54 protein-coding genes and 7 tRNA genes (3 of these 61 running past the window's edge) are annotated in these 56,164 nt (G+C 70.1%); 17 read left to right on the top strand and 44 right to left on the bottom strand.

The annotated features are described in order from the left end of the window. The 3 genes in view from alaS to OG257_RS31700 are tightly spaced (at most 7 nt apart) and all read right to left on the bottom strand, a layout consistent with a single transcriptional unit that may run on beyond the window. On the bottom strand, positions 1-11 hold the beginning of the coding sequence (gene alaS / locus OG257_RS31710) for an alanine--tRNA ligase (RefSeq protein WP_329212926.1). 2,659 nt of this gene lie to the left of the window's left edge; the window shows 11 of its 2,670 coding nt (coding positions 1-11); its start codon is at positions 9-11; the stop codon falls past the left edge of the window. Next, positions 11-355 carry a DUF6167 family protein gene (locus OG257_RS31705; protein WP_329212925.1) on the bottom strand — a complete coding sequence of 115 codons (345 nt, stop codon included), beginning with the start codon at positions 353-355 and terminating at the stop codon, positions 11-13. Before OG257_RS31705 ends, alaS begins: the two co-directional genes overlap by 1 nt. A gap of 7 nt (positions 356-362) precedes the next feature. Then, positions 363-812: a DUF948 domain-containing protein gene (locus tag OG257_RS31700; protein ID WP_329215452.1), complete on the bottom strand. Its 450-nt coding sequence runs from the start codon at positions 810-812 to the stop codon at positions 363-365. A 228-nt stretch (positions 813-1,040) separates the two neighbouring features. On the opposite strand from OG257_RS31700, the gene OG257_RS31695 reads away from it, so the two are divergent. Beyond that, complete coding sequence (locus OG257_RS31695) at positions 1,041-3,239, top strand: ATP-binding protein (RefSeq protein ID WP_329212924.1); 2,199 nt, start codon at positions 1,041-1,043, stop codon at positions 3,237-3,239. Positions 3,240-3,255: 16 nt separating this feature from the next. Here the strand turns inward: OG257_RS31695 and rpsD are convergent, their stop codons facing one another. Beyond that, positions 3,256-3,870 (bottom strand): 30S ribosomal protein S4, encoded by a 615-nt coding sequence (gene rpsD / locus OG257_RS31690; protein ID WP_015607373.1) that lies wholly within the window; start codon positions 3,868-3,870, stop codon positions 3,256-3,258. Positions 3,871-4,063: 193 nt separating this feature from the next. On the opposite strand from rpsD, the gene OG257_RS31685 reads away from it, so the two are divergent. Continuing rightward, positions 4,064-4,765 (top strand): DUF2470 domain-containing protein, encoded by a 702-nt coding sequence (locus tag OG257_RS31685; protein ID WP_329212923.1) that lies wholly within the window; start codon positions 4,064-4,066, stop codon positions 4,763-4,765. A gap of 37 nt (positions 4,766-4,802) precedes the next feature. On the opposite strand, the gene OG257_RS31680 is transcribed toward OG257_RS31685, so the two are convergent. The 4 genes from OG257_RS31680 to OG257_RS31665 all read right to left on the bottom strand — a co-directional run bounded on the left by OG257_RS31680 (position 4,803) and on the right by OG257_RS31665 (position 9,241). Continuing rightward, a complete protein-coding gene (locus tag OG257_RS31680) occupies positions 4,803-6,176 on the bottom strand; it encodes a replication-associated recombination protein A (protein ID WP_329212922.1) in 1,374 nt (457 codons plus the stop codon). A gap of 44 nt (positions 6,177-6,220) precedes the next feature. Next, a complete protein-coding gene (locus tag OG257_RS31675; protein WP_329212921.1) occupies positions 6,221-6,856 on the bottom strand; it encodes a vitamin K epoxide reductase family protein in 636 nt (211 codons plus the stop codon). A 421-nt stretch (positions 6,857-7,277) separates the two neighbouring features. Beyond that, complete coding sequence (gene hisS, locus OG257_RS31670) at positions 7,278-8,540, bottom strand: histidine--tRNA ligase (RefSeq protein WP_329212920.1); 1,263 nt, start codon at positions 8,538-8,540, stop codon at positions 7,278-7,280. A 14-nt stretch (positions 8,541-8,554) separates the two neighbouring features. Then, positions 8,555-9,241, bottom strand: coding sequence for an MBL fold metallo-hydrolase (locus OG257_RS31665; protein ID WP_329212919.1), 687 nt, complete (start codon positions 9,239-9,241; stop codon positions 8,555-8,557). 149 nt (positions 9,242-9,390) lie between these two features. On the opposite strand from OG257_RS31665, the gene OG257_RS31660 reads away from it, so the two are divergent. Beyond that, positions 9,391-10,179 (top strand): peptidylprolyl isomerase, encoded by a 789-nt coding sequence (locus OG257_RS31660; RefSeq protein ID WP_329212918.1) that lies wholly within the window; start codon positions 9,391-9,393, stop codon positions 10,177-10,179. 189 nt (positions 10,180-10,368) lie between these two features. Then, positions 10,369-11,598: a DUF349 domain-containing protein gene (locus OG257_RS31655; RefSeq protein ID WP_329212917.1), complete on the top strand. Its 1,230-nt coding sequence runs from the start codon at positions 10,369-10,371 to the stop codon at positions 11,596-11,598. Between the two features lie 72 nt (positions 11,599-11,670). Here the strand turns inward: OG257_RS31655 and OG257_RS31650 are convergent, their stop codons facing one another. The 15 genes from OG257_RS31650 to pgsA form a co-directional block, all read right to left on the bottom strand. Next, positions 11,671-14,178 (bottom strand): RelA/SpoT family protein, encoded by a 2,508-nt coding sequence (locus OG257_RS31650; protein ID WP_443054588.1) that lies wholly within the window; start codon positions 14,176-14,178, stop codon positions 11,671-11,673. 371 nt (positions 14,179-14,549) lie between these two features. After that, complete coding sequence (locus OG257_RS31645; RefSeq protein ID WP_329212915.1) at positions 14,550-15,101, bottom strand: adenine phosphoribosyltransferase; 552 nt, start codon at positions 15,099-15,101, stop codon at positions 14,550-14,552. After that, the gene (gene secF / locus OG257_RS31640; RefSeq protein WP_329212914.1) at positions 15,098-16,213 is read right to left on the bottom strand and encodes a protein translocase subunit SecF; all 1,116 of its coding nucleotides are present in this window, start codon (positions 16,211-16,213) and stop codon (positions 15,098-15,100) included. Before secF ends, OG257_RS31645 begins: the two co-directional genes overlap by 4 nt. A gap of 1 nt (position 16,214) precedes the next feature. Further along, positions 16,215-17,972, bottom strand: coding sequence for a protein translocase subunit SecD (gene secD / locus OG257_RS31635; RefSeq protein ID WP_329212913.1), 1,758 nt, complete (start codon positions 17,970-17,972; stop codon positions 16,215-16,217). A gap of 147 nt (positions 17,973-18,119) precedes the next feature. Continuing rightward, on the bottom strand, positions 18,120-18,599 hold the full coding sequence (yajC, locus tag OG257_RS31630; protein ID WP_329212912.1) for a preprotein translocase subunit YajC: 480 nt from the start codon (positions 18,597-18,599) through the stop codon (positions 18,120-18,122). 165 nt (positions 18,600-18,764) lie between these two features. Further along, complete coding sequence (ruvB, locus tag OG257_RS31625) at positions 18,765-19,847, bottom strand: Holliday junction branch migration DNA helicase RuvB (protein WP_329212911.1); 1,083 nt, start codon at positions 19,845-19,847, stop codon at positions 18,765-18,767. A gap of 78 nt (positions 19,848-19,925) precedes the next feature. Continuing rightward, positions 19,926-20,552: a Holliday junction branch migration protein RuvA gene (ruvA, locus tag OG257_RS31620; RefSeq protein WP_329212910.1), complete on the bottom strand. Its 627-nt coding sequence runs from the start codon at positions 20,550-20,552 to the stop codon at positions 19,926-19,928. After that, a complete protein-coding gene (gene ruvC, locus OG257_RS31615) occupies positions 20,549-21,082 on the bottom strand; it encodes a crossover junction endodeoxyribonuclease RuvC (RefSeq protein WP_329212909.1) in 534 nt (177 codons plus the stop codon). Before ruvC ends, ruvA begins: the two co-directional genes overlap by 4 nt. A 132-nt stretch (positions 21,083-21,214) precedes the next feature. After that, entirely contained in the window at positions 21,215-21,967 is a 753-nt protein-coding gene (locus tag OG257_RS31610; protein WP_329212908.1) for a YebC/PmpR family DNA-binding transcriptional regulator, read from the bottom strand. Positions 21,968-22,028: 61 nt separating this feature from the next. Continuing rightward, positions 22,029-22,622 (bottom strand): pyridoxal 5'-phosphate synthase glutaminase subunit PdxT, encoded by a 594-nt coding sequence (pdxT, locus tag OG257_RS31605; protein WP_329212907.1) that lies wholly within the window; start codon positions 22,620-22,622, stop codon positions 22,029-22,031. 7 nt (positions 22,623-22,629) lie between these two features. After that, the gene (pdxS, locus tag OG257_RS31600; protein ID WP_329212906.1) at positions 22,630-23,550 is read right to left on the bottom strand and encodes a pyridoxal 5'-phosphate synthase lyase subunit PdxS; all 921 of its coding nucleotides are present in this window, start codon (positions 23,548-23,550) and stop codon (positions 22,630-22,632) included. A 117-nt stretch (positions 23,551-23,667) separates the two neighbouring features. Continuing rightward, on the bottom strand, positions 23,668-24,213 hold the full coding sequence (locus OG257_RS31595) for a hypothetical protein (protein WP_329212905.1): 546 nt from the start codon (positions 24,211-24,213) through the stop codon (positions 23,668-23,670). 73 nt (positions 24,214-24,286) lie between these two features. After that, entirely contained in the window at positions 24,287-25,447 is a 1,161-nt protein-coding gene (locus tag OG257_RS31590; RefSeq protein WP_329212904.1) for a glycosyltransferase family 4 protein, read from the bottom strand. Then, positions 25,444-26,367 carry a phosphatidylinositol mannoside acyltransferase gene (locus tag OG257_RS31585; protein ID WP_329212903.1) on the bottom strand — a complete coding sequence of 308 codons (924 nt, stop codon included), beginning with the start codon at positions 26,365-26,367 and terminating at the stop codon, positions 25,444-25,446. The genes OG257_RS31590 and OG257_RS31585 overlap by 4 nt, the downstream gene beginning before the upstream one ends. Beyond that, entirely contained in the window at positions 26,364-27,047 is a 684-nt protein-coding gene (gene pgsA, locus OG257_RS31580) for a phosphatidylinositol phosphate synthase (RefSeq protein WP_329212902.1), read from the bottom strand. The genes OG257_RS31585 and pgsA overlap by 4 nt, the downstream gene beginning before the upstream one ends. A gap of 268 nt (positions 27,048-27,315) precedes the next feature. Here pgsA and OG257_RS31575 point away from each other — a divergent pair, with 268 nt between their 5' ends. Beyond that, the gene (locus tag OG257_RS31575) at positions 27,316-29,541 is read left to right on the top strand and encodes an elongation factor G-like protein EF-G2 (RefSeq protein WP_329212901.1); all 2,226 of its coding nucleotides are present in this window, start codon (positions 27,316-27,318) and stop codon (positions 29,539-29,541) included. 158 nt (positions 29,542-29,699) lie between these two features. Then, positions 29,700-31,370 carry a hypothetical protein gene (locus OG257_RS31570; protein ID WP_329212900.1) on the top strand — a complete coding sequence of 557 codons (1,671 nt, stop codon included), beginning with the start codon at positions 29,700-29,702 and terminating at the stop codon, positions 31,368-31,370. A 62-nt stretch (positions 31,371-31,432) separates the two neighbouring features. Here OG257_RS31570 and OG257_RS31565 read toward each other — a convergent pair whose 3' ends face one another. Then, positions 31,433-32,005 (bottom strand): HIT family protein, encoded by a 573-nt coding sequence (locus OG257_RS31565; protein ID WP_329212899.1) that lies wholly within the window; start codon positions 32,003-32,005, stop codon positions 31,433-31,435. A 66-nt stretch (positions 32,006-32,071) separates the two neighbouring features. On the opposite strand from OG257_RS31565, the gene OG257_RS31560 reads away from it, so the two are divergent. Beyond that, a complete protein-coding gene (locus OG257_RS31560; RefSeq protein WP_329212898.1) occupies positions 32,072-32,749 on the top strand; it encodes a potassium channel family protein in 678 nt (225 codons plus the stop codon). 27 nt (positions 32,750-32,776) lie between these two features. Here the strand turns inward: OG257_RS31560 and thrS are convergent, their stop codons facing one another. The 3 genes from thrS to OG257_RS31545 all read right to left on the bottom strand — a co-directional run bounded on the left by thrS (position 32,777) and on the right by OG257_RS31545 (position 36,697). Further along, a complete protein-coding gene (thrS, locus tag OG257_RS31555; RefSeq protein WP_329212897.1) occupies positions 32,777-34,753 on the bottom strand; it encodes a threonine--tRNA ligase in 1,977 nt (658 codons plus the stop codon). Positions 34,754-34,862: 109 nt separating this feature from the next. Then, positions 34,863-36,098 carry a hypothetical protein gene (locus OG257_RS31550; RefSeq protein ID WP_329212896.1) on the bottom strand — a complete coding sequence of 412 codons (1,236 nt, stop codon included), beginning with the start codon at positions 36,096-36,098 and terminating at the stop codon, positions 34,863-34,865. Next, a complete protein-coding gene (locus tag OG257_RS31545; protein ID WP_329212895.1) occupies positions 36,098-36,697 on the bottom strand; it encodes a DUF4365 domain-containing protein in 600 nt (199 codons plus the stop codon). Before OG257_RS31545 ends, OG257_RS31550 begins: the two co-directional genes overlap by 1 nt. 196 nt (positions 36,698-36,893) lie before the next feature. Between OG257_RS31545 and OG257_RS31540 the strand changes: the two genes are divergently transcribed. Further along, entirely contained in the window at positions 36,894-37,619 is a 726-nt protein-coding gene (locus tag OG257_RS31540) for a 3'-5' exonuclease (RefSeq protein WP_329212894.1), read from the top strand. 62 nt (positions 37,620-37,681) lie between these two features. Here OG257_RS31540 and OG257_RS31535 read toward each other — a convergent pair. Further along, positions 37,682-37,753 (bottom strand) — tRNA-Val (locus OG257_RS31535). A gap of 39 nt (positions 37,754-37,792) precedes the next feature. Continuing rightward, positions 37,793-38,239, bottom strand: coding sequence for an SRPBCC family protein (locus tag OG257_RS31530; protein WP_329212893.1), 447 nt, complete (start codon positions 38,237-38,239; stop codon positions 37,793-37,795). A gap of 91 nt (positions 38,240-38,330) precedes the next feature. Between OG257_RS31530 and OG257_RS31525 the strand changes: the two genes are divergently transcribed. Then, a complete protein-coding gene (locus tag OG257_RS31525; RefSeq protein WP_329212892.1) occupies positions 38,331-40,787 on the top strand; it encodes an SCO7613 C-terminal domain-containing membrane protein in 2,457 nt (818 codons plus the stop codon). Here OG257_RS31525 and OG257_RS31520 read toward each other — a convergent pair. The 7 genes from OG257_RS31520 to OG257_RS31490 all read right to left on the bottom strand — a co-directional run bounded on the left by OG257_RS31520 (position 40,784) and on the right by OG257_RS31490 (position 48,131). Further along, positions 40,784-43,528, bottom strand: a complete 2,745-nt coding sequence (locus OG257_RS31520) for an exo-rhamnogalacturonan lyase family protein (protein ID WP_329212891.1) — start codon at positions 43,526-43,528, stop codon at positions 40,784-40,786. The two genes, OG257_RS31525 and OG257_RS31520, sit on opposite strands and share 4 nt — an antisense overlap. Positions 43,529-43,583: 55 nt before the next feature. Beyond that, positions 43,584-44,132, bottom strand: coding sequence for a hypothetical protein (locus OG257_RS31515; protein ID WP_329215450.1), 549 nt, complete (start codon positions 44,130-44,132; stop codon positions 43,584-43,586). A 49-nt stretch (positions 44,133-44,181) separates the two neighbouring features. Beyond that, positions 44,182-45,042: a carbohydrate ABC transporter permease gene (locus OG257_RS31510; protein WP_329212890.1), complete on the bottom strand. Its 861-nt coding sequence runs from the start codon at positions 45,040-45,042 to the stop codon at positions 44,182-44,184. After that, positions 45,039-46,031, bottom strand: a complete 993-nt coding sequence (locus OG257_RS31505; protein WP_329215448.1) for a carbohydrate ABC transporter permease — start codon at positions 46,029-46,031, stop codon at positions 45,039-45,041. The genes OG257_RS31510 and OG257_RS31505 overlap by 4 nt, the downstream gene beginning before the upstream one ends. 11 nt (positions 46,032-46,042) lie before the next feature. After that, complete coding sequence (locus OG257_RS31500) at positions 46,043-47,332, bottom strand: ABC transporter substrate-binding protein (RefSeq protein ID WP_329212889.1); 1,290 nt, start codon at positions 47,330-47,332, stop codon at positions 46,043-46,045. Positions 47,333-47,549: 217 nt separating this feature from the next. Further along, positions 47,550-47,621: transfer RNA gene (locus OG257_RS31495), tRNA-Val, on the bottom strand. A 54-nt stretch (positions 47,622-47,675) separates the two neighbouring features. Continuing rightward, positions 47,676-48,131: a TIGR02611 family protein gene (locus tag OG257_RS31490; protein WP_329212888.1), complete on the bottom strand. Its 456-nt coding sequence runs from the start codon at positions 48,129-48,131 to the stop codon at positions 47,676-47,678. 190 nt (positions 48,132-48,321) lie between these two features. Here OG257_RS31490 and OG257_RS31485 point away from each other — a divergent pair, with 190 nt between their 5' ends. Together OG257_RS31485 and OG257_RS31480 are read left to right on the top strand one after the other, a co-directional pair. Further along, on the top strand, positions 48,322-48,735 hold the full coding sequence (locus OG257_RS31485) for an SsgA family sporulation/cell division regulator (RefSeq protein WP_003959770.1): 414 nt from the start codon (positions 48,322-48,324) through the stop codon (positions 48,733-48,735). A 454-nt stretch (positions 48,736-49,189) separates the two neighbouring features. Beyond that, positions 49,190-49,747: a CGNR zinc finger domain-containing protein gene (locus OG257_RS31480; RefSeq protein ID WP_329212887.1), complete on the top strand. Its 558-nt coding sequence runs from the start codon at positions 49,190-49,192 to the stop codon at positions 49,745-49,747. Between the two features lie 73 nt (positions 49,748-49,820). On the opposite strand, the gene OG257_RS31475 is transcribed toward OG257_RS31480, so the two are convergent. From OG257_RS31475 to OG257_RS31465, 3 genes are all read right to left on the bottom strand, one after another. After that, positions 49,821-49,976 (bottom strand): hypothetical protein, encoded by a 156-nt coding sequence (locus tag OG257_RS31475; protein WP_329212886.1) that lies wholly within the window; start codon positions 49,974-49,976, stop codon positions 49,821-49,823. A gap of 172 nt (positions 49,977-50,148) precedes the next feature. Then, on the bottom strand, positions 50,149-51,168 hold the full coding sequence (locus tag OG257_RS31470; protein WP_329212885.1) for a LacI family DNA-binding transcriptional regulator: 1,020 nt from the start codon (positions 51,166-51,168) through the stop codon (positions 50,149-50,151). Positions 51,169-51,469: 301 nt separating this feature from the next. After that, positions 51,470-51,934, bottom strand: a complete 465-nt coding sequence (locus OG257_RS31465) for a hypothetical protein (protein ID WP_329212884.1) — start codon at positions 51,932-51,934, stop codon at positions 51,470-51,472. 154 nt (positions 51,935-52,088) lie between these two features. Here OG257_RS31465 and OG257_RS31460 point away from each other — a divergent pair, with 154 nt between their 5' ends. Next, complete coding sequence (locus OG257_RS31460) at positions 52,089-52,604, top strand: DsbA family protein (RefSeq protein ID WP_329212883.1); 516 nt, start codon at positions 52,089-52,091, stop codon at positions 52,602-52,604. 49 nt (positions 52,605-52,653) lie between these two features. Here the strand turns inward: OG257_RS31460 and OG257_RS31455 are convergent, their stop codons facing one another. From OG257_RS31455 to OG257_RS31445, 3 genes are read right to left on the bottom strand one after another with little or no spacing between them, the layout of a single operon-like run. After that, positions 52,654-53,490 carry a GNAT family N-acetyltransferase gene (locus OG257_RS31455; protein ID WP_329212882.1) on the bottom strand — a complete coding sequence of 279 codons (837 nt, stop codon included), beginning with the start codon at positions 53,488-53,490 and terminating at the stop codon, positions 52,654-52,656. A gap of 55 nt (positions 53,491-53,545) precedes the next feature. Beyond that, a complete protein-coding gene (locus OG257_RS31450; protein ID WP_329212881.1) occupies positions 53,546-54,367 on the bottom strand; it encodes an aminotransferase class IV in 822 nt (273 codons plus the stop codon). Next, a complete protein-coding gene (locus OG257_RS31445) occupies positions 54,364-55,398 on the bottom strand; it encodes a chorismate-binding protein (protein ID WP_329215446.1) in 1,035 nt (344 codons plus the stop codon). The genes OG257_RS31450 and OG257_RS31445 overlap by 4 nt, the downstream gene beginning before the upstream one ends. A 163-nt stretch (positions 55,399-55,561) precedes the next feature. Between OG257_RS31445 and OG257_RS31440 the strand changes: the two genes are divergently transcribed. The 5 genes from OG257_RS31440 to OG257_RS31420 all read left to right on the top strand — a co-directional run bounded on the left by OG257_RS31440 (position 55,562) and on the right by OG257_RS31420 (position 56,004). Continuing rightward, positions 55,562-55,634: transfer RNA gene (locus tag OG257_RS31440), tRNA-Gly, on the top strand. A 37-nt stretch (positions 55,635-55,671) separates the two neighbouring features. Further along, positions 55,672-55,745 (top strand) — tRNA-Cys (locus OG257_RS31435). A 1-nt stretch (position 55,746) separates the two neighbouring features. After that, positions 55,747-55,818 (top strand) — tRNA-Val (locus tag OG257_RS31430). Between the two features lie 19 nt (positions 55,819-55,837). Then, positions 55,838-55,909, top strand: a tRNA-Val gene (locus tag OG257_RS31425). 23 nt (positions 55,910-55,932) lie between these two features. Continuing rightward, positions 55,933-56,004 (top strand) — tRNA-Val (locus OG257_RS31420). A 56-nt stretch (positions 56,005-56,060) separates the two neighbouring features. Here the strand turns inward: OG257_RS31420 and OG257_RS37275 are convergent. Beyond that, positions 56,061-56,164, bottom strand: partial view of an MFS transporter small subunit gene (locus tag OG257_RS37275; protein ID WP_443054508.1) — the 3' portion only. It continues 13 nt past the right edge of the window; only the last 104 of its 117 coding nucleotides appear in the window; its start codon lies off the right edge, out of view; it ends in the stop codon at positions 56,061-56,063. After that, on the bottom strand, positions 56,158-56,164 hold the 3' end of the coding sequence (locus OG257_RS31415; RefSeq protein ID WP_329212880.1) for an L-lactate MFS transporter. 1,346 nt of this gene lie beyond the right edge of the window; the window shows 7 of its 1,353 coding nt (coding positions 1,347-1,353); its start codon lies beyond the right edge, outside the window; it ends in the stop codon at positions 56,158-56,160. The genes OG257_RS37275 and OG257_RS31415 overlap by 20 nt, the downstream gene beginning before the upstream one ends.

Here is a 56,164-nt window from a genome sequence, read left to right as displayed (position 1 = left end):
GCCGACTCCATTAGTGGTCCTCATTCCGGTTGTTCGAGTTGTAGGGGAGCTTGCGGTACGTGGCGGCGCGGTCCGGGTCGGCCGCTTCGACTGCGTAGTGGGCGCGTACCGGGAGTTCGGGGTCGACAGGCGCCTCGATGCCCAGCGCCCCGCCCAGTTCGGCCTCTCGGCGGACCATGCCCTCGCGCACGTCGAGAGCGAAGTCCTTCAGCTTGTGACCCGCCTCGATCGCCTTGTCGGCGGCCTGCGCCGCGAGGCTCTCGGGAGTCAGCTGCTTGATCTTGCGGTTGACCTTGGTGGTGGCCCAGACACCGGCGGCTGCGCCGGCGGTGAACCAGAACGTACGGCGGAACATCGCTGCGTCAGTCCTTCTGTCCACGGGAGCTGCGGCCGTTCCGCTTCCTGCTGCGGGCGGACGGCACGGTACGGCCGACAATCACGGTGCGGCGGGAGGTCCGGGGGGCCGGCTCCGGTTCCGGAGCGGTCCGGCGGCCGAGCGCCTGGCGTACGCCGTAGCCGAACGCGGCGACCTTCACGAGCGGCCCGCCGAACGTCGACGCGACGGTGGTGGAGAGCGCCGAGGCGTTGGAGGTGACCTCCTGCACGTCACTCGCGATGGCGTCGACCTTGTCGAGCTGGGTCTGCGCGGAGCGCAGGGTCGCGGAGGCGTCGGCGAGCAGCGGAACGGCCTGCTCGGTCACGTCCGCCACCAGCTTGGTGGTCGCCCTGAGCGTCTGGGCCAGCCTCACCAGCACCACGGCGAGGAACGAAACCAGGATCGCCCAGAAGACGGCCACCAGGATCCCGGCCACCTCTCCACCGGACACAGTGCACCGCTCCCTGCTTGTCGCTTGCCCCGGCCGGGGCTTGTCTCTGCCTGTCTCGGGTCGGCCGGTGTGTGCTGCCACCACAGCCGGTCCTCGTCCCTCGACCCTATCGCGCCGGGCGTCAGGCCCTGTACCGCATTACGGGCGGGCGGGGCGAGCCCGGGGGCGGGGAGATTGTACGGAGAGCTTATGTGCCAGTACTCTGCGTGTTTCATGCGACGCCCTCAGCGCCCCTCCCCCGCACCCGACGACGCCGAACCCTCGCCCGCCGCCGTCCACGGAAACCTCCCGGCCGAACTGAACACATTCGTGGGACGCGAGGACGAGCTGGCCCGGCTGGGGCTGCTGCTGGACGAGTCCCGACTGGTCACGGTCGCCGGGGTGGCCGGGGTCGGCAAGACCCGTTGTGCCGTCCGGATCGCGGCGCTGGTGGAGAAACGGTACTGCGACGGGGTCTGGATCGCCGAGCTGTCGGCCATCCACGATCCGGCCCTGCTCGAACACGCGTTGGTCGACGCCCTGGGCCTCACCGATCACACCAAGAGGCCGCCACGCACCACGTTGGTGGAGCACTGCGCCGAACGTCAACTCCTGCTCGTGATCGACGGCTTCGAACATCTCACCGATTCGTGTGCCGGGCTCGTGGGCGAACTGCTGCGCAGGGCACCGCGCCTGCAGATCCTCGCCGCCGGACGCCGCCCGTTGCGCGTGGACGGCGAGGCCACCTTCACGCTGGCGCCGATGACGGACGAGGACGCCATGGAGCTCTTCGCCCAGCGCGCCCGTGCCGTACAACCGGGGTTCCGGCTGACGGACGGCAACCAGGAGTCCGCACGTGAGCTGTGCCGCCGCCTCGACGGGATTCCGCTCGCCCTCGAACTGGCCGCCGGGCGGCTGCGGGCCCTGTCGATGGAACAGGTGCTCCAACGGCTGGACGACCGCTTCCGGCTGCTGACCGGAGGCAGCCGCAGTGCATTGCCCCGGCATCAGACCCTGCGTACGGCCATCGGCTGGAGCCACGAGCTGTGCGCTCCCGAGCAGCGCCTGCTGTGGGCACGGCTCTCGGTGTTCGCCGGGCAGTTCGACCTGGAGGCCGTCGAGTACATCTGCAGCGGTCCCGACCTGCCGGCCGACTCGGTGCTCGACGTCCTGGACGAGCTGCTCGCGCAGTCCGTCGTCCTGCGCGAGGACTCGGCGGTGGGCAGCCGGTACCGGTTGCTGGACACCGTGCGGGAGTACGGCGCCGAGTGGCTGGGCGCGACCGGTGACACCGAACGGCTGCGCCGCAGGCACCGGGACTGGTTCCTCGGCCTCGCCACCTGGTGCGAGCTCGACTGGTTCAGCCCCCGGCAGGCAGCGGCAGCCGCCCGCATCGACAGCGAACTGCCGAATCTGCGCCGGGCGATGGAGTGCTCGATGGAGAGCCCGGACGAGGTCCACCTCGCCCAGTACCTGGCGGGCACCCTCTGGTTCTACTGGGCGGGCTGCGGCCGGCTCTCGGAGGGGCGCCACTGGCTGGACCACGTACTGGAGGAGGAGTCGCCCTACGATCCGTCGCGGCTGAAGGCGCTGTGGGTACTGGGCTATGTCGCTGTGCTGCAGGGCGACGCGATCGGTGCGGTCTCGGCCCTGCAGGAGTGCCGGGAGGAGGGCGAGCGTTCGGGGGACGCCTCCGCGGTGGCCTACGCGGTGCACCGCTCCGGCTGCCTGGCGATCGTCACGGACGATCTGGTCCGCGCCGAGGAGCTGCTGCGCGAGGCCCTGGCGCGCTACCGGGAGATCGGTGAGCTGAACAGCAATGTGCTGATGGCCCAGATCGAGCTGGCGATGGCCGTGGCCTTCGGAGGGGACCTGGACGGCGCGGCGGAGATCTGCGACGAGGTCCGCGAGATCTGCGAGGACCACGGGGAGCGCTGGGCCCTGGCCTACGCGCTGTACGTACTGGCCTATGCCGCACTGCAACGCGGGCGGACGACGCGGGCGCGGCAGATGCTCGGCGAGGCACTGTCCATCGCGCACACCTTCCACGATCTGCTCGGCACGGTGCTCTCGTTGGAGCTGATGGCCCTGGTGACCGCCGTCGAGGGCGACGCCGCGGAGGCCGCCGTGCTGCAGGGCGCCGCGGAGCGGATCTGGCCGTCGGTGGGCCTGCCCCTGTTCGGCTCGGCGTATTACGGCAGGCCGCGCGCCGACTGCGAGGCACAGGCCCGGAACGTGCTCGGCGATGTGCGGTACGAGGCCGAGCGGCGCTCCGGAAGCCGGCTGGACACGAAGGCCGCGGTGGCGAGGGCCCTCGGCGAGGAGGCCCGTGTCCGTCCGGGCGGGGAGGGTGCCCGCGGCGTGGCGGCGCCCGGGGAAACGCGAAGGCCCGCCGCCTCCCGGACAACAGGGAGGGGCGGGCCCGAGCTCTGAGGGAGCTACGCCTGAATCAGCGGGCGTAGTACTCGACGACGAGCTGCTCGTCGCAGATGACCGGAATTTCCTTGCGGTTCGGGTCACGGTCCAGGCGGAAGGCCAGGGCCTTCAGGTTCACCTGGAGGTAGCGCGGGGTCTCACCGTCGGTGTCGTAACCACCCTCGCGGGCCACCTGGAAGGGGACCTTGGTGCGGCTGCGCTCGCGGACCTGCACGACGTCGTCGGGGCGCACGCGGAAGGACGGCTTGTCGACCTTGCCACCGTTGACCTCGATGTGGCCGTGGACGACCATCTGGCGGGCCTGGTAGATGGTGCGGGCGATGCCCGAACGCAGGACCAGGGCGTCGAGGCGACGCTCGAGCTCGACGACCAGCGCCTCGCCCGTCTTGCCTTCGGCCTTCTTGGCGCGGTCGTAGGCGCGCGCCATCTGGCGCTCGCTGATGTCGTACTGCGCACGCAGACGCTGCTTCTCGAGCAGACGGACCTTGTAGTCCGAGTTCTGCTTGCGGCCACGGCCGTGCTCGCCCGGCGGGTAGGGGCGGGCTTCGAAGTACTTGACAGCCTTCGGCGTCAGAGCGATGCCGAGGGCACGCGACTTCTTGACCTTGGGACGCGACTGGTTAGGCACGTTCTCCAGACCTCCGTTGTAGGTTAAGTTAGGTAAGGCTTACCTTACTCAAGGAGATCGCATGTCTCGCCCTGGGAACACCACTCACGTCACGGACAGCACAGACAGCGGCAGCACACCAGAAGGTGCTGCTACGACGGAAGGCCGATCTGATCGTGGTCAGCCGCGTCCCAGCGGGCTTGAAAACACTCGGATGCCGTCAGCAGCCGAGCGCACACGAACTCTCGTACAGAGTACCTGCTCCGCGGCACTCCTCGTACCGGGGCTGGATGTGATCCCTCCCGACCTCCTGGTGCCCGACTCCAGGTACATCGGCCCCGACGGGGACCTGTTCCTCCGGTTCCCCGCCGACTCACCGGTCGTACGGGCCGCGACGCACGCCCAGGGCGACGAGCTCCCCGCCGTGCTGGAGATCACCGATGTCGCACCGGTCTCCGTCCCGCACCGGATCCGCGGCCGTGCCCGGATCTTCGGCTGGCTGACCCGCGTACCGGGCCTGGCGGAGCCCGGCCGGATGATGCTCAGGCTGGAGGTCGGGGAGGCGGCGGTCGACGACCTGTGGGGCGCCGAGGACATCGAGCCCGAGGCACTGCGCGACGCGGACCCCGATCCGCTCGTCGGCAACGAGGCCGAGCTGCTCCAGCATCTGCACTCGGCCCACAGCGAGCAGATGGAGACCTTGTCCACATTGCTCGGCGAGCGGGCCGCGGACGACGGATCGGGCCGGCGGACCGCCGCCGTCCCGGTCGCGCTCGACCGCTTCGGTCTCCGGGTCCGGTTCGTCGAGGACGGAGGGAACTGCTTCGACGCCCGCTTCGAATTCCCGGACCCCGTACGCGACGTCAGCGAACTGCGCCGCGCCATGTACACACTCTTCGAAGCGGCGTCCTGCTGACCCGGTCCCGAAGCCGTGGCACCCGACCGCTCACGGGTCACGACGACGCGGTGCCGCCCGGATCGCCGCGGCCGAGCCGCTCACGCACCCGGTCCGCCACGTCCGCGTACCGCGCCTCCGCGCCGTAGCGCGTGGGTTCGTAGTAGCGCTTGCCGCGGACTGCCTCCGGGGCGTACTCCTGTGCGGCGATCCCGCCGGGCACATCGTGGGGATAGACATAGCCCTGGGCGTGGCCCAGCTTGGCGGCACCCTTGTAGTGGCCGTCACGCAGATGCGCGGGAACCGGGCCTGCGAGGCCCCTGCGCACATCCTCCTGCGCCGCCGAGATCGCCAGGGTGGCCGCGTTGGACTTCGGGGCGAGCGCCAGCGCGATCGTGGCGTGGCTGAGGGTGAGCGCCGCCTCCGGAAAGCCGATCATGGCTACCGCCTGGGCCGCCGCCACCGCGGTGGGCAGCGCCGTCGGATCGGCGAGCCCGATGTCCTCGCTCGCGGAGATCATCAGCCGCCGGGCGATGAACCGGGGGTCCTCACCCGCCTCGATCATCCGGGCGAGGTAGTGCAGGGCGGCATCCACGTCGGAGCCGCGGATGGACTTGATCAGGGCACTCGCCACGTCGTAGTGCTGGTCGCCGTCACGGTCGTACTTCACGGCTGCCCGGTCGACGGTCTCCTCGAGCGTCGTGAGCGTGACTTCCGGCTCGTGCTTGGCGAGGGCCGCTCCGGCCGCCGCCTCCAGCGCGGTCAGGGCGCGCCGGGCGTCACCGCCCGCGATCCGCAGCAGATGCGCCTCCGCGTCGTCGGTCAGGGTGACGGCTCCGCCCAGCCCCCGCTCGTCGGACAGGGCCCGGCGCAGCAGGGCGCGCAGGTCCTCGTCGGTGAGCGGCTCCAGGGTCAGCAGCAGGGAGCGCGACAGCAGCGGGGAGATGATCGAGAAGTACGGGTTCTCCGTGGTGGCCGCGATCAGGGTCACCCAGCGGTTCTCCACGGCGGGGAGCAGGGAGTCCTGCTGGGCCTTGGAGAAGCGGTGGATCTCGTCGAGGAAGAGGACGGTCTCCTTGCCGAAGCCCCCGGTGGCGCGGCGCGCGCCCTCGATGACGGCCCGGACCTCCTTGACACCGGCGGTGATCGCGGAGAGCTCGACGAAGCGCTTGTTGGTGGCCTTGCTGACCACGTACGCCAGGGTCGTCTTGCCGGTGCCCGGCGGCCCCCAGAGGATCACCGAGGAGGGACCTGCCGGGCCCCCGCTCCCTTCGCCGACGAGTCGGCGCAGGGGCGAGCCCTGCTTGAGCAGGTGCTGCTGGCCCACGACCTCGTCGATCGTACGAGGACGCATCCGGACAGCGAGGGGGCTGCTGGACGGGTCCTTCTCCTGGCGGTCTTCGGCTGCTGCGGTAAAGAGGTCGGGCTCCACGCTCCGCAGCCTATGTCACCCCACTGACAGGACCGCCGACTGCGTCAGCTGGTCCAGAAGTCCCACCAGCGGGTCAGGATCAGCATGCCGATGATCCCGATCCAGAGCACCGGCGGCACCCAGTGGAACTCGGTGAGGGTGTTCCGCAGCCAGGCGGGGGCGGGCAGGATGCCGTGCTTGATGTTGTGCGTGGTGACGTAGCAGAACATGAAGATCGTGGCGACCCAGGCCAGGCAGCACCACAGGCAGAGCGAGTTGATGTTGTAGAGCGACTGGTACTGGAGCCAGGTGCAGAATCCGACGCCGAACAGCGTGCCCGCGTTCAGGCCGAGCCAGTACCAGCTGCGGAAGCGCGCGCCGGCCAGGAGTGCCATGCCGATGCCGATGACCACCGAGTAGGTGGCGATGCCGAGCATCGGGTTGGGGAAGCCGAACGCCGCCGCCTGCTCGCTCTTCATGATGTTGCCGCAGGCGACGACCGGGTTCAGGCTGCAGCCCGGGGTGAAGCTGGGGTCCTCGAGCAGCTTGAACTTGTCGATCGTGATGACCCAGGCGGCGAGCAGCCCGGCCGCGCCGGTGATCACCAGCAGCAACGCGAGCGCGCGACTGCCGCCGAAGGTCTTCGCGCCGTTGTCCTCGTCCTGTCGGGAGGAGGGGTGGTCTACCGCTGCCATCGTCATATCGCCGTTCCATCACTGAGTCGCCAGCCGGGCTTGGTCATTGTGCCGCACCGCCGCTACGGCCAACCGTTCGATGAACATAAAGGTGTGCCCCGACGGGGCCCTGAACGCGGGGCTCCGGAAGACCTTCGACGTGCGGGGAGGAGCACCACCGTCGGGATCCTGCGGGGTCACCGCAGCCGCGACGGCGGAACAGTCCGTGCGCCCGGGGCCGGTCCTGCCGCCGGTGGCGCTCCCGGATCGGGGTCGTACGGCAGGATGAATCGGCTCCCCCCGAGTTGACGGTGCGGGAGGCATCCGGCGCCCGCGGTCCGGGCGGACCGGTCCTGAGCCCGTTCGCCTTCCGGTGGCACGGCCGGCGCCGAACGCACGTGTGCCCGCCCGGGCGGACCGGGCGGGCACAGCAGTGTGCACGGGCGGATCAGGCCAGCTTGGCCCGCACCTCGGCCACGAGCTCGTCGAGCGCCACCGCCTGCTGCTCGCCCGACTCCATGTCCTTGAGCTGGACCGTGCCCTCGGCGAGGTCGCGCTCGCCGGCCACGATCGTGAAGCGGGCACCGGAGCGGTTCGCGCTCTTCATCGCGCCCTTGAGGCCACGGCCGCCGAACGCGAAGTCGGTGGCGACACCTGCCCTGCGCAACTCGGTGACCAGGCCGAAGAGCACGCGACGGGCCTCCTCGCCGAGCGGTACCGCGTACACGCTGGTGGTGGCCGGGACGGCGAGCTCGATGCCCTCCGCCTCCAGTGCGAGCACCGTACGGTCCACGCCGAGCGCCCAGCCGACGGACGGCAGCGCGGGGCCGCCGATCATCTCGGACAGCCCGTCGTAGCGGCCGCCGCCGCCCACTGCGGACTGGGAGCCCAGACCGTCGTGGACGAACTCGAAGGTCGTGCGCGTGTAGTAGTCGAGGCCTCGGACCAGCTTCTCGTCGTCCTCGTACACCACTCCGGCCGCCGTCAGCAGATCGCGCACCTCCTCGTGGTACGCCTTGCAGGCGTCGCACAGGAAGTCGCGGAGCTTGGGTGCGCCGGTCAGCTGCTTCTGCACGTCGGGCCGCTTGTCGTCGAGGACCCGGAGCGGGTTGATCTCGATGCGCCGGCGGGTCTCCTCGTCCAGGTCGAGGTCGCGCAGGAAGGTCTGGAGCGCCTCCCGGTAGACGGGGCGGCACTCCTTGTCGCCCAGCGAGTTCAGCAGGATCCGGAACTGTGCGAGGCCCAGCGAGCGGTACGCCTGGTCGGCCAGGATGATCAGCTCGGCGTCCAGCGCCGGGTCCTCGGTGCCGATGGCTTCGGCGCCGACCTGCGAGAAGTGCCTGTAACGGCCCTTCTGCGGGCGCTCGTAGCGGTAGTAGGAGCCGGAGTACCAGAGCTTGACGGGGAGGTTGCCGGCCTTGTGGAGGTTGGCCTCCAGTGCGGCGCGCAGCACGGAGGCGGTGCCCTCCGGGCGCAGCGCGAGCTTGTCGCCGCCCTTGGTCTCGAAGGCGTACATCTCCTTGGACACGATGTCGGTGGACTCACCGACTCCGCGGGCGAACAGGGCGACGTCCTCGAATCCGGGCGTCTCGATGTAGCCGTAGCCGGAGTTCTTCAGGGGTGCCGAGATCGCCGCGCGCACCGCGAGGTACTTCGCGGAGTCCGGCGGGATCAGGTCGTACGTGCCCTTGGGGGCCTGGAAGGTACTCACAGGAACTTCTCTCGTCACATTCCTCGGCGGGGCGCGTCCATGCCGTGCAGGTACGGGTTGGAGGCGCGCTCGCGGCCGATGGTCGTCTGGGGGCCGTGGCCGGACAGCACCACGGTCGAGTCGTCGAGCGGCAGGCACACACGGGCCAGCGACTCGAGCAGCTCGGCGTGGTCGCCGCCGGGCAGGTCGGTGCGTCCGACGGAGCCGGCGAAGAGCAGGTCGCCCGAGAAGAGAACCTGCGGAACGTCCGCGGCCTCGGGCATCCTGAACGTCACCGACCCCTTGGTATGGCCGGGCGCGTGCGCGACGCCGAACTCCAGGCCCGCCAGCTTCAGCAGGGCGCCGTCGGTCAGCTCCTTGACGTCGTCCGGCTCGCCCACGGTCAGCTCACCCATGAGCGGCATCCCGATGGAGCGGCCCAGCGCCTTCTCCGGGTCGCTCATCATGTACCGGTCCTCGGGGTGGATCCAGGCGGGGACGTCATGGGCGCCGCACACGGGGACGACCGAGGCCACATGGTCGATGTGGCCGTGGGTGAGCACGACGGCGACGGGCTTGAGCCGATGCTTCTTCAGCGCTTCCTCGACGCCCTGGGCGGCCTGGTGGCCCGGGTCGATGATCACGCATTCCTCACCTGCGGCGGGGGCGACCAGGTAGCAATTGGTCCCCCAGGCCCCGGCGGGGAACCCGGCAATAAGCACGATCGTCCTTAGTGTTCGTCCGACGGGAGAGGTCTGTGGAGACGGATACGGCAGATCAGAGCCTACCGGCGCTCCTCATTCCACAGCTAACCCATATACGGTACGGGGCAACCCAGGCCGGATTACACGACGTACAAGGAGACCAACCGGTGGTCAGCAGCGATCAGCGGCGGCGGCAGCTCGCCCGGGAGAAGTTCGAGCGGCAGCAGCAGCGCCGGGAGGAAGCGCGCCGGAAGACGAGGCGCCTTGCCGTGATCATCGTGTCGGCTGTGGCCGTGGTGGCGGTCATCGGCGCGGGCGCGTACGTCTCCCGGGACGGCGACGACACGAAGGACTCCGCGGATGCGGCGGCGAGCGCGAGCCCGTCGCCCTCTCCCTCGGAGAGCGAGAGCAAGGCTCCCGAGCCCGCGATGAAGATCGACAAAAAAGCGAAGTACTCGATGTCGCTGAAGACGAGCCAGGGCGACATAGCGATCGCGATGGACGCGGCGAAGACCCCGCACACCACGAACTCGTTCAAGGCCCTTGCGGACAAGGGGTACTTCGACAGCACGAAGTGTCACCGCCTGACCACGGAGGGCATTTTCGTCCTGCAGTGCGGTGACCCGAAGGGGGACGGAACGGGCGGTCCCGGCTACACGATCCCGGACGAGAACCTGACCGCGCTCGGCAAGGCGGGCGACGACGGAGCGGTGACGTACCCGGCGGGCACCGTCGCAATGGCGAACACCGGCCAGCCGGGCACCGGCGGCAGCCAGTTCTTCCTCGTCTACAAGGACACCAAACTGCCGCCCAGCTACACGCCGTTCGGCACCATGGACGATGCCGGTCTGAAGGCCGTCAAGAAGATCGCCGCGGCGGGCGTCACCGGTGGGGCGGCCGACGGTGCTCCGAAGAAGGCGGTCACGGTCGAGAAGGCGACGGTCGACAAGGCCTGACCGGCCGGGCGGCCGGCCGGCCCCGGTCACTCGGCGCGGGCGGAGAATTTCGGCCGCGCGGAGTGCGGACAGCCGGGTGGCCGGTCGCCTAGATTGGCGTTGTGCAGGGCGGGCGCTGCCCGCCCCAGGAAACTGTGGACGATGTCCGGGGGGCGAACCCCCTCGTAGGCATCAGGTGGAGGAGGCGCTGTGAGCAGCGACCCGTGGGGCCGTGTCGATGAGACGGGCACCGTGTACGTGCGTACGGCCGAGGGCGAACAGGTCGTCGGATCGTGGCAGGCCGGTTCCCCCGAGGAGGCACTGGCCTATTTCGAGCGCAAGTACGAGGGCCTGGTGGTCGAGATCGGCCTCCTCGAGCGGCGGGTGAAGACCACCGATCTGTCGGCGAAGGATGCGACGGCGGCGATCGAGCATCTGCGTCAGCAGGTCGACGAGCACCACGCCGTCGGCGACCTCGCCGCGCTCGGCAAGCGGCTTGACTCCCTCGTCGCGACCGTCGACTCGCGGCGGGAGGAGCGCAAGGTCCAGAAGGCGAAGCAGACCGACGAGGCGCGCCACGCCAAGGAGGCGCTCGTCGTCGAGGCCGAGGAGCTGGCGCAGAGCGAGCAGTGGCGGTCCGCGGGTGAGCGGCTGCGGGCGCTCGTCGACACGTGGAAGGGCCTGCCGCGGCTCGACCGCAAGTCGGACGACGAGCTGTGGCACCGCTTCTCGCATGCCCGTTCGGCGTTCTCGAAGCGCCGCAAGGCGCACTTCGCCTCGCTGGACGCCCAGCGCGAGGAGGCCCGCAAGGTCAAGGAGAAGCTGGTCGCCGAGGCCGAGTCGCTCTCCGGTTCCACCGACTGGGGCACGACGGCCGCCCGTTACCGCGACCTGATGACCGAGTGGAAGGCCGCGGGCCGCGCCCAGCGCGAGTCCGAGGACGATCTGTGGAACCGCTTCCGCGGCGCCCAGGACGTCTTCTTCGCGGCGCGCAGCGGGGTCTTCGCGGAGCGTGACGCGGAGCAGGGCGAGAACCTCAAGCTGAAGGAGGAGCTCGTCGTCGAGGCCGAGAAGCTGGTGCCGGTGACGGATCTGAAGGCGGCCAGGGCCGCGTTCCGCTCCGTCAACGAGCGCTGGGAGGCCATCGGCCACGTCCCGCGTGACGCCCGCCCGAAGGTCGAGGGCCGGATGCACGCGGTGGAGAAGGCGCTCCAGGAGGCCGAGGAGTCCGAGTGGCGCCGGACGAACCCGGAGGCGCGGGCCCGCGCCGAGGGTCTGACCGGTCAGCTCCAGGCCGCCGTCGACAAGCTGCGTACCCAGATCGACACGGCGCGCGCCTCGGGCAACAACGCCAGGGCGGACAAGCTGTCCCGCGAGCTCGAGGGCCGGCAGGCGCTGCTGGACCAGGCCCTGAAGGGCCTGGAGGAGTTCGGCGGCTGACAGGCCGGGTTCTGACGCAAGAGAGGGGCTCCTGTACGTGTCACGTACAGGAGCCCCTCTCTTGTGTCCGCGCTACGGCCGGCGGGCCGAGGTGACCCGGTAGACGTCGTACACGCCCTCGACGCCCCGTACGGCCTTCAGGACGTGGCCGAGGTGCTTGGGGTCGCCCATCTCGAAGGTGAAGCGCGAGGTGGCCACCCGGTCGCGGGACGTCTGGACGGCCGCCGACAGGATGTTGACGTGCTGGTCCGACAGGACCCGCGTGACGTCGGAGAGCAGCCTCGACCGGTCCAGTGCCTCGACCTGGATGGCGACGAGGAACACCGACGACTGGGTCGGCGCCCACTCGACCTCGAGGATCCGCTCCGGCTGCTGCGACAGCGAATCGACGTTGACGCAGTCGGCGCGGTGCACGGAGACACCGCTGCCGCGGGTCACGAACCCGATGATCGGGTCGCCGGGCACGGGGGTGCAGCAGCGGGCCAGTTTGACCCAGACGTCCTCGACGCCCTTGACGACCACACCCGGATCCGCCTTGGCACGGCGCTTGTTGCGGCCGTGCGAGGGCGGCGAGCTCTCCGCGAGGTCCTCGTTGGCCGCGTCCTCGCCGCCGAGCGCCTGCACCAGCTTCTGGACGACGCCTGCCGCCGCCACGTGCCCCTCGCCGATCGCCGCGTACAGCGACGAGATGTCGGGGTAACGCATCTCGTGGGCGAGGGTGACCAGGGAGTCGCCGGTGAGGATCCGCTGGATCGGCAGGTTCTGCTTGCGCATGGCCCGCGCGATGGAGTCCTTGCCCTGCTCGATCGCCTCGTCGCGGCGCTCCTTGGAGAACCACGCGCGGATCTTGTTGCGCGCCCGCGGCGACTTGACGAACCCGAGCCAGTCCCGGGAGGGTCCGGCCCCGGCCGCCTTGGAGGTGAACACCTCCACCAGGTCGCCGTTGTCGAGCGTCGACTCGAGCGGTACGAGCCGCCCGTTGACCCGTGCTCCTATGGTCCGGTGGCCGACCTCCGTATGGACGGCGTACGCGAAGTCGACCGGGGTCGCACCCGCGGGCAGCGCTATGACATCGCCCTTGGGTGTGAAGACGAAGACCTCGTTGCGCGAGAGGTCGAAGCGCAGGGACTCCAGGAACTCGCTGGGGTCCTCGGTCTCCTTCTGCCAGTCCAGCAGCTGGCGCAGCCACGCCATGTCGTTGACGGTGTCCTGGCCGCGGCCGGTGTTCTTGGGTACGTCGGTGCGCACCTTGGAGGCGCCGGCCGAGGGCTCCTGCTTGTACTTCCAGTGCGCGGCGATGCCGTACTCGGCGCGGCGGTGCATGTCGAACGTACGGATCTGGAGCTCGACGGGCTTGCCGCTGGGGCCGATCACCGTGGTGTGCAGTGACTGATACATGTTGAACTTCGGCATCGCGATGTAGTCCTTGAACCGGCCGGGGACCGGGTTCCATCGCGCGTGCACGGTGCCGAGCGCCGCGTAGCAGTCGCGGACCGTGTCGACGAGGACACGGATGCCCACCAGGTCGTAGATCTCGGCGAAGTCCCGGCCCCGCACGATCATCTTCTGGTAGACGCTGTAGTAGTGCTTCGGCCGTCCGGTGACGGTGGCCTTGATCCGGGCGGCGCGCAGGTCGGACTGGACCTCGTCGGTCACTATGGCGAGGTACTCGTCGCGCTTGGGCGCACGCTCGGCAACGAGGCGGACGATCTCGTCGTACATCTTCGGGTAGAGGATCGCGAAGGCGAGGTCCTCCAGCTCCCACTTGATGGTGTTCATGCCCAGGCGGTGAGCCAGGGGCGCGTAGATCTCAAGGGTCTCGCGGGCCTTCTTCTCCTGCTTCTCCCGCTTGAGGTACCGCATGGTGCGCATGTTGTGGAGGCGGTCGGCCAGCTTGATGACGAGGACCCTGGGGTCCTTGGCCATGGCGACGACCATCTTGCGCACGGTCTCGGCCTGCGCGGCCTCGCCGAACTTGACCTTGTCGAGCTTGGTGACGCCGTCCACGAGGAGCGCGACCTGGTCACCGAAGTCCTTGCGCAGCGTGTCCAGGCCGTACTCGGTGTCCTCGACCGTGTCGTGCAGCAGTCCGGCCATCAGCGTCGCCGGGTCCATGCCGAGCTCGGCGAGGATCGTCGTGACGGCGAGCGGATGGGTGATGTACGGGTCGCCGCTCTTGCGCTTCTGGCCGCGGTGCCAGCGTTCGGCGACCTGGTAGGCGCGCTCGATCTGGCGCAGCGTGGCGCTCTCGATCTTGGGGTCGTTGCTGCGGACCGTGCGCAGCAGCGGTTCGAGGACCGGGTTGTACGGGCTGGAGCGCTGTACGCCGAGCCGGGCGAGCCTGGCCCGGACACGGTTTGAGGAACCACCGGAGCGGGTCGGCGGGGCGGGCGGGGTGGCGGCGGGCTTGGCCGGGGGCTTCGCTGCGGGAGGCGTCGCGGCCGGGGGCTTCGCGGCCGGAGCGGGTGCCGCCTGCGGTGCGGGGGCCTTCGGGGCAGACTGCGCGGACCCGGCGGGCTCGGCGGAGGGCTCGGGCTGGGCATCCGGTTTCGTCGGGGACGCCGGGGACGCCGCCTTCACGCCGGGAGGAGGCGTCGGCTTCGCCGTCACAGGGGCGGCAGGTGCCTCGGAGGCCGTGCCCCGGTCCTGGTCCGCGCCGTCCGCGGGCTCCGGCTCGCCGGGCTCCGGCTCCTGCGCGCGCTTCGCCTCCTCGGACGTGGCGGGGTCCGCAGCGGGCTCGTCGGGCTGCGGGGCGGCGACTGGCTGGGCCTCGTCTGGCAAGTGCGCTCCTCGTGCGGATCCGGGCTACCCGGAAAGCCCATGGTAACGATCCCCGGGCCGGTCCTCGCCCGGGGACCACGGAACCTGTCACAACACAGGACGGGCACCCGGATGTCCCGGGTGCCCGTCCTGTGTGACCGGCTGCTGCCGTTACGGCCGCGCAGCGCCGCTCAGAGTGTGATCAGTGCCTCCAGCGGGGCGCCGCGCAGGGCCCCGTCGAGACGTGCACGGCCTGCGAGGAAGCCGAGCTCCATGAGGACCGACACACCCGCGACCTGGGCACCTGCCCGCCGGATCAGCTCCAGCGAGGCCTCGGCGGTGCCGCCGGTGGCCAGGACGTCGTCGATGACCATGATCCGGTCGTCGGCCGACAGGTCCTCGGCGTGGATCTCGATCTCCGCCGTGCCGTACTCCAGCTCGTACGCCTGCCCGAGCGTGGCACCGGGCAGCTTCCCGGCCTTGCGGACGGGTACGAAGCCGAGCCCGGACTTGACGGCGACGGGCGCCGCCAGGATGAAACCGCGCGCCTCGAGGCCGACGACCTTGGTGGCCCCGTGCCGTACGCACAGCTCCACGAGGGAGTCGGTGAGCGCCGTGAAGGCGACCGGGTCCGCGAGCAGCGGGGTGATGTCCTTGAACATCACTCCGGGCTTCGGATAGTCCGGTACGTCGCGGATACGGCTGAGCAGGAGCTCCCGGGTCGATTCGGTGGTGCTGGTCATCGACGCTTCCCCGGAGTCCGTCCGTGGCCCCTGGGCTGCTGGCGCTGTCCGACGACGGCGCCGGCGGCTGCGGCGTCCTCGGGGAAGCCGTCCTCCTGCGTGCGGTCGTCCCGCTCGTCCTCGACGGACTCGCCCTTGGCGGCTGCGGCAGCCCGCTTGGCGAGGATCCGCTTCTTCAGCGCCTTCATCTGCGGCTCGCGTTCCTTGAGGTCGGCGACCAGCGGTGTGGCGATGAAGATCGAGGAGTACGCACCGGCCGCGAGGCCGACGAAGAGCGACAGCGAGATGTCGTTCAGCATGCCGGCGCCGAGGACACCGCCACCGATGAAGAGCAGGCCGGCGACCGGCAGCAGCGCGACGACGGTGGTGTTGATGGAGCGGACCAGCGTGCTGTTGATGGAGCGGTTGGCGACCTCGCTGTACGTCCAGCGGGTCTGCTTGGTGATCCCCTTCTGGCCCTCCTTGAGGCTGTCGAAGACGACGACAGTGTCGTAGAGGGAGTAACCGAGGATCGTCAGCAGACCGATCACGGTGCCCGGGGTGACCTCGAAGCCGACCAGGGCGTAGATACCGACCGTGATGGTGATGTCGTGGATCAGCGCGACGAGGGCCGCGAGGGCCATGCGCCATTCGAAGGCGATGGCCAGGTAGATCACCACGAGGACCATGAAGATGCCGAGGCCGGTCCACGCCTTGTTGGCGATCTGCTCACCCCAGCTGGGGCCGACCAGGTCCGCGTTGATCTTCGCCTCGGGAATGCCGAGGTCCTCCGACAGCTGCGTCTTGACCTCGTTGGCCTTGGCGGTGTCGACCTCGGTGATCTGGATACGCATGTTGCCGTCGCCCAGCTCCTGGACGATCGCCTCGTGGCCCGAGGCCTCGACCGCGCTCTCGTGGGCCTGGGAGACCGAGGCCTTGGGCTTCTCGTCGGTCGTGAAGACCGCGCCGCCCTTGAACTCGATGCCCATGTTCAGACCGCTGACCGCGAGGCCCAGGATGGCCGTGATCGTGATCAGGATCGAGACGCCGTACCAGATCTTGCGCTTGCCGATGAAGTCGTAACCGACCTCGCCACGGTAGAGCCGGGCGCCGAGATTGCCGAGTCGCGACATCTCACGCCTCCTTCGGGTGGTCGGTGGGGGCGTTGACACGGCGCGAGCGGCGCAGCGGCGGCTTGGCGCCGAGCCGCTTCGGGTCCAGCCCGGACCACGGATGACCGCTGGCGAAGAACTTCGTCCGGCCCATCAGCGTCATGAGGGGCTTGGTGAAGAGGAACACCACGACGACGTCGAGCAGGGTCGTCAGGCCGAGCGTGAACGCGAAGCCCTGGACCTTGCCGACGGTGACCAGGAAGAGCACCGCGGCGGCGAGGAACGACACGAAGTCGGAGACCAGGATCGTGCGCCGGGCACGCGGCCAGGCCCGCTCGATCGCCGGACGCAGCGTGCGGCCTTCGCGGATCTCGTCACGGACACGTTCGAAGTACACGATGAACGAGTCCGCGGTGATACCGATCGCCACGATGGCTCCACAGACCGCGGGCAGGTTCAGCGCGAAGCCGATGGCCGGGCCGAGCAGAGCCATGATCGTGTAGGTCAGGATGCCGGACACCGCGAGGCTGAGGAGCGCGATGAGCGCCAGGCCGCGGTAGTAGGCCACCAGGTAGATGACGACCAGGGCCAGACCGATGGCACCGGCGATCAGACCGGCCTTCAGCTGCTCGCCACCGAGTGCGGCGGTGACGGTGGTGACGCTCTGCTCCTCGAAGGACAGCGGGAGCGCACCGTAGGAGAGCACGTTGGCCAGGTCCTCGGCGGACTGCTGGGTGAAGCTGCCGGAGATCTCGGCGCTGCCGCTGAGGGTCTCGTTCACCTGCGGCGCGGAGACGACCTCGCCGTCGAGGGAGATCGCGAACTGGTTCTGCGGCGACTGCTGCGTCGACAGCTTCTTCGTGATCGTCTGGAACTTCTTGGAGCCCTTGTCGGTGAACTCCATCGAGACGAGCCAGATGCCGCGCTGCTGGTCGAACTGGGCCTTGGCGTCGTCGACGTCCGTACCGGAGACCTCGGCCGGGCCGAGGAGGTACTTCGCGTCACCTTCGGAGCTGCACGCGACCGTGGGGTCCTCGGGCTTGACCCCGTCACCGGCCGTGGCACGGGCGGACTTGTCGGAGCAGTCCAGCTCGGTGAACTTCTTCTCCAGCGCGGCGGTCGCCGCGTCGGGCGTCGGCGTCGCGGCCGGGGTCCCGGACTTCTTCGCGGTGTCCGAGGCACCGGGGGTCGGCGTCGCGTCCTTCTTCAGGGCGCCGGTGACCGCGCGTCCCTGGGTGGTGGCGCTCGCCGAGGGCGTGCTCTTCGGATCGGAGGCAGTGTCCGGGTCGCTCGCCTTCGCACTGGGCGTGGCGCTCGCCTTGCCGGTACCGCTCGCGGAAGGGCTGGCGGAGCCGGTGGGCGTCGGTTCGCCGCCGGTGACGGTGAGCACGGGCCGGAAGTAGAGCTGAGCAGTCGTACCGACCTGCTTCTGAGCCTGCTTCGAGTTCGTCCCCTTGGGGATGTTGACGATGATGTTGCGATCGCCCTGGGTCTGAACCTCGGCCTCGGAAACACCAAGACCATTGACACGGCGCTCGATGATGCTGACCGCCGTGGCCATGTTGGTCTTGTTGATCGCGTTCGGCTTGCCGGGCTGGTTCTTGGCCTCGAGCGTGATCGAGGTGCCACCCGCCAGGTCGATACCCAGCCGAGGCGTGGTGTGACCCGACAAGAACATCCCGCCGGTGAGCGCGACCATGGCGATCAGAATGAGAGCCAGGGCACGCCCCGGCCTGCTCTGACCGCCGGCCGGCCCTCGGCCCTTCTTCGGTGCTGCCACCTTCTCGTTTCTCCCTGTCCAACCGCCCCGCGCCGGGTACGCGCCCGAGCGGCCACGAAGTGTTGTGGGGACCCGCCCCCGCAGAAGACCGCACGGTCCGGGGGACGCCGGTCACCTGTAGGTGTCCGGCGCCCCTGGATCGTGGAACTACTTCGCGTCGCCCTCGCCGTCGGCCTTGGCGTCCTTGACCTCGGAGTCCTTGGACCCGTCGGCGTCGCCCTCGGCCTTCTTGCCCAGGTCGATCTTCGCGACGTCCGCGTCATCGGCCGCGTCGGCGGTCTCGGTGGCGGTCAGCGAGGAGGCGTCGTCGGGCACGACAGCGCCGTCGACCTTCAGGTCCTCGTCGTCACCGTGGACGATGCGGTTGTACTCCGCGTCGTCGAGGACGGCGCCGATCGAGTTCTTGGCGTAGATGGCGTGGACGCCGGGAGCGACCTCGAGGAGAACCGTGTCGTCCTGGATCTCCTTGACGGTGGCGTACATGCCCCCGATCGTCCGGACGCCCGTGCCGGGCTGCATGTCGTTGCGCATCTGCGCAGCCGCCTGCTGCTTCTTCTTGGCGGACCGGGTCATCAGGAACATGGCCCCGATGAGCACGATGAAGGGGAGGAGGGTCACGAGACTCACGGGACGGAACTTCCTTCGCACGACCGCGCTGAAATGCGGCCTGATCTACGGGGGTGGGTACACCGACCTGTACGGGCGGCATCGGCGGAGTCTAAGCGAGTCCGCATCATTGGAACAACGCCCAGCATGGCACCGTGGTTCCCCTGGTGGCCAACCTGTGACGCATCACGCCCCGAACAGGCCCTGTTGTCCCTTTACGCCTTGCTGCGGCGGTACGAGGCCGAGGTGCGCCCAGGCCGCGGGGGTGGCGACCCGGCCCCGCGGGGTCCTCGCGAGCAGTCCTTCCCGTACGAGGAAGGGCTCGGCGACCTCCTCGACGGTCTCACGCTCCTCCCCCACCGCGACGGCGAGGGTGGACAGGCCGACGGGGCCGCCGCCGAAGAGTTTCAGCAGGGCGCCGAGCACCGCGCGGTCCAGCCTGTCCAGGCCCCGGTCGTCGACCTCGTACACCCGCAGGGCCGCTGCGGCGATGTCCCGGTCGATCCGGCCCTCGGCCTTGACCTGCGCGTAGTCCCGGACACGGCGCAGCAGCCGGTTGGCGATACGGGGCGTGCCCCGGGAGCGCCCGGCGATCTCGGCCGCCCCCTCGGTGTCTATGGCCACGTCGAGGAGGCCCGCGGAGCGGTGGATGACCCGCTCCAGCTCCGTGGGGGCGTAGAACTCCATGTGGCCGGTGAAGCCGAATCGGTCGCGCAGCGGGGGCGGCAGCAGCCCGGCCCTGGTGGTGGCCCCGACCAGGGTGAACGGGGGAAGTTCCAGCGGGATGGCCGTGGCACCGGGGCCCTTGCCGACGATGACGTCGACGCGGAAGTCCTCCATGGCCATGTAGAGCATTTCCTCGGCGGGCCGCGACATGCGGTGGATCTCGTCGAGGAAGAGGACCTCGCCCTCCTGGAGGGAGGAGAGGATCGCCGCCAGATCGCCCGCGTGCTGGATGGCGGGGCCCGAGGTGATGCGGATCGGGGCGTTCATCTCGGCGGCGATGATCAGGGAGAGGGTGGTCTTGCCGAGGCCGGGTGCGCCGGAGAGCAGGACATGATCGGCCGTGGCACCACGGGCGCGGGCGGCCTTGAGCACCAGGTCGAGCTGTTCGCGCACCTTCTCCTGGCCGACGAACTCGTCGAGGTCCTTCGGGCGCAGCGCGGCCTCGACCGCGGTGTCCTCCCCGTCCGCACCGGCGGCGACCAGCCGGTCGTCCAGCAGGTCGTCCGTCGCGCCGGTGTCGGCTCCGGTCTCGTCCCAGTTCATCTCGTCAGTCCCGCCTCGGGTGTTTCGGTGCCGGGCCGTGCGGTGCTCCGGCCGGCGTACGGGGCGTCCGCCCCCGGGTCAGCGTGCGCGGTTGAGTGTCTGCAGGGCCGCGCGCAGCAGCTGCGGTACGGGCGGCTGTGCGCCGCCGGCGATCGCCGCCTCGGCCTGCGGCGCCACGGCGGTCACGGCCTCGTCGGCCTCGCGCGTCGCGTAGCCGAGGCCGATCAGGGCGGCCTGCAGCTGGTCGCGCCAGGAGGAGCTGACCGCGGTGCCGATGCCCTGCTGCCCGATGTGCGCCCCGACCGGCTCGCCGAGCCGGTCCTTGAGGTCCAGGAGGAGCTTCTGGGCGCCCTTCTTGCCGATCCCGGAAACCGCGGTGAGCGCCTTCTCGTCACCCGTGGCGACGGCGATGCGCAGGGCGTCCGGGCTGTGGGTGGCGAGCATGGCCTGGGCGAGGCGCGGGCCGACGCCGTTGGCGGTCTGGAGTAGCTCGAAGACCTGCCGCTCGTCGTCGTCGGCGAAGCCGTACAGCGTGAGCGAGTCCTCCCGTACGACGAGGGAGGTGGCGAGCCTCGCCTCCTGGCCGATCCGCAGGCCCGCGAGTGTGCCGGGGGCACAGTGGACCGCCATGCCGATGCCGCCGACCTCGATCACGGCCGTGGTCGGGGCGAGGGCGGCCACCGGGCCGGAGACGAAGGCGATCATGCGGTACGGCCTTTCAGCGTGCGGTGGGCGGCGACGGCCTGCTGCAGTCGGTTCTGCGCGGGTGCGCGCCAGATGTGGCAGATGGCGAGGGCGAGGGCGTCGGCGGCGTCGGCGGGTTTCGGCGGTGCGTCCAGCCTCAGCAGCCGGGTCACCATGGCTCCGACCTGCGCCTTGTCGGCGCGGCCCGAGCCGGTGACGGCCGCCTTGACCTCGCTGGGGGTGTGCAGGGCGACCGGGATGCCCCGGCGGGAGGCGCAGAGCATGGCGACCGCGCTGGCCTGGGCGGTGCCCATCACCGTACGGACGTTGTGCTGGCTGAACACCCGCTCCACAGCGACGAATTCGGGCCGGTGCTCGTCGAGCCACTGCTCGATGCCCTGCTCGATGGCGACCAGGCGGTGTCCGAGCTCGGCATCGGCCGGGGTGCGTACGACGCCGACGCCGACCATGGTCAGCGGCCGGCCGGCCACACCCTCGACGACTCCGACACCGCACCGGGTCAGCCCCGGGTCCACGCCCAGAACACGCATGGAGCGCCCCCTCCCCTCACCGATCGGTCAACTGTTCCCGCAGGCTATCGGCTCGCACCGACAATGCGACGGGCCGACGGGGTGTGTCCCCGTCGGCCCGTCGGCTCCGCTCGTGCGGAGGGTGCCCGGATGTCAGGCGTCGACCTTCTCCATGACCTCGTCGGAGACGTCGAAGTTGGCGAAGACGTTCTGCACGTCGTCGCTGTCCTCGAGCGCGTCGATGAGCTTGAAGATCTTGCGCGCGCCCTCTTCGTCGAGGTCGACCTGCATGGTGGGCAGGAAGTTGGCCTCGGCGGAGTCGTAGTCGATTCCGGCCTCCTGGAGCGCGGTGCGGACCGCGACCATGTCGGTGGCCTCGCTGACGACCTCGAAGGTCTCACCGAGGTCGTTGACCTCCTCGGCGCCCGCGTCGAGCACGGCCCCCAGGACGTCGTCCTCGGCCAGCTCGCCCTTCGGGACGATGACGACGCCCTTGCGGTTGAACAGGTACGAGACCGAACCGGGGTCGGCCATCGAGCCGCCGTTGCGGGTCATCGCGACACGTACGTCGGACGCGGCACGGTTGCGGTTGTCGGTGAGGCACTCGATGAGCACCGCGACACCGTTGGGACCGTAGCCCTCGTACATGATCGTCTCGTAGTCGGCGCCGCCCGCTTCGAGACCGCCGCCGCGCTTGACCGCGGAGTCGATGTTCTTGTTCGGGACGGAGCTCTTCTTCGCCTTCTGGATGGCGTCGACGAGCGTCGGGTTGCCTTCGGGGTCCACGCCGCCGGAACGCGCCGCAACCTCGATGTTCTTGATCAGCTTCGCGAAGAGCTTGCCGCGCTTGGCGTCAATCACGGCCTTCTTGTGCTTCGTCGTAGCCCATTTAGAGTGGCCGGACATCTGCCTTCTCCTTCGCGTCACCAAAATCTGAACGAACCCGAGAGATCCTACCGGGATCGAGTCAGCACACTGCGCGCACCATGTCGACGAAGAGTGCGTGGACCCGGTGGTCCCCGGTCAGTTCGGGGTGGAATGACGTAGCCAGGGCGTTTCCCTGCCGTACGGCGACAATATGCCCGCCGTGCTCGGCGATGACTTCTGTCTCCGCCCCGACCGATTCGACCCAGGGGGCGCGGATGAACACTCCCTCGACCGGACCGCCCGCGATCCCGTCCACCTCGACGGCGGCTTCGAACGACTCGTTCTGCCGCCCGAAAGCGTTACGGCGCACGATCATGTCGATACCGCCGACCGTCTCCTGGCCCGAGCGGGGGTCAAGGATCTTGTCGGCGAGAAGGATCATGCCGGCGCAGGTGCCGTAGACCGGCATACCGGCGGCGACCCGCTCGCGCAGCGGTTCCAGCATGCCGAACAGGACGGCCAGCTTGGACATCGTGGTGGACTCGCCACCGGGTATGACGAGCCCGTCGACCTCGGCGAGCTCCTCGGGACGCCGGACCGGCCTGGCCACGGCATCCGCCGAGGCCAGGGCGATCAGATGTTCCCGTACGTCGCCCTGGAGAGCCAGGACTCCGATGACAGGGTTGTCGGTCATCAGTGGGTTACCAGCCGCGGTTGGCGTAGCGCTCGGCCTCGGGCAGCGTGTCGCAGTTGATGCCGACCATGGCCTCGCCCAGGTTGCGGGAGGCATCCGCGATGATCTTCGGGTCGTCGTAGAAGGTGGTGGCCTTCACGATGGCGGCGGCGCGCTTGGCGGGGTCGCCGGACTTGAAGATGCCGGAGCCGACGAAGACGCCCTCGGCACCGAGCTGACGCATCAGGGCCGCGTCCGCGGGGGTGGCGACACCACCGGCGGAGAACAGGACGACGGGCAGCTTGCCGAGCTCGGCGACCTCCTTGACCAGCTCGTACGGGGCACGGAGGTCCTTGGCGGCGGCGTACAGCTCGTTGTTGTCGAAGCCGCGCAGGCGGGCGATCTCGTTCTTGATCTGGCGCAGGTGCCGGACGGCCTCGACGACGTTGCCGGTGCCGGCCTCGCCCTTCGAGCGGATCATCGCGGCACCCTCGGCGATGCGGCGCAGGGCCTCGCCCAGGTTGGTGGCACCGCAGACGAAGGGGGTGGTGAAGGCGAACTTGTCGCTGTGGTTGACCTCGTCGGCCGGGGTGAGGACCTCGGACTCGTCGATGTAGTCGACGCCGAGGGACTGCAGGACCTGGGCCTCGACGAAGTGGCCGATGCGGGACTTGGCCATGACGGGGATGGAGACGGCCTCGATGATCTCTTCGATCATGTTGGGGTCGGACATCCGGGCCACGCCGCCGTCCTTGCGGATGTCGGCCGGAACCCGCTCCAGGGCCATGACGGCCACGGCGCCCGCGTCCTCGGCGATCTTCGCCTGCTCGGCGTCGACGACGTCCATGATCACGCCGCCCTTGAGCTGCTCGGCCATGCCGCGCTTGACGCGGGCGGTGCCGGTGGCCGGGGACTCGGAGGACTGCGGGGTGCTGGGAAGCGTGGACACGGATCGACCTCACTGGGGGTGAAAAAGAAACGGGAGACTGCAGGAACGAGCAAACGCTCCGGGACCAGTCCACAGCAAGGGCCAATGGACACCCCGTGGATCGTTTTGGGTGCCGCCTCAGCTGCCGGGCCGGTCCGCCAGCGCGACCGGTGGCTCGTCGTCCATCTCGAAGGCGAGCGGGAACGGGGCATGTCCGGCGAGCCGGAACAGCCGTACGGTCCGGTGCCTGCGCAGCGCGCGGGCGGCGCGCACCGAGTCGTTGTGGAAGCGCCGGGCCATCGGGACCCGGCGCACGGCGGCGGCCAGTTCCTTCGCCGCGTCCTGTCCGCCGGGGAACTCCTTGAGGGCCTCGACCTGCGCGGTCTCGCCGAACACGGCCCGCAGAGCGGTGCTCAGCTCGCTCTCGGAGACCTCGCGCTGCTCCTCCTCGGCCTGCCGTGCGGCGTGCGCCGCCTCGTACAGCACGATCGACGCCGCGGGATCCAGCACCCCGGCGGTGGCCAGTTCCTGGGTGACCGAGGCACGCCGCAGCAGCTGGGCGTCCAGGGCAGCCCGGGACGCGTCGATGCGGGCGTGGAGCCGGTCGAGCCGGCCGGCGGTCCAGCTGAGGTACAGGCCGATCGCGAGGAGCGCGACGGCAATCCAGATGAAGGTTTCGATCACGGGCGGCAAGGCTACCGTCGCCGGGTGCGCCCCCGGGCCGCCGGTGCGCCGTAACGGCCCGCGAGCGCCGGGCTCAGTCCCTGGCCAGCCCGAACCGTGCGCGCAGGCCTGTGCGTTCGTCGGTGTCCACCGATGCGGCCCCGTCCGTGACCGTCTCGTACACCGCGAGGATGTCCGCGCCCACCGTCTCCCAGTCGAAGCGGCGCACATGGGCGCTGCCCCGCTCCCGCAGACCGGCCCGTCGCTCCGGGTCGCCGAGCAGGCGGATCGCGGCCGCGGCGAGCGCGTCGGCGTCCTCGTTGGCGAAGAGGTCGCCCGCGGAGCCCTGGTCCAGCACCTGCGCGAACGCGTCCAGGTCGCTGGCGAGCACGGGCGCTCCCGCCGACAGGGCCTCGACCAGGATGATGCCGAAGCTCTCGCCGCCGGTGTTCGGCGCCACGTACACATCGACACTGCACAGCAGCCGCGCCTTGTCCTCGTCGCTCACCATGCCGAGGAATTCGACGCGCTCGCGCATCTCCTTCGGCAGTGAGGCGACCGCCTCCTCCTCGTCACCGCGGCCCGCGACCAGCAGCCTGGTCTCCGGGCGGGCGGCGAGGATCGCGGGGAGCGCCTTCATCAGGACGGGCAGGCCCTTGCGCGGTTCGTCGATGCGCCCTATGAAGCCGAGCGTGCCGCCCTGCCACTCGGCCTTGGGCTCGGCCCCGGCGAAGAAGCCGACGTCGACGCCGTTGGGGATGACCACCGCGTCCCCGCCGAGGTGCTCGACCAGGGTGCGTCGCGCGTACTCGCTCACCGCGATCCGCGCACTAATCTTCTCCAGTGCGGGCTGGAGGATCGGGTACGCGGCGATCATGGCCCGGGAGCGGGGATTGGACGTGTGGAACGTGGCGACGATCGGACCCTGTGCCGCCCAGCAGGTGAGCAGCCCGAGCGAGGGCGAGGTGGGCTCGTGGATGTGGATGACGTCGAAGGTACCGTCGTGCAGCCAGCGGCGCACCCGCGCGGCGGACAGGAACCCGAAGTTCAGCCGGGCCACCGAGCCGTTGTACGGGACGGGCACGGCACGGCCCGCGGACACCACGTACGGCGGCAGCGGCGTCTCGTCGTCGGCGGGCGCCAGCACCGAGACGTGATGGCCGAGGCGGATCAGGTGCTCGGCCAGGTCCCGGATGTGGAACTGCACCCCGCCGGGGACGTCCCAGGAGTACGGGCAGACGATGCCGATCTTCACGGAGCTTCCCCCTGGGGGTCCAGATCGGAGATCCAGAGCCTCTGCAGCATGTGCCAGTCCTCCGGATGCTCGGCGATCCCGGTGGCGAAGGCATCGGCCAGCGCCTGTGTCATGGAGGACGTGTTCTCGGCGCGGGTACCTGTCCCGGGTACGCCGACGGGCGGATGGATCTTCGCCTGCATGACGGACGTGCCGTCGTACCAGAGCGTGACGGGCAGCAGCAGCGCTCCCGTCTGCTGGGCCAGCAGCGCGGGTCCTGCGGGCATCCGCGCGGTGTCGCCGAAGAAGTTCACCTCGACACCGGACGCCGACAGGTCGCGGTCCGCGACGAGGCAGATCAGGCCGCCGGACCGCAGGCGCCTGGCCAGGGTCCCGAAGGCGGCGCCCCCGTTGTGCGGCAGGACCTCCATGCCCAGGCCCTGGCGGTAGGCCACGAACCGGTCGTACAGGGTCTCCGGCTTCAGCCGTTCGGCGACCGTCGTGAACGGCACCTTCAGGTCGGTGGTGACCCAGGCGCCCGCCAGGTCCCAGTTCCCCAGGTGCGGGAGCGCGAGGATGACCCCGTTCCCGGCCTCCATGCCCTCGGTGAGCCGGTGGACGTCCCGGACGTTGATGCTGTTCCTGATCCGCTGCGGACTCCAGGTCGGCAGCCGGAAGGACTCCATCCAGTAGCGCATGTAGGAGCGCATGCCGGCCTTCGACAGCTCGGCGAGGCGGGCGGGACCCGCGTCGGGCACCACCCTGGCCAGGTTCGACTCCAGCCGCAGCACCGACTTGCCCCGCCGCTTCCAGGCCTGGTCGGCGATGGTGCGGAAGAGCGCACGGGCCGCCGGCTCGGGAAGCTTCTTGACCGCGCCCCAGCCGAGCCCGTAGAGCCCGTCGGTGAACCGTCCCTTGAGATCGGATCCGGTGCCGCTCACTGCGCGGCCTCGCTCCCCTGTTCCGCGGTCCCGCCCGCGACGGCGGCTGCCGCGTCGGCCTCGGCCGACTCCCGGCGCACGGTCACCACCCGCTGGATCAGGGTCACCAGGCTGCCCGCGGCAACGATCCACAGCGCGATCGGCAGCAGGACCTGGATCCCGGGCACGCCGAATCCGTGCAGACCGGCCAGACCTGCGGCGACCAGCGAGATCACCAGCCGCTCGGCACGCTCCACCAGCCCGTTGACCGCGACCGGCAGGCCGATCGACTCACCGCGGGCCTTGGTGTACGAGACCACCTGGCCACTGGCCAGGCAGAAGATCGCGACCGCGCACAGCACGTTGTCGTCGCCGCTGCCCGCGTACCAGAGGGCGAACCCGGCGAAGATCGCCCCGTCCGCGACCCGGTCGAGCGTCGAGTCGAGGAACGCGCCCCACCGACTGGAGATCCCGGCCTGCCGCGCCATGTTGCCGTCGACGAGATCCGAGAAGACGAAGACCGTGATCACGATCGTGCCCCAGAAGAACTCCCCCATCGGGAAGAAGACCAGCGCACCTGCCATCACTCCGGCCGTACCGACAAGAGTGACCGCGTCGGGGCTGACCCCGAGGCGGAGCAGCAGAGCGGCGAACGGTGTGAGGACACGCGTAAAAAATGCACGCGCGTACTTGTTCAGCATGGCCTTCCCGAGGTTCGGTGGGCCGCGCGGCCACTTCGGCCACCGGCTGGCCCATCGTAGTCACGAGCTGTGCCGTGCCACGGCGGGGCACCCCGTCCCGGTGGGTCACCCGGATGTCACCGGCGTCGGGGTGCGACGTATGGACGCGGCCCGGCCCGAGTGGAAAGCTCGAATTACGCGGGCGCCGCCGGAGCCGCGTCGGCTCCTCCTGCCCGTGACCCCTACTCCCCAGGGCCTCGACGGCCCCACCGATCGGGAGGAACGCATCATGGGCGACAGGACGCATACACACACCGGGGCCGCCGGCAGAGCAGCGACGGCCGACCGGCCCGCTTCCGTACGGAACGTGGTGCTGGTCGGCCACAGCGGCTCCGGCAAGACCACTCTGGTCGAGGCTCTCGCGCTCACGGCGGGCGCGGTCAACCGGGCCGGCCGGGTCGAGGACGGCGGCACCGTCTCCGACTACGACGAGATCGAACAACGCCGACAACGTTCCGTACAGCTCTCGCTGGTCCCCGTCGAATGGGGCGGCTACAAGATCAATCTGCTGGACACCCCCGGCTACGCGGATTTCGTCGGGGAACTCAGGGCCGGTCTGCGCGCGGCGGACGCGGCCCTCTTCGTTGTCTCGGCGGCGCAGGAGGCCGACGCGGTCGCGGGCACCACCCGTGCGGTCTGGGAGGAGTGCGCCGCCGTAGGGATGCCTCGCGCGATCGTCGTCACGCACCTGGACACCGCCCGCACCCCCTTCGACGAGATGACCCGGGTCTGCGGCCGGCTCTTCGGCGGCGACGACCCCGACGCCGTGCTCCCCCTGTATCTGCCGGTGCAGGGCCCCGAAGCCCCTGACGGTCATGCCCCGCTGACAGGCCTCACCGGACTCCTCACACAGCGGATCTTCGACTACTCCTCCGGGGAGCGGAGGGAGAACCCGCCCGCCGGCGACGAGCGGGCGCCGCTCCTGGCGGCACGCAACCGGCTCATCGAGGGGATCATCGCCGAGAGCGAGGACGAGACCTTGATGGACCACTACCTCGGCGGTGGCGACATCGACACCGGGACACTCGTCGGCGACCTGGAACGCGCCGTCGCGCGCGGCACCTTCCACCCCGTCCTCACCGCGGCCCCGGCGGTCGACGGCGCGCGCCAGGGGATCGGCACGGTCGAGCTCCTGGACCTGATCACCGGCGGCTTCCCCTCCCCGCTGGAGCGGACCCTCCCCGCGGTCACCACCCCGGAGGGCACCCCGCGCCCCGCACCGGTCTGCGACCCGCAGGGGCCCCTGGTCGCCGAGGTGGTGAAGACGGCGTCCGACCCCTACGTCGGACGCGTCTCCCTCGTACGCGTCTTCTCCGGCACCCTGCGCCCCGACGACACGGTGCACGTGTGCGGCCACGGCCTCACCGACCCGGGGCACGAGGCGCGCCCCTGCCACGACGCGGACGTACGGGTCGGCGCGCTCTCCTCCCCCTTCGGCAAGCAGCAGCGTCCCCTGGACCACTGCATCGCCGGAGACCTCGCGTCCGTCTCCAAGCTGGGCGGGGCCGAGACGGGGGACACGCTCTCCGGTACCGGGGATCCCCTGCTGATGGAGCCGTGGACCATGCCGGACCCGCTGCTGCCCCTGGCGGTGCGCGCGCACAGCAAGGCCGACGAGGACAAGCTCTCCCAGGGCCTGGCCCGGCTCGTCGCCGAGGACCCCACCATGCGCCTGGAGCAGAACAAGGACACCCATCAGGTCGTCCTGTGGTGCATGGGAGAGGCTCAGGCGGACGTCGCGCTGGAGCGGTTGCGCAGCAGGTACGGCGTGCAGGTCGACGCCGTGCCCCACCGGGTGCCCCTGCGGGAGACGTTCGCGTCACGGACCGTCGGGCGGGGCCGCCACGTCAAGCAGTCCGGCGGCCACGGCCAGTTCGCCATCTGCGAGATCGAGGTGGAGCCACTGCCTCCCGGTACGGGCATCGAGTTCGTCGACAAGGTGGTGGGCGGCGCGGTGCCGCGCCAGTTCATCCCGTCCGTCGAGAAGGGCGTGCGCGCCCAGGCGGCCCGCGGCGTCGCGGCGGGGCACCCGCTCGTCGACGTCCGCGTCACCCTGCTCGACGGAAAGTCGCACTCGGTCGACTCGTCCGACGCCGCTTTCCAGACCGCCGGCGCGCTGGCGCTGCGTGAGGCCGCCTCGGACACCCGTATCCAGCTCCTCGAACCGGTCGCCGAGGTCCGGGTGCTGGTCCCCGACGACTACGTGGGAGCCGTGATGAGCGATCTCGCCGGCCGGCGCGGCAGGGTGGTCGGCACCGAGCAGGCAGCCGGGGAGCAGACGCTCGTACGCGCCGAGGTGCCCGAGATCGAGATCGGCAGGTACGCGGTCGATCTACGCTCCCTGTCGCACGGCACCGGACGATTCGACCGGGCGTACGCCCGGCACGAGGCCATGCCTCCCCAACTCGCCGACCGCATCCGCGAAGAGCAGGAAAACGGCACAAACGGAACGTAGCTGACCGGAATTGACTCCTGCCACCCCGTCCCGGCCCCCACGGCCGGGCGGCGTCGCGATCCGGACGATACGCTGTGGTCCCAGCTCAGAAGGTGTGCGACGTACGGTAGTTGGGAAAAGCCGCAGGAGCAGACCAGGCGTCAAGTGGGGGCGGCAGAGTGGCCAACGACGGATTCGATTTCTCTCCCGGAGCGCAGATCCCTCTCCAGGGTTCGGCCGGACAGGCGGTGGCGACCAACGCCCTCGCCTCCGCCGCATACCGCGACAGCGATGTGTCGGAGATCCTCAAGGCCAACAGCGAGTGGCACAAGTCCGAGGTGAAGCCGGGCGACTCCAAGCTCTTCAAGTCCGACTACTTCAAGCCGAATCTCGGTGAGGCGTTCTCCCGCGCCGTCCAGGAACGCACGCTCGGCGGCGACCGCAAGGCCCTCATCCAGTCCTTCGGCACCGACCCGCAGACCGTCGTAGAGCACTGCCTGTCCGCCACCCGGCTGCGCAAGGCGCGCGACACCCGGCTGACCCTGGTGACGGCTCTCTTCGGTTTCGCGTTCCTGCCCGGACTGGTCCTGTGGGTCCTGGCCTTCCGGCTTCGCGACTCCCTCAACAGCTCCAAGGACAAGGTCTTCCAGTCACTGGGCGGCGTCCTTCTCGTCGCCGTCGGTGTCGTCGCCGCGGTCTTCCTGGTCGCCATGCCGGTCACCGGCCTCCTGGCCCTCTATCTCCGCGCGATGGTCGTCGCCCCGGTCATCGGCTGGCTGCTCGCCAAACGGATCGCCGAGACGTCCGCCAAGGACATGCGCGACCGCTGGGAGGGACTCCTCTCCGGCACCGGCGTCCGGGCCAAGATCCCCGAGGCCGTACCGAAGAACCCCAACGAGACCGCCCGCGAGGCCCTGCGCCAGGGCCTGGAGAAGCTCTCCGCCGAGCAGCAGTCCAACGCGGTCTTCTACGCCGGCCCCAAGGGCATCCTCGGCATGGGCACCCGCTGGGGCAGCTGGCAGCTCGCCGAGGAGCTCGTACCCAAGGACCCCACCAAGGAGATCCACCAGTTCCGCAGCTGGGACCTGATACGGGTCATCCACGACCAGCTCAAGATGCTGGAGCGCGGCCCCCTGAACACCGGAGGCTTCCCCACTCCCTCCGTCAAGCACTGGATCGTGTCGCCCGTCGGTGAGAACGCCGACTCCGTCTCGCGCCCCCAGGGCGAGGACGTCGCCACCTTCCAGGTCAAGCCCCACGAGATACAGCGGATCTGCAACCACCAGCAGTTCGGCAGCGGGGACCGGCACTACCTGGGCGTCCAGTTCACCCTCTGGGACGGCCAGTTGGTGATCACGATGCTGATCACCGTCACCGTGCTCCACGAGACCCTGCGGATCGAGGTCACCGGACACGCACTGGGTCCGGTCCACTCGCTCTTCCTCTCCAAGCCCGAAGCCGAGACGAAGACGGTGAAGAAGGCCGTCAAGTTCTGGGAGACCCGCAAGATCACGCTCCCCCTCGTCAAGGCGAAGGAGGTCGTCAGGCTCGCGCTGCGTGCCCCGTTCACCTGGTACCCGCCGCTGCTCGACTACCTCGGCGGCAAGATCGTCCTCCCCGAGCCCTTCGGCCTGCGCCACGCCTGGGCCGCCAAGCCGTGGGGCCACCGCTTCATGGCCGACGACGCCATGCGGGCGGCCACCCCCGTCCTGCGGTCCGTGCACTCCGCCGCCATGCGGGTCCTGAAGGAGAACGGCGTCGACACCGAACGCTTCGACAACCGCTCCATGATCCTCAGCGGTCTCGTCCAGGACCCGGCACCGCGGAAGGCCGACGTCTACGACGCATGACGACGCACCTGTGGGCGCCCCCGGCCTTCCGGCCGGGGGCGCCCACACACGTGCGGAGAGACTCAGCCGGAGGGCTGTTCGGCCGGCCACACACCGGCCAGCATCGCCCGGGTGTCCCCCAGCAGCTGAGGCAGCACCTTGGTGTGGGCGACGACCGGCATGAAGTTGGTGTCCCCGCCCCAGCGCGGCACCACATGCTGGTGCAGGTGCGCGGCGATTCCCGCCCCGGCCTCCGCACCCTGGTTCATCCCGATGTTGAAACCGTGAGCTCCGGAGGCCGCACGCAGCGCGACCATCGCCCGCTTGGTGAAATCGGCGAGTTCGGCCGTCTCCGGGCCGTCCAGCTCCGTGTAGTCCGCGACGTGCCGGTACGGCACGACCATCAGGTGCCCGCCGTTGTACGGGTACAGATTGAGCACGGCGTAGACCTTCTCGCCGCGCGCGACGACGAGCCCGTCCTCGTCCGACTTGGAGGGAATCACGCAGAACGGACAGCCGTCCTCGGCCCCCGGACCGTTCGGCTTGTTCTCACCCTGGATGTAGGCCATCCGGTGGGGCGTCCACAGGCGCTGGAACGCGTCGGGCGTCCCCACTCCGATCTGCTGCTCCGGCTCACTCGTCATGCCGGTCAGCATATTGCTTCACCCCGGCGGAGCGTGTCGCCGGGGCCCGACCGGGCAGCGCACCGCGATGCTGGGGCCATGAGCGACCGCACCGACTCTCCGGCACCCCTCCGGCTCACGGAATGGGAGCAGCGTACGGAGGTCCCGCTCTTCGTCGCGGCGCTGATCTTCCTCACCGGCTACGCGGTACGCGTCCTCGCCCCCCAGGACAGCGAACCGTGGCCCGACATCGCCCTCGCCCTGGTCGCCGCCACCTGGCTGCTCTTCGCGGTGGACTACGGCGTGCGGCTCCGCCTCAGCGGCCTGGGCCGGCACTTCGTACGCACCCACTGGCTGGACACCGTGGTCCTCGTGCTGCCCCTGCTGCGCCCCCTGCGTGTGGTGCAGATCTACACGGCGGTCCAGAAGCGCCGGGACGAGCCACGGCTGAGCCTGTACGCCCGCGTGATCGCCTACGCGGGGCTCACGACCGTACTGCTCGGCTTCTCGGCGTCGCTCGCCGTGTACCACGTGGAGCACACGGCCCCGGACGCCAGCATCCGTACGTTCGGCGACGCGGTGTGGTGGGCGTGCGCGACGCTCACGACGGTGGGGTACGGGGACGCCGTGCCGGTCACGTTTCCCGGCCGGGTCATCGCGACGGGTCTGATGGCCTGCGGGCTGGCCCTGCTGGGGGCGGTGACGGGTTCGTTCTCGTCGTGGCTGCTGCAGGTGTTCGCCCGTGAGGACGAGAAGAGGCCCCCGGGGAGCGTGTAGCTCACCGGGGGCCTCATCGAGCAGGGATCACACCTGGACGCGTCGCTCCACCACGTCGACGAGCTTGGCGATCGCTTCGTCGCGGGCGATGCCGTTCTCCTGCGAACCGTCGCGGTGGCGGAAGGACACCGTGCCCGCGTTCATGTCCTCGTCACCGACGATGATCATGAAGGGCACCTTGGCGCGCTGGTGGTTGCGGATCTTCTTCTGCATCCGGTCCGAAGAAGCGTCCACCTCCACCCGCAGGCCCTTCTTCCGCGCCTCGGCGGCGAACTCCTGGAGGTACGGGATGTGGGTGTCACCGATCGGGATGCCGACCGCCTGGACCGGGGCCAGCCAGACCGGGAACGCCCCCGCGTAGTGCTCGAGCAGCACCGCGAAGAAACGCTCGATGGAGCCGAACAGCGCGCGGTGGATCATGACCGGGCGCTGCTTGGTGCCGTCCGGGCCGGTGTACTCCAGGTCGAAGCGCTCCGGCAGGTTGAAGTCGAGCTGCACGGTCGACATCTGCCAGGTACGGCCGATGGCGTCCTTGCACTGCACCGAGATCTTCGGGCCGTAGAAGGCGGCGCCGCCCGGGTCCGGGACCAGGGGCAGGCCCTGCTTCTCGGCGACCTGGCGCAGCGTCTCGGTGGCCTCTTCCCAGACCTCGTCGGAGCCGACGAACTTCTCCGGGTCCTTGGTGGAGAGCTCCAGGTAGAAGTCGGTCAGTCCGTAGTCGCGCAGGAGGTTCAGGACGAAGGTGAGCGTCCGGTCGAGCTCCTCCGCCATCTGCTCCTTGGTGCAGTAGATGTGCGCGTCGTCCTGGGTGAAGCCGCGCGAGCGGGTCAGCCCGTGGACGACACCCGACTTCTCGTACCGGTACACCGTGCCGAACTCGAAGAGGCGCAGCGGGAGTTCGCGGTAGGAGCGGCCGCGCGCGTCGAAGATCAGGTTGTGCATCGGGCAGTTCATCGGCTTGAGGTAGTAGTCCACCCCGTCGTCGAGCTGCATGGGCGGGTACATGCCGTCCGCGTACCAGTCCAGGTGGCCGGACTTCTCGAAGAGCTTGCCCTTGGTCGCGTGGGGGCTGTAGACGAACTCGTAGCCCTCCTCCTCGTGGCGGCGCCGCGAGTAGTCCTCCATGGCCCGGCGGATGACGCCGCCCTTGGGGTGGAAGACGGCGAGGCCGGGGCCGATCTCGTCGGGGAAGGAGAAGAGGTCCAGCTCGTTGCCGAGCTTGCGGTGGTCGCGCTTGGCGGCCTCCTCCAGGAACTCCAGGTGCGCCTTGAGCTCGTCCTTGGTGGGCCACGCGGTGCCGTAGATGCGCTGCAGCATGGGGTTCTTCTCGCTGCCCCGCCAGTACGCCGCGGCGTTCCGCATCAGCTTGAACGCGGGGATGAACCGGGTGGTGGGCAGGTGCGGACCGCGGCAGAGGTCCTTCCAGCACAGCTCGCCGGTCTTGGCGTCGAAGTTGTCGTAGATGGTCAGCTCGCCGCCGCCCACCTCGACGTCCGCGCCGTCGTCCGAGGAGGCCGAGCCCTTGATGCCGATGAGCTCCAGCTTGTACGGCTCGTCGGCGAGCTCCTCACGGGCGGCCTCGTCGGTGACCACCCGGCGGGAGAACCGCTGCCCCCGCTTCTGGATCTCCTGCATCTTCTTCTCGATGGCCTTGAGGTCCTCGGGCGTGAACGGCTTCTCGACGTCGAAGTCGTAGTAGAAGCCGTCCTTGACCGGCGGGCCGATGCCCAGCTTGGCGTCCGGGTGCAGCTCCTGCACGGCCTGCGCCATCACATGCGCGGTGGAGTGCCGCAGGATGTTGAGGCCGTCCTCGGAGGAGATCTCGACGGGCTCGACGACTTCGCCGTCCTTGAGCTCGTACGCGAGGTCCCGCAGCTCCCCCTCGACCCGTGCGGCGACGACGGTGCGCTGTCCGGGGAAGAGCTCGCCGGCCGTCGTTCCCGTCGTCACCACGTGCTCTTCCCGCTCGGAATCGCGTTGGATGATCACACGGACGTCTGACACCGGTCTCTCCTGACTGAGGGGGTGCGTCGCATTCCTCTGCGCGCAAGAGGAATCGTACCGAGCCGGAGGCCCCGGACGCGAAAGGGATACCGCGGGGGTACCCCGGGGGCTATCCCTCGTCCCCCGTGCAGGCCTCCTCGAAGAAGTCGACGTTCTCCTGGAGCGACTTCATCAGCCGGTCCCGCTCGGCCTCGTCCACCTGGACGGGCGCGACCTGCGAGGCTCCGGTGAGCCGCCGGAAGCCGCCCCGGTTCTCCAGCCGGCCCTCCACCCGCAGCGGCAGGCCCACGAGGTGGGCGTGGCCCGCGATCCGGTACGCCTCCTCGTCGAGCTCGATCCGGACGTGCGCGACCTCGGCCCCGGCCAGCACCCGCAGCCGCACGATGCCCGGGCCGCGGGGCCCGGAGCGGCGCAGCCGTACGACTGCCCCGGTGATCCGTACCGGAACGGCGGGCTCGTCCTGGAGGTAGCGCACCCCTGCCAGCCGCAGGGCGGGCAGGTCGCCCGGGGAGAACTCGACGGGTTCGGGCCGCGCGGGGCAGCCCTCGGGCGTACCGGCGGCGGGCGCCCAGTCCAGCGTGATCCTGGTGCCTTCCGATCCCCGGACCAGAGCGACGACCGCCTCGGTCAGCTCCCTGCTGACCCCCGCCGCGACGGCGCTGTCGAACGCTTCCATGCCTCCGGTGGCGCGCTGGTAGTCGACGGCCTCCCTGGTGGCGTGCAGTGCCTGGTAGAGCTGTACGGCGACGGCCCGCCCGGAGGCGACGGGGACGAACACGGTGAGGCGGCGGCCGCCCGGCGCGGGTCCGACGAGTGTGCCGTCCAGGGCCGCCCGCGCCTTCCCCCGGTGGCGTGCGCCGTGGTAGCCGGTGAGACCGCGTACGGCGAGTGCTCCGGCGAGCAGGATCTGCCGGGCGGCCGTGCGCAGTTGTTCGGCCTCCGTCCAGCCCGCGGCTCCGGCCGTCTCCTCGGGCACATCACGCCACCAGCGGATCTCGTCGCTGGGCACGGTGAGGGAGACGAGCACGTCACGTGCCGACGGCGCGGCGCTGCGGGCGAGCGCGGTGAGGGCTTCGGCGAGCAGGTCCTCGCTGTCCGGGAAGGCGGCGGTGTCGGGCACGAGCAGGCTGGTGCCCGCGGCGGCGGAACCGGGCGGGGTCCACCGGCTGTAGCGCCCGGTGGCTCCCCCGCGACGGCGCCAGCCGTGCCGGCGCAGGAGCGTGCCGAGTACGGCCGGGTCGACGAGGGCGGGGTCGGGCCCCTGGTCCACGTCCTCGGCGTAGGGGTGCGCGCGCGTGCCCGCCGGCGTCGTCCCGCCGGCGGGCTCGTCCATCGACCGGTGCATCAGGGTCTCCCTCCCGCCCCGACCCGGGCCATGATCTCGCAGAGTGCTCGGTCGTCGAAGATCCGCGAGGTCGGGATCCGCACAGTGGTCCTGTGCCGGCCCGTCACCGCGTGGCCGGCCAGGTTGGTCCAGTAGCAGCAGTGCCGCAGGTCGAGACGGTCGTGCCCGGCCCGCAGCCAGTCGTCCTGGCTGCGGGGCACGATCATCACGACGAGGATCTTGTGCACCGACACGGGTGTCCGTGCGAGCTTCACGAGGTGCGCGTTGTCGAGCGTGAAGGAGAACGCCGCGCCAGGTGGGTGCGGGGGAATCTGGTAGGTGCACTTGAGCTGCACCTTGATGGTCACTTCGTCGTCGACGGTGTGGTCGGGGGCGCCGTGGCTGACATGCCAGTCGATGCCGTTGTCGGGAAAGGGCTGCGACAGGGAACATCCCGCCGCGGCCGCTACCGCGTGCAAGTAGCCCACCTGGAGGGTCTCCATGCAGGCGGTGGTGGCGAGTGTGCCGCGCAGTGGTGGTGCGATCCGCTGCGGCGGCGGTCCTCCCCCGTAGTCCTCGGCGCGGGCGGGACCCCCTGGGTTCGGCTGCGCGAGCGCCATGGCTCCGTGTGCCTTCCGGGCTGTGCCGACCGGTTGCCCGGTCTCCGCTGACGGGACGGCCAACTTCCTTTCCCGTCTCCTGTGTTGTCACCGCAGGAGACCGCCCGCAAACGGCGTATCAGGCAAAGGGCCCGGGTATCACCGAATCGGGCAGAGGAATCCCGTCATCTGCCGAGCAGGGGCGAGGAGTTCGGGGATGATGCACTGGTTCGAAGGGCCGCTGGCCGCTTTTGACACGGAGACAACAGGCGTGGACGTCGAGGAGGACCGGATCGTTTCGGCCGCTCTCGTCGTCCAGGACACCGCGGGCGGACGCCTTCGCGTCACCCGCTGGCTGGTCAATCCGGGGATACCGGTACCCGTCGGGGCCACCGAGATCCACGGTCTGACCGACGACCATCTGCAGCGCAACGGCCGGTGGCCCGCACCGGTCGTCGAGGAGATAGCGAGGGCGCTGGCCGAGCAGTGCGCGACGGGCCGGCCGCTCGTCGTGATGAACGCGCCGTTCGACCTGACGCTGCTGGACCGGGAGCTGAAGCGGCACCGGGCGTCGTCGCTGGGCGCGTATCTGCAGAACACGCCCCTGTGCGTGCTGGACCCGCGTGTCCTGGACAAGCATCTGGACCGCTACCGCAAGGGCCGCCGCACGCTAACGGATCTGTGCGAGCTGTACGGGGTGGTGCTGGACGGGGCGCATGACGCGGCGGCCGACGCGGCGGCATCGCTGGAGCTGGTGCGCGCGGTGGGGCGGCGGTTCTCCGCCCGGCTGGAGCGGTTGTCGCCGGCCGAGCTGCACTCGTTGCAGGCGGTGTGGCACGCGGCGCAGGCACGCGGTCTGCAGGCGTGGTTCGAGAAGAACGGCGAGGCGGAGGCGGTGGATCCGGCGTGGCCGCTGCGTCCGGAGCTGCCGGCGGCGGCCTGATCCCGGGCCGGGTACGCGAAAGCCGGTCCGTCGGTGGTGCTGACGGACCGGCTTTTCCCGGGTGGGCGATACTGGTTTCGAACCAGTGACCTCTTCGGTGTGAACGAAGCGCTCTCCCACTGAGCTAATCGCCCGGGAACGGGTTGAACCATACAGGGCCCGGCGGGCTACGTTCAAACTCCTTGCAGCCATGCCGCCAGCCCGCGGCGTCCGGCGCGCATCATCAGCGTGTGATTGGCGCGGAAGACGAGGCGTCCGGGCACGGCGAGGCGGCGCAGCAGCCTCTTGCGGACGACGGCCTCCTGCTCGTAGAGCACACGGCTCCCGCCGTCGTGCGCGGTGACGGTCCAGCGGACCCAGCCTTCGAGATCGCCGGTCATGGCGGCCTGGAGGATCCGTGACGCGGGGTCGCGGCGGCTCTGCCTGACGGTCACGACCAGGTCGTACGGGAGGAAGGAGCGGAAGCGTGTCGTGGCGGAGGTGTCGTCGACGGGGGTGACCTCGCGGACCTGAGGCCACCACCGGGGGTAGTCCTCGGCGCCTTCCAGGGCCGCGTACACGGTGTCGGGAGCGGCGGGCAGGTCCCAGACGCTGGTGAAGCGGTAGTGGTTCCAGTCCATGGGTCCAGTCTGCGCGTGCCGGACCTACTCAGTGACGGAACTGAGTATCCGAGCGCATGTACGAGCGTGTGGTCGGCGCCACACTCCCAACATGGAACATGTGCCGCCACCCGCCGAGGAATTGGCGCTCCTCGACCAAGAACTTGTCCGGCTCGACGCCCGTCGGCTGCAGCTGCTGAACCGGCGCGCCTGGCTGATGGAGGTGCTGCGCCCGCCGGTCGCGCCGCCTCCGTTCGCGGCACCTCCCGCACGGCTTCCTGCCGCGCCGTTCGGCTGGGGGCCGCAGGCCGTCCCTGCTGCCCCGGCGGCCGGTGCGTCCGGTGCGTCCGGTGTGCAGAACGTGCTGCTGGTCCTCGGCGGTCTGCTGCTGACGATCGCGGCGATCGCGTTCACCCTGTTCAGCTGGGGCGAGATGGGCATCGCCGGCCGTTCGGCGGTGCTGGCGACGGTGACGGTGGCCGCACTCGCGGCTCCCGCGCTGCTGCTGAGGCGCAAGTTGTCCGCGACGGCGGAGGCGCTGGCGGCACTGGCGATGGTGCTGACCGTGCTGGACGCGTACGCGCTGCACGCGGTGGCCCTGCCGGACACGGACGGGCTGGGCTTCGCCGCGGTCTCGTCCGCGGTGCTGACGGCGTTGTGGACGGCGTACGGCCTGGCGCTGGGGCGGCTGCGGCTGCCGCTGCCCGCTGCCGTGGTGGCGGGGCAGCTTCCGCTGGTGCTGGGTGCGTGGGCCGCCGGGGCGCAGGCGGCGGTCTTCGGCTGGGCACTGCTGGTGACGGCGGCCGCGGATGTCGCGGTGACGCTGTGGGGCCGCGGGCTCGCGGTGCGGATCACGGCGGGCGTCGGGGCGGCATCGACCGGGCTGATCGCGATGCTGATCGGCCTGGGCCAGTCCGTGTCGGCCGATGGACCGCTCGCGGCCGCGGGCCCGGGGGCGCTGTTGCTGGGCGGTGCGGCGGTGGCGCTGTTCGGGGCGTGGCGCGCGCCGAAGGAGTGGGCCGTTGCCGCGGGAGCGGTGGCGGGTCTCGCCGCGGTGGCGGCGGTGGGCGGTGTGCTGCGTACGGGGCTGCCGTGGAACTGGTCGGTGGTGGTGTACCTGCTGTGCGGTGCCGCGCTGACGGCGGTGGTACGGGTCCGGGTTCCGCAGCCGGTGGGCCGGGGTGTGCTGGTGGCGTCCGCGGCGGTGACGGCGGGTGCGGTGCTGTGGGCGTTGCCCGCGGTGGCCGCTGTGCTGCTGGGGCCGGTGTCTGTGCTGACCGATGTGTGGGCCGGGACACCGGGGAGTTTCCGGGGCGCGCTGGGACCGTCGATGCCGTGGCCGGAGTCGGCCGCATCGCCGGTGGTGCTGGTGCTGGTGGCAGGCCTGTCGGCGGCTCTGTACGCCGGGTGGGACCGGGTGCGCGGCACGCTGCTGTCGCCCCGGCCGGGGTGGCGTGTCGTTGCGGCGGCCGGCGCGATGGTCCTGGGCTGGGGTGCGGCGCTGACGCTTCCGGCGGTGGTGGACGTGCCGTACGCGGTGGCGGTGGGCGTGGAACTGGTGCTGGTGGCGGGGCTGCTGGCGGTCGCCGTGCGGCAGGGGGCCGGCGCGCTCGGGCTCACGGCTCTGGTGTGCGCGCTCGTGGGCGCGGCGAGTGCGGGCCTGCTCGCACTCGCCGCCGAACCGGCCACGTACGCGGTGTTCGTGTGCCTGTTGGTGCTGTTCGCGGGTGCGGCCGCCCGGTCGGGGTCGGCTGCGGTGCAGTCGGTTCTGGCCGGCGCCTCCGTCCTGTGCGCGATCGTGCCCGTTTCGGCGGCGGGGGCTTCGCTGGGGTGGAGCGCGCCGCACACGGCTCCCTTGGTCCTGGTCGTTCCCGCGGTGACGGTGCTGCTCGGGGCACGGCTGCGGGTGGCCGCCGTGGCGTTGACGCTGGAGCTCACCGGGGCCTTCGGAGCGTTGGTGGCCGTGGGGCTCGCGGTGACGGACGCGCCCTTCCTGGCCCTGGTCCTGGCGCTGTGCGGGGTGCTGGCCGCGGGTACCGCGGTGCGGCCCGACCGCCGGCCGGTGGCGGGGTACCTGGCGGCGGCGCTGTTCGTGATGGCGGCGTGGGTGCGGCTGGTGGCTTCGGAGGTGTCGGACCCGGAGGCGTACACCCTGCCGGTGTCGGTGATCGCTTTCGTGGTCGGGTACCTGCGCCGTCGCACGGACCCGGCCGCGTCCTCCTGGGTGGCGTACGGCCCCGCGCTCTCGATGACGATGGTGCCGAGCCTCGTGGTGGCGTGGGTCGATCCGCACTGGCTGCGGCCCCTGCTGCTGGGCGTGGCGGCGCTCGTGGTCACGCTGGCGGGCGCCCGCTTCCGGCTTCAGGCGCCCCTGGTGCTGGGCGGTTCGGTCCTGGCCCTGGTCGGGCTCCACGAGCTGGCCCCCCATGTCGTCCAGGTCTTCGACGCACTCCCCCGCTGGGCGCCCCCGGCGCTCGCCGGGCTGCTGCTGCTCGCGCTCGGGGCGACGTACGAACAGCGGCTGCGCGACGCGCGCCGGGTGCGGGAGAGCCTCGGCCGGATGCGCTAGGGCATCTTGTCCCCGACGAGTGCGAGGTTCTGGATCGCCGCGAGTCCGTACAGGGCGGTGGAGTTGGTGCTGACCCAGGCCGCCTCACTGCCCGGTACGGGGCCGGTCGGTCCCTCGACCTTGTGGGTGCTCCAGTCGGTGCTCTCCTTGTAGTCCCAGGCGTCGGCGCTGCTGTAGAACTGCTTCCACGCCCGGGTGGCCAGGGTGACGTCGCCGGTCCGTATGGCGGCGTAGGCGTCCTGGCGGGAGTGGCCCTGGAACAGCAGCAGGGTGCCGAAGTTGCTGCCGTAGCGGGCGGTCTGTTCCGCCTTGGTGGCGTTGAAGTAGCGGCAGTAGTCGATCCAGGCAGCCTCGAACTTCGGCATGTCGATCATGTCGATGAGTTCGGCGTTGAGCTCGACCAGGCCGAACATCGCCGACAGGTGCGAGACGCCGACCGCGGGCTTCTCGGCTATCGCGAACTTGCCGGTGTCGAGGTCGTACAGACCGACGCCCTGGACGAAGCCGTTGGGCTGGGCGGCGATGGTCTCCATGGTGGACAGCACCCGGTCCCTGGCCTTCTCCCACTTGGGGCCGCGGCGCTCCCACTCGGTGAGCCAGGCGGAGACGAGGCCGCTCCAGTCGGTACCGAAGCCGATCGACAGGGCGTGCCGGTCGGGGGTGTAGGGCTCGGTGCGGATCTTGCGGATGGGGTCCAGCGCGAGGAAGGTCTCGTCGGAGTCGACATTGGCGTGCATGAGGTCGCCGACGCGCTCGTCCGCGGTGAGGAAGTAGAACATGCGGCGGTAGGTGGTGTTGGCGATGCGCTGCTGCTTGGCGCTGTCGGCGTAGTGCTGGACGCCGTGGCGCGTGCCGAGTCCCGCCCACTTGCCGAGGTGGTAGACGTCGACCTCGCCGGTGTGCCGGGTCATGGCTTCGGCGAAGCGGTAGATGTCGGCGCGGCCCGAGCGCATGTACGCGTACCAGAGCCACAGGTCGGGCGAGAGCTCGGAGTTGTCCCAGGCGTAGCCGCCGACGTCGTAGCACCACTGGTGGCGGGTGGGGTCGTAGGTGTGCATGATGTCGCCGTAGTCCCAGAAGCCGTACCAACGGCGCATCTCCACCTGGTCCTTGTAGTACGTGAAGAGGAAGTCCAGGTGGTCCTCGATCTTCGACTTTGCGGCGGTGGACCGGTCGGGTTCGGCGAAGAGCCCGCCGAAGACCCTGGCCTTGATGAGCTGCTTGGGCGGCGCGGCGAGCTGGGGCGGGGTGCGTACGGCGTCGACCTGCTGGGCGAGGGTCTCGGCGGCGGGGGTGGACTCGTTGGCCCAGAAGAGGAGTTCACTCGTCCGCGCGATGCCGTACGGGGTGCCGAAGCCGGGTTCGTAGTCCTCGTAGGTGATGTTGAGGCCTTCGAGCTGTTCGGCGTAGGTGTCCTGTTCCATGCCGTCGTGGTAGAAGCGCAGGTCCATGGGCCGGGCCTCGGGCGACCAGAGCCAGAGGGTGACCTCGGCCTCGTCGGTCTGGGCCGCGCGGATGTCGAGCTGGGCGGGGTGCTTCTCCCAGAAGTCGCGCAGTCCGAAGGAGAATCCGCCGCTCGGCCCGCCGACGTATCCGAAGCCGGAGGCCCGCGTGCCGCCTCCGGCGGCGATCCAGCCGTGGCCCTTCTTCGTGCGCTTGCGCAGCCCGAAGCCGTCGGCGGAGAGCTGGGAGAGCGTGTAGTCGCCCCACTCGGGGATGTACTGGAGCCGGGTGGTGACCCGCTGGTCCCAGGTGGCGGGATCGGGGAGCTTCCGGCCTGCGAACTGTGCCTCGCGCACGGCGACCCCGGGGTCGCGGCGCAGTCCGGTGATGCCCTTCACGGCCTCGCGCAGGAGGCCGGTGCCGTCGCCGCCGATGCGGATGTGGCGGTCGTGGGCGGCATCGCGCATCGGGACGCCGAAGCGGACACCGAGGCCGCGGATGAAGTCGCCGCTCGCCTTTCCGGGTTCCTGGGTGCCGTCGTAGGTGATGGTGTGCATCATCCGGAAGGAGTCGGCGCCCGCGTAGAAGTAGAACCGTACGGAGAACGGCATCCAGGAGCGGGAGCCCTTGCGGTGCTTGCCGTCGATGCGCACGACGGCGCGGACGGGGCCGTCCTGCTCCGTCTCGGCCGTGTCGATGACGCTCTCGAAGCGCTCGTACTTCTCGTTGCCCTGGTCGCCGTCCTCGATCTCGCCCTGGCGCAGCAGGACGAGCCGTCCGTTGCGGGCGATTTCGGTGGAGCCGCGGGTGACGGTCTTGACCAGGGCCGAGCCGTTGGTGCCGAGTTCGGCCCTGATCACCCCGGTGGAGACGGTGATGGTGCCGCCCGTGCGGGTGACGGTGACCTTGTTCTCCGGGGCGGCGGGCGTCCCGGTGGTGAGTGCGAACTTCTTCGCGGTGACCTCGGGGCCGACCGCGTGCGCGGTCCACTTGAGCGAGCCGTCGGGCCAGTAGCCGATCGGCCAGGTCTGTACGGGGACGTCCTTGCCGTCCTCGGTGGCCAGCGCGAACGTCTGGTCCTTCGCGTACTGCCCCTGGGGCCAGGGCACACCGAGCGTGGATCCGGGGGCGGCGCCGAGGCCGCCGGACTCGAGCCAGGTGAGGGGGACGGGCTCGGCGGTGCTCTCCGCACCCTGGGCTGCGGTCGCGGTGGTGGCGCCGAAGGACCAGCTGAACTGGGCGGCTGCGCCGGCCGCCGCTGCGGCCTTCAGGAGTGTTCTGCGGGGCATCCTGGACATGGTTGTGCCTCTCTCCGTGCGGATGGGGGACATCGAAAGGGCGGTACGGGGGGTCTCAGCGGGCGAGCCGGCGGGCCTCGACTGCGGTGGCCGCGGCGGCGACGGCCCCGACGACGGGGACGGCCAGCGGCAGTACCAGTGCGCCGGAGAGCACGACGACGGCCATCCCGCAGACGAGCAGGAGGGAGCCGGCCGGGTCGCGGACCGTGCGGCGGCCCGCGGCGGCGAGGAGGGTCCGCCAGTTGTCGCCGGGCTCCCAGCACGCGGCGGCGCGTACGACCGCGACCAGGTAGCCGATCAGGGCGAGGATGCCGACGGCGCCCACGAGGGGACCGCCGGGCAGCCCGGCGCGTACGGCCGACAGGTCCAGCCACAGCAGGGCCGCGGCCGCCCACACGGACACGCCGACGAGCCAGCCGCCGCGGGCCGCGGCGCGTGCGTCGGTGACGAATTCCCGCAGGCCGCCCTGCTCGCCCGCCAGATGGCGGCGCAGGTGCCGGGTCCCCGCGGCGAAGGCCGCGGGGAACGTGAGGAGCGGCAGGGCGGCGACGGCGATCCACACGCCGGTGAGCAGGCATTCGGAGAACAGGCCGAATCGGTCCATGACACGCGAACGCCGTTCCGCGGTACGGGTCTTCGTCGTCACGGTCGCCTCAGCCCTTCAGGCCGGAGGTGGCCATGCCGTCGATCAGATAGCGCTGGAAGGCCAGGAAGAAGGCCAGCACGGGCAGCAGGGCGACCAGTGACATGGCGATCATGCCGCCGTAGTCGGCCACGGCGTCCTGGTCGATGAACATCTTCAGCCCCATGGAGACGGTGTACTTGTCCGGCTCGTTGAGGTAGAGCAGGGGGCCCATGAAGTCGTTCCAGGCGTTGATGAAGGTGAAGATGGCGCTGGTGATGAGCGCGGGCCGGCAGAGCGGCATGACGATCGACCAGTAGATCCTCAGGTGCCCGCAGCCGTCGAGCCGCGCGGCCTCGTCGAGCTCCTTGGGCAGGCCACGCATGAACTGCACCATCAGGAAGACGAAGAAGGCGTCGGTGGCGAGGTACTTGCCGATGAGCAGCGGCGTGAAGGTGTTGATCAGTTCCAGCTTCTGGAACAGCACGTACTGCGGAATGATCAGCACGTGGTACGGCAGGAGGAGGGTGCCGATCATGATGGCGAACATGACGTTGCGGCCGGCGAAGCGGACCTTCGCGAAGGCGTACGCCGTCAGCGAGCAGGACAGCACCACACCGATGACCGAACCGACAGCGATGTAAGCCGAGTTCAGGAAGAACGTCGAGATGGGGATGTCGGCGATGCCCTCGGTGAGCCGGGTGTAGTTGTCCGTGATGGGGTCGGCCGGGAACAGGTCCAGGGCACCGATGATGTCCGCGCTGGGCTTGAACGAGGCACCGATCGTCCACACCACCGGGTAGAGGACCACGGCGAGGATCAGCAGTGCACCGAGGTGCCAGGCAAATGCGCCGGGTCCCCGGCGTCGTACGGCTGCGTCTCGGAGACTCATCGGCCGCCCTCCTCGTAGTGCACCCAGCGCTTCTGGGACCAGAACAGCACGGCGGTGACCAGGCCCACCGCGACGAGCAGCAGCCATCCCATGGCGGAGGCGAAGCCCATCCGGCTGTTCACGAAGCCCTGTTCGTACAGGTAGCAGGTGTAGACGAGCGTCGCGTCGGCCGGTCCGCAGCTCCCGTTGCTGACGATGTAGGCGGAGCCGAAGATCTGGAAGGAGTGGATGGTCTCCAGCAGGACGTTGAAGAACAGCACCGGCGAGATCATCGGCAGGGTGATGTGGAAGAACCTGCGCCAGCGGCCGGCTCCGTCCACCTCGGCCGCCTCGTACAGTTCGCGCGGGACCTGCTTGAGGCCGGCCAGGAAGATGACCATCGGGGCGCCGAACTGCCAGACGGTGAGGGCGATCAACGCGTAGATGATCACCCCGGGGTCGCCGATCCAGCCGCCCACCTCGACGCCGAACACCTTCTGGGTACGGTCGACGAGGGCGTCGTCCGAGAACAGCGCGCGCCAGACGATGGCCGCCGACACGCTCGCGCCGATCAGGGACGGGGCGTAGAAGGCCGCCCGGTAGAAGGACTGGCCCCACCGCTTCTGCGCGAGCAGCATCGCGACGGCGAGTGCGGCGGCCAGCTTGACCGGGGTGCCGATCAGTACGTACCAGGAGGTGACCTTGACCGACTGGCGCCACCGGGGGTCGGCGAACATGTCGGTGAAGTTCTGCAGGCCGATCCAGCGCGGGGCTTCGAACAGGTTGTACTCGGTGAACGAGAGGTACAGCGAGAACACCATGGGCCCGGCGATCAGGAACAGGAAGCCCGCGATCCAGGGCGACATGAACAGGTAGCCGGCCAGGTTCTCGCGGCTGCCGGGCCCCTTGGGACCGGCAGGTGGCGCTGCGCCTGCGGGACCGTTCCGCTTGTCCGCGGCCCGGTCGTCCCCGGGCGCGAGCGCGCCCGGGGAGGTCTGGATGTGAGTCACCACGGTCCCTCTCAGTTCGAGGCGAGGGCGGTCTTGGCCTCGGAGAAGAACTGCTTCACGGAGTCCTTCGGCGAGGCCTTGCCCAGGGAGAGGTCGGCGGAGATGCGCAGGAAGGCCGCCTCGATCACGTCGGCGCCCGCCGGGTGCGGTGTGATGGGCTCCAGGATGCCCGCGCCGGCGATCGCGGACTCGTACGCGGCGATCGCCTTGCTGGGGGCGTCGGTGGGCTGGTAGGCCTCGAACTGGGCGGTGGTGGCGGGTACGCCCCGGTCGTACCCCATGATCCTGGCGACCGCGGGGTCGTGGGTCATGAAGCCGATGAAGGTGGCGACCTCGGCCGGGTGCTTGGTGCGCGCCGTGCCGCTGAGCATCAGCGAACCCAGGTACTGGCCGGTCTTCTTGCCGTCCGTGCTGGGGATGGGGGCGAGGCCGTAGCTGCTCTTGCCCTCGGCGCTGTAGCGGACGGAGAAGTTGTCCCAGGTGAACTCACCGGCGGACAGTCCCTTGGCGGTCGCGGAGGCGGGCTTGATCTGTTCGACCTTCTTGGGGTCGGCGTAGACACCCGACTTGACCCGTTCCAGGGCCTCGGTCCAGTACGGCAGCAGCTCGGTCTCGCCGAAGCCCATGCCGTCCTCGGTGAAGAAGGCCTTGCCGTTCTGGCGGAGTATCAGGTCGTACAGGTACATCACGCCGTGCGGTCCGGCGTCACCGGCGATCTTCTGGCCGTTCTTGATCTTCTGCAGGCCCGCGTACCAGTCGTCCCAGGTCCAGCCGATCTCGGGGGCGATGCCCGCCTTCTCGTAGACCCTCTCGTCGATGACGAGGGCCATCGAGTTGCTGCCGACCGGCACGCCGAGGAGCTTGCCGTCGACCTCGGCGAACTTCTCCAGGCCGGAACGGAAGCCGTCGAGGCTGAGGTTGCCCTTCTCCACCTGAGGGTGGAGGTCGAGGAGGACGTTCTTCGCCTCGTACTTGCGCAGGAAGGTCACGGCGTTCTGGATGACGTCCGGGGCGTTGCCGCCGGCCGCCTGCGTGTTGAACTTCTTCCAGAAGTCCGGGTACTGCTGGAAGTCCGTCTTCACCTTGATCTTCGGGTGCTTCTTCTCGAAGAGGGCGACGCACTGCTGGACCTTCTTCGCCCGGTCGTCGGCACCCCACCAGGAGTGCCGGATGGTGACCGTACCCCCGGAACTGCCGCTTCCGCCTGATCCGCAACCGGCTGCGGTCAGTCCGAGACCGGCCGCCGAGAGGCCGGCCAGCTTGAGCATCTGCCGCCGGTCCATGCCGTTGTTCCGAGACATCTCTTGCCCCCACCATCGCATTGAATCGTTTTAGAAAGCGCTTGCTGGGTCAAAGTAAGGAGCGGCACCCGGCTCGTCAACGGTTCGGACGAAAATCGGCGGAACGCCCGGCCCGCCGAACAACTGCGGCGATTTGCCCGACCGGTCGAACAACTGCACGCGAAAACGCCGATGGCCCGGAAGCTTCGACTGAAGCTTCCGGGCCATCGGTACGGGGTGGGCGATACTGGGTTCGAACCAGTGACCTCTTCGGTGTGAACGAAGCGCTCTCCCACTGAGCTAATCGCCCCGGCGCACCGCAAACATTACCCCATGTCAGCGGTGCCTCCGGACCATCAGCGGGTCACTGCTCGATCTTCCACGGCATGGTGATCCCGAACTTCCAGACGTAGATCCCGACCAGTACGGCGATGATCACGAGCCCCACCGTGGTGAGGATGATGTTGCGCCGCCGCACCTTGGGATCGAGGGCGCGCTGAGCGGCCTCGGTGACCTTGCGCCTGGTCCAGCGCAGGACGAGCTGCGCCCAGACGAACTCCGTCGCCCAGATCGCCATGCCCCCGAAGATCACCAGCCACCCGGGGCCCGGCAGCGGCAGCATCACGATGCCCGCTCCGACCACCGCGAGGCCGACGACGAAAATGCCGACCTGCCAGCTCACGTGCAACAGCCGGGACGCCTTGATGAACCCCGGCGCCCGCGAGCCCAGCTCCCTCTCGGCCGTCGCCGCATCCCCCGTCGCGGACTCCGCGGCCGGCCGTGAGGCGACCTCGCTCCGCTCGTCACTCTCCGCATTCATGAAGCCCAACCTACCCGAACGGTGTCGGTCACTGGAATGGACGCATCACCCAAAGTTACACACCGCCCCACAACACGCCCGAAGCATCACAAATAGGTCAGAGGGGTTTACAACACCACCGTAGGTGGCATGTCGATTTCGCCGACGTGCGAATCCCCGAGCGCACACTGAGCGAAAGGCCCTGGCGCTTATGAACACCACGGTCAGCTGCGAGCTGCACCTGCGCCTCGTTGTGTCGAGCGAGTCCTCACTGCCTGTACCCGCGGGCCTGCGGTATGACACGGCCGATCCCTATGCCGTGCACGCCACCTTCCACACCGGAGCGGAGGAGACGGTCGAGTGGGTTTTCGCCCGTGACCTCCTTGCCGAGGGGCTGCACAGGCCCACCGGCACCGGAGACGTCCGTGTCTGGCCATCACGTAGTCACGGCCAGGGCGTCGTCTGCATCGCACTGAGCTCCCCGGAGGGAGAAGCCCTGCTCGAAGCTCCGGCAAGGGCCCTGGAGTCGTTCCTGAAAAGGACCGACGCCGCGGTTCCGCCGGGCACCGAGCATCGTCACTTCGATCTCGACACGGAGCTCTCACACATCCTGGCCGAGAGCTGAGCCAGGCCGAGAGCTGCGGGACGCCGTCCGACTCGGGGAGACGGCGTCGCGCGGACAACCTCATACGGCAGACACCGGCGCCGTCGCCGCGGAACCCACCGCGGCGACGGCGTCGGCGCGCGCCCGGGGCGCGGGCCCTTCCGAGGCCGGGATCGTCGCTCTCGCGGGCCCTCCCGGGACCCGGGCCGTCGCTCTCGCGGGCCCCGGGACCGACGGCCTCGGCGCCGTCCTTCGCGACCCCACGCGCCCCACCCGCCCCACGGGCACCGAAGCGCCTCACGAGTGACCGCCAGGGCCGCCAGACGGCCGTCACACGCTCCGGCCGCACATCCGACCGGCAAAAGGTGCTCCCGCTCGCCCGTAAGCCCGTACCGGGCCCGTGGCGCCTTCGCCGAGCCAGTAGAGTCACCCGGCATCGGCGGGCACCCGCCCGCCGGAGGCCAGGGAGCGAAGCGTGCTGATCCCACACGACACCCGGATCGCCCTCGACACGGTGGTCGATCTGGTGAACACCGCGCCGGAGAGCGAGCCGGCCGACGGGCTCCCCGACGTCGATGCGCTCTACGACTTCGCGGAGCGCCATCTCATCAGCGGCGTGGGCGAGCTCGGCGAGAAGGACCTGCGCGCCGTACGGGACGTACGGAGCCTGTTCGCCGAAGTGTTCGCGGCGCCCGACGCCCGTACGGCCGCCGATCTCGTCAACCGGCTGGTGGCCGCCGCGGGCACCACCCCGCAGCTCACGAACCACGACGGCTACGACTGGCACGTCCACTACTTCGCGCCGGACGCCTCCGTCTCGGACCATCTCGCGGCCGACTGCGGCATGGCGCTGGCCTTCATCGTCGTGGCCGGCGAACAGGAGCGGCTGCGCCGGTGCGAGGCGCCGGACTGCCGGCGCGCGTTCGTCGACCTGTCCCGCAACCGCTCGCGCCGCTACTGCTCCAGCCGCACCTGCGGTAATCGGCTCCATGTCGCCGCGTACCGGGCCCGACGCCGGGAAGCGGCGCGCTGACGGTCGCCGCACGCGCCGGTCGGGACCCCGCAGGGTGGCGGGCGAAGCGGCGGTCCCGGAGGCCGGTGCCCGCTCACAGCAGAAAGAGATCATGCAGCGCGGCCATCAGCAGGAGACTGCCGATCACCGTCAGAAAGATCATCAGGGGTGGCTGGGACAGCGCGAAGAGGCAGCCACGCGGCTCTTCGGCAGGGGATGCGGGGGCCTCGCCCCGGTATGTGTCCACCATCTCGAAGCGATCATGACGCAGAGGCACCCCCGTTGGCGATCAACACGCCTTTTCGCACGGGGAGTTCACCCCCTGTGTACGGGGTGGATTCGCTCCGGCGTCCGATCCCCCGTCACACATTCGCACCCGTCGCCCACGGCCCGTGCAGCCCGCTCCGGGCTCGGTCCGGGCGTCAGCGCGGACCGGCGCTGGACGCGCGTACGACGAGCTCCGGCTGGAGCACCACGCTGCGGTGCCGGTGGCTGCCGTCCCCGTCGTCCGCCTCCTCGAGAAGGAGTTCCGCCGCCATCCTGCCCATGAGCACGGCGGGCTGCCTGACCGAGGTCAGCGGCACGGCGGCCGCCGCGGCGAACTCGATGTCGTCGTAACCGACGATGGCGACGTCCTGGGGCACCCGGACGCCCGCCGCGTAGAGCGACTGAAGGACGCCGAGGGCGAGCAGGTCGTTGGCGCAGAAGACGGCGGTCGGCCGCGGTACGAGGCCGAGCAGCCGGGCCCCGGCGTCCCGGCCCGCCGCCACGTCCAGGCGGTCGGACGGGATCTCCACGAGGGCCTCGGGGCCGAGTCCGGCCTCGGCGAGGGCGGAGAGGGCACCCTCACGGCGGTCCCTGATCTGGTGCAGGTCGCCGGGGCCGCTGACATAGGCGACGGAGCGGTGCCCCGCCGTGACGAGGTGCCCGACGGCGAGCTTGCCGCCGCGTACGTCGTCGACGGAGACGGCACAGGTCTCGGCGCCCGGGGCGACCCGGTCCACGAGCACGTACGGAATCCGGTGGCGGCCGAACGCCTCGAGGTTGCCGCCGGTGGCGTCGGCCGGGGTGACGAGCACCCCGCAGACACGCTGTTCGGCGAAGAGACCGAGGTATTCGGCCTCCTCCTCCGCGCTCTGGCCGCTGTTGCAGACCATCACGCCGAGGCCGGCGTCCCGGGCGGCCCGTTCCGCGCCGCGGGCGATGTCGACGAAGAAGGGGTTGCCCATGTCGAGGACGAGCAGGGCCATGATCCGGCTGCGGCCCGCCCTGAGCTGCCTGGCCGACTCGCTGCGTACGTAACCGAGCTCCTCGATCGCCGCCAGCACCCGGGCCCGGGTGTCCGGAAGCACCGCCTCGGGGCGGTTGATCACATTGGAGACGGTGCCCACCGAGACTCCGGCCTGCCGGGCCACATCCTTGATCCCTGCCACACGCGCCACTTGCCCTGCCCCACTGATGCGTCCGGCCGCCGCGCACCGGCGCGGCGTATCCCTGTCGTGCGGACGGCATCCGGCACGATCCGCCGGCCCGTCGTCCTTGCCCTGCGGCCCAGGAATGAATTGTTTCAATCCGTCCGGGACGCTAGCTCCATCCCCGCATTACCGTCAAGATCGGATCGAAGCAACCCCGAATATACCGATGCGTGAAGCGGGCGCGAGCGGCTCGCGCACGCCTCCCGGCATGAATCGATTCATATTACAGGCGTCATCGCGTTGCCGCGCGGCGCCCGGACGCGCCCTGTCAGATGCCGTGCTTCTTCAGGATCGCCTCGATGTCACTGAAGTCCTCACCGGGCGCGGCGGCCTGCTGCGGCTTCTTCTTCGGCTGCGACTGCGGCTGCGGGCGGGCCGTCGTACTCGCGGATGTCAGTGAGGGTGCCGACGCGGCCGGGGCGACGGCATCGCCGCGCGAGGCGGCCCGCGCGGCCTTGCGCTCCTTGCGGGTGGAGCCACCACGACGTTCCACGGCCCGTGTGGTCATGAAGAGGAGCCACGCCAGCGCGAGCAGCCCGAAGCCGAGCCAGACGCTGGGCTTGAACACGATGTCGGACAACCACTCGACGACACCGGTCATGACGAGGCCGACAGGCACCAGCGAGTAGGCGGCGATCCTGGTCGCCGCGAGGAATCGCTTGCGGTACGCGGTGATCGCGGCGATGCCCAGGCCTGCCGCCGACACCGCGGAACAGATGGTCTCGGCAAGCATCGGTGCCTCCAGCACATCGGGAAACGTCCCTTCCATCCTGCACCGGTCACGGCTCAGGGGCCACGGTCCCGGGCCACATCAGGGACATTTCAGGGCCGCGGTCCTCCCCAGGTGCCGATTGGGAAGCGCAGGTCCGGCCTGAAAGACTGATCCCATGAGCGATTCCACCCCCGCAGCACCGGTCGTCCTGGACATCTGGTGCGAGCTCGAGTGCCCCGACTGCCATCTGGCCCTCGCCGATGTCCACGCCCTTCGCGCCCGCTACGGCGACCGGCTGGAGATCCGGCTGCGCCACTTCCCGCTGGAGAAGCACAAGCACGCGTACGCCGCGGCGCAGGCGGCCGAGGAGGCCGTCGAGCAGGGCAAGGGGTGGCCGTACATCGAGGCCGTCCTGGCCCGCACCGCCGATCTCGCCCGTACCGGTGAGCCCGTGCTGCTCGATGTGGCACGCGAACTGGGGCTGGACGCCGATGAGTTCGACACCGCGCTGATCGACGGCCGGCACATGCTGATCGTCGACGCGGACCAGGCCGAGGGCAAGGCCATCGGAGTCACCGGAACCCCGACGTATGTGATCGGTGACGAGCGGCTGGACGGCGGCAAGAGCCAGGAAGGTCTGCGCGAGCGGATCGAGGAGATCGCCGACCGTCTGCTGGCCGACCGCGGCTGACGTCGGGTCCGCCTGCCGGCGGCGGGCCGCCGCCGGCCGCGAGGGCCGCCTACAGCGCCTTGGCCAGGTTGTACTGGGTCGGCTCGTAACCGAGCGACTCGTACAGCCGCAGCGCGGGCGTGTTGGACGCGAAGACGTGCAGGCCGAGCCTGCCCAGCCCCGAGTCGAGCGTGATGTCCTCGGCACGGTGCATCAGCGCACGGCCGTATCCGCGTCCGCGGTGCTCTTCCCGGACCTCGACATCGAAGACGTATCCCATCGCCTCGCCCTGCGGCGTCTCGTGCCGCGCCACCCACACGTGGCCGATGACGTCGCCGCCGTGGACGAGGACGTGGAAGTGCATGCCCTCGGTGGCCAGACCGTCCGGCAGGTTCGTGGCGTGGTCGGTCTCGGACTTCCGCCGGGCCTGCTCCTCCGGGACGCCGCGCTCGATCCAGTTCTGCGCATACGTCTCGACGCTCGTGCGCGCCCAGTCGGCGAATTCCTGGCCGCTCATGGGACGCCCCGTGACCCCGTCCGGGAGTGCGGGTGCGGTCCGCCGGAGCTCCTTGACCATGTTCCGGCTGCGCTCGGTGTAGCCGAGCACGGCCCCGAGCCCCCGGGCTGCCTCGTTGTCCGCGGGAGCCACGAGCCGGACCTGGGTGCAGCCCCAGCTGCGCAGCACCTCCTCCGCGGCGAGGGCGGCAATGGTGCCCCGGCCCCGCCTGCGGTGCGGTTCCTCGATGCGCAGCGACCGGACTATTCCGGCCGACGCGCCGAACACCGGATCGGTGGAGATCGCGACAGCACCGACGGGACGCCCGTTGTCGCACACGTCGTACGTGCGTTCCTGTGCGCCGTCGGCGCCTTGCTGGATCGGCCCGGTCGGCCGGAGGGTGGTGGTCATCAGGGGTGTTCTATCCGCTGGGCCTCGGTCCGTCACCTGTTTTTGCCGGACGGGCTCAGGGATCGAGGTCGTCACCCGCGCGCTCGTCGAAGATCCGCATCGCCTTCGCGGTCACCGGCCCCGGAGCGCCCGGCAGCTCACGTCCGTCCACCCGGTGAACGGCCTGGATGTCCCGGAGCGTGGAGGTCAGGAAGACCTCCTCGGCGCTCCCGAGGATGTCCAGCGGCAGCTCCGTCTCCTGCGCACCGGTCCACTCCACGGCCAGTGCGCGGGTGATCCCGGCGAGGCACCCGGAGGTGAGGGGAGGAGTGTGGATCCTGCCGTCGAGCACGACGAAGACATTGGATCCGGTGCCCTCGCAGAGCTGCCCGACCGTGTTGGGGAAGAGCGCCTCGGAGGCGCCCTGCTCGTGGGCGCGTGCGAGGGCGACGACGTTCTCCGCGTACGAGGTCGTCTTGAGCCCGGCCACCGCGCTGCGTTCGTTGCGCGTCCACGGGACGGTGATCACCGCTGTGCTGTCGGGACGGCGCGACGTCTCGCCGAGCGCGACGACGAGGCTGGGACCCGCGTCTCCGCGGTCGGAGCCGAGGGGCGAGAGGCCGCCGGTGTACGTGATCCGCAGCCGGCCGAGCGCCATGGGGTTGGCCGCGATGACGGCCTCCGCGGCGTGGCGGACCTCGTCCGGGTCGGGGTCGGACAGTCCGAGGCCCCGGGCCGAGCGCGTCAGCCGGTCGAGATGCCGGGTGAGGGCGAAGGGGCGGCCCTGGGCGACCCTGACCGTCTCGAAGACGCCGTCCCCCACGGTCAGCCCGTGATCGAGCACGGACACCCGTGCGTCATCGGCGTCCCGGAGTCCGCCGTTGACCCAAATCCTCATGACGCGGTCCTTCCTGTCTCCTCGTAGGCGCCCGACGCTACAGCGAGCAGCCGGGACGCCTTCAGCTCGGTCTCCGCCCATTCGCGCTGCGGGTCGGATCCCCAGGTGATGCCGGCTCCGGTGCCGAAGCGCAGCTCGGGTGCGGTGCCCGTGCGGTCGATCCAGAAGGTCCTTATACCGACGGCCAGTTCCGCGGTGCCCTTGTCCGCGTCGACCCAGCCGATTCCTCCGCAGTACGGACCGCGCGGCGATGTCTCCAGGGCGTCGATGATCCGCAGCGCACTGGACTTGGGGGCACCGGTGACGGATCCGGGCGGAAACGCGGCGGCGAGCAGGTCCGGCCAGCCGGCGCCGTCGGCCAGCCGGCCGCGCACGGTGGAGACGAGGTGGACGAGTCCGGGGTGCTTCTCCACCACGCAGAGGTCGGGGACGCTCACGCTGCCGGTCGCGCACACCCGGCCCAGGTCGTTGCGGACCAGGTCGACGATCATCACGTTCTCGGCGTGGTCCTTCTCCAGCAGATCGTCCTCGGTCCGCCCGGTTCCCTTGATCGGCCCGGACTCGACGATCCGGCCCTCGCGCCTCAGGAAGAGCTCCGGGGAGGCGGTGGCTATCTCGACGCCCTGGGCGGGCAGCCGGATCGTCCCCGCGTAGGGAGCGGGGTTGCCGCGGGCCAGCAGGGCGGTGAGGGCGTCCACGTCGGCGGCGGGGCCGGGCAGCGGTGCGGACAGGACCCGGCAGAGGTTGGCCTGGTAGACCTCGCCCGCCGCGATGTGTTCACGGATCCGCCGTACTCCGGCCTTGTAGGCGTCCTCGTCGAGCGATGAGATCCAGTCCTGCGGCGCCGGTCCACGCCAGGCCCCGGGTACGGGAAGGGGCACCTGCTCGGTCCGTACGGTGGAGAAGCGGGCGCAGACGAGACGGCCCTCGAAATCGGCGGATACAGCCCAGAAACCGGATGATTCGAGAGCCGCAGGATCGCTGGTCACATCCTGCAGGCCTGAGGCGATGAGGCCGCCGAAGCGGGCCATGGGAGCTAGGTCGTGCACTCTGGTGAGTCTAGAACGGTGCGGGGTGACCTGCGGCGGGGCGGAGGCAGCGCAGCACGCTGCGCAAACGCGTTTTTGTGCTGGCCCGGGAATCCGCTAGAGTTCAACACGTCACCGGGACGCGCAAGCCGACCGGGAATGACAAGCGGACGTAGCTCAGTTGGTAGAGCGCAACCTTGCCAAGGTTGAGGTCGCCAGTTCGAACCTGGTCGTCCGCTCGCAGAAGGTGGGGGATCTTCCCGAACCCCCATCCCTGGTGGAGTGGCCGAGAGGCGAGGCAACGGCCTGCAAAGCCGTCTACACGGGTTCAAATCCCGTCTCCACCTCCAAGGACGATTAGCTCAGCGGGAGAGCACTTCCCTGACACGGAAGGGGTCACTGGTTCAATCCCAGTATCGTCCACCGGTCCGCAAGGACCCCCGCGCGATTAGCTCAGCGGGAGAGCGCTTCCCTGACACGGAAGAGGTCACTGGTTCAATCCCAGTATCGCGCACGCAGTACACGCAGGGTCACCCTGCGCGATTAGCTCAGCGGGAGAGCGCTTCCCTGACACGGAAGAGGTCACTGGTTCAATCCCAGTATCGCGCACCGTTCGAAGCCCCCGGTCGTCTCGACGACCGGGGGCTTCTTCGTTGTCCTGCGGGTCAGCCGGTGAAGAGCTGGGTGGCCTTGCGGGCCAGTTCGTACAGCCCGTAGCCGAACGGCACGGCGACCCAGAGCCAGACGAGGACCATGAGCGGCTTACGAC

The organism is Streptomyces sp. NBC_00683 (assembly GCF_036226745.1).
Lineage (GTDB): Bacteria > Actinomycetota > Actinomycetes > Streptomycetales > Streptomycetaceae > Streptomyces.
Note: the sequence above shows the minus strand (reverse complement) of the source record. Positions and strands in the feature narration are given on the sequence as shown.

Coding starts and splice junctions, on each gene's coding strand:
- ruvC (WP_329212909.1), bottom strand. CDS start 21,082: ATGCGTGTTCTGGGCGTGGACCCGGGGCTGACCCGGTGCGGTGTCGGA.
- secF (WP_329212914.1), bottom strand. CDS start 16,213: ATGTCGCGACTCGGCAATCTCGGCGCCCGGCTCTACCGTGGCGAGGTC.
- OG257_RS31560 (WP_329212898.1), top strand. CDS start 32,072: ATGAGCGACCGCACCGACTCTCCGGCACCCCTCCGGCTCACGGAATGG.
- OG257_RS31460 (WP_329212883.1), top strand. CDS start 52,089: ATGAGCGATTCCACCCCCGCAGCACCGGTCGTCCTGGACATCTGGTGC.
- OG257_RS31510 (WP_329212890.1), bottom strand. CDS start 45,042: ATGAGTCTCCGAGACGCAGCCGTACGACGCCGGGGACCCGGCGCATTT.
- OG257_RS31520 (WP_329212891.1), bottom strand. CDS start 43,528: ATGTCCAGGATGCCCCGCAGAACACTCCTGAAGGCCGCAGCGGCGGCC.
- OG257_RS31610 (WP_329212908.1), bottom strand. CDS start 21,967: ATGTCCGGCCACTCTAAATGGGCTACGACGAAGCACAAGAAGGCCGTG.
- ruvA (WP_329212910.1), bottom strand. CDS start 20,552: ATGATCGCCTTCGTCTCCGGCCCGGTGGCCGCCCTCGCCCCGACCACG.
- OG257_RS31695 (WP_329212924.1), top strand. CDS start 1,041: ATGCGACGCCCTCAGCGCCCCTCCCCCGCACCCGACGACGCCGAACCC.
- OG257_RS31575 (WP_329212901.1), top strand. CDS start 27,316: ATGGGCGACAGGACGCATACACACACCGGGGCCGCCGGCAGAGCAGCG.
- OG257_RS31475 (WP_329212886.1), bottom strand. CDS start 49,976: ATGGTGGACACATACCGGGGCGAGGCCCCCGCATCCCCTGCCGAAGAG.
- ruvB (WP_329212911.1), bottom strand. CDS start 19,847: ATGAACTGGGACGAGACCGGAGCCGACACCGGCGCGACGGACGACCTG.
- OG257_RS31685 (WP_329212923.1), top strand. CDS start 4,064: ATGCCGTCAGCAGCCGAGCGCACACGAACTCTCGTACAGAGTACCTGC.
- OG257_RS31485 (WP_003959770.1), top strand. CDS start 48,322: ATGAACACCACGGTCAGCTGCGAGCTGCACCTGCGCCTCGTTGTGTCG.
- OG257_RS31500 (WP_329212889.1), bottom strand. CDS start 47,332: ATGTCTCGGAACAACGGCATGGACCGGCGGCAGATGCTCAAGCTGGCC.
- OG257_RS31490 (WP_329212888.1), bottom strand. CDS start 48,131: ATGAATGCGGAGAGTGACGAGCGGAGCGAGGTCGCCTCACGGCCGGCC.
- OG257_RS31540 (WP_329212894.1), top strand. CDS start 36,894: ATGATGCACTGGTTCGAAGGGCCGCTGGCCGCTTTTGACACGGAGACA.
- OG257_RS31455 (WP_329212882.1), bottom strand. CDS start 53,490: ATGACCACCACCCTCCGGCCGACCGGGCCGATCCAGCAAGGCGCCGAC.
- OG257_RS31465 (WP_329212884.1), bottom strand. CDS start 51,934: ATGCTTGCCGAGACCATCTGTTCCGCGGTGTCGGCGGCAGGCCTGGGC.
- OG257_RS31645 (WP_329212915.1), bottom strand. CDS start 15,101: ATGACCAGCACCACCGAATCGACCCGGGAGCTCCTGCTCAGCCGTATC.
- OG257_RS31525 (WP_329212892.1), top strand. CDS start 38,331: ATGGAACATGTGCCGCCACCCGCCGAGGAATTGGCGCTCCTCGACCAA.
- OG257_RS31515 (WP_329215450.1), bottom strand. CDS start 44,132: ATGGACCGATTCGGCCTGTTCTCCGAATGCCTGCTCACCGGCGTGTGG.
- pdxT (WP_329212907.1), bottom strand. CDS start 22,622: ATGACCGACAACCCTGTCATCGGAGTCCTGGCTCTCCAGGGCGACGTA.
- OG257_RS31445 (WP_329215446.1), bottom strand. CDS start 55,398: ATGGCCCGCTTCGGCGGCCTCATCGCCTCAGGCCTGCAGGATGTGACC.
- OG257_RS31550 (WP_329212896.1), bottom strand. CDS start 36,098: ATGCACCGGTCGATGGACGAGCCCGCCGGCGGGACGACGCCGGCGGGC.
- OG257_RS31705 (WP_329212925.1), bottom strand. CDS start 355: ATGTTCCGCCGTACGTTCTGGTTCACCGCCGGCGCAGCCGCCGGTGTC.
- pgsA (WP_329212902.1), bottom strand. CDS start 27,047: ATGCTGAACAAGTACGCGCGTGCATTTTTTACGCGTGTCCTCACACCG.
- OG257_RS31450 (WP_329212881.1), bottom strand. CDS start 54,367: ATGAGGATTTGGGTCAACGGCGGACTCCGGGACGCCGATGACGCACGG.
- OG257_RS31565 (WP_329212899.1), bottom strand. CDS start 32,005: ATGCTGACCGGCATGACGAGTGAGCCGGAGCAGCAGATCGGAGTGGGG.
- OG257_RS31530 (WP_329212893.1), bottom strand. CDS start 38,239: ATGGACTGGAACCACTACCGCTTCACCAGCGTCTGGGACCTGCCCGCC.
- OG257_RS31675 (WP_329212921.1), bottom strand. CDS start 6,856: ATGACGATGGCAGCGGTAGACCACCCCTCCTCCCGACAGGACGAGGAC.
- OG257_RS31545 (WP_329212895.1), bottom strand. CDS start 36,697: ATGGCGCTCGCGCAGCCGAACCCAGGGGGTCCCGCCCGCGCCGAGGAC.